At 33.6% G+C, this 57671-nt stretch carries 50 protein-coding genes and 1 other RNA gene (2 of these 51 only partly in view); 18 read left to right on the top strand and 33 right to left on the bottom strand.

Features of this window, described 5'->3' with window-relative positions:
* The 7 genes from ACXAFS_RS08470 to ACXAFS_RS08440 all read left to right on the top strand — a co-directional run.
* Positions 1-111 carry the final stretch of an FG-GAP-like repeat-containing protein gene (locus ACXAFS_RS08470; protein WP_475306370.1) on the top strand. It extends 1617 nt beyond the left edge of the window, so the window shows 111 of its 1728 coding nt (coding positions 1618-1728); the start codon falls outside the window, past its left edge; the stop codon is at positions 109-111.
* A 141-nt stretch (positions 112-252) separates the two neighbouring features.
* Complete coding sequence (locus tag ACXAFS_RS08465) at positions 253-2814, top strand: fibronectin type III domain-containing protein (protein WP_475306369.1); 2562 nt, start codon at positions 253-255, stop codon at positions 2812-2814.
* A gap of 74 nt (positions 2815-2888) precedes the next feature.
* The gene (locus tag ACXAFS_RS08460) at positions 2889-3893 is read left to right on the top strand and encodes a glycosyltransferase family 2 protein (protein WP_475306419.1); all 1005 of its coding nucleotides are present in this window, start codon (positions 2889-2891) and stop codon (positions 3891-3893) included.
* Positions 3894-3897: 4 nt separating this feature from the next.
* Entirely contained in the window at positions 3898-4854 is a 957-nt protein-coding gene (locus ACXAFS_RS08455) for a YbbR-like domain-containing protein (RefSeq protein ID WP_475306368.1), read from the top strand.
* A gap of 1 nt (position 4855) precedes the next feature.
* Entirely contained in the window at positions 4856-5449 is a 594-nt protein-coding gene (gene coaE, locus ACXAFS_RS08450; RefSeq protein WP_475306367.1) for a dephospho-CoA kinase, read from the top strand.
* 66 nt (positions 5450-5515) lie between these two features.
* Complete coding sequence (locus ACXAFS_RS08445; protein ID WP_475306366.1) at positions 5516-7084, top strand: sensor histidine kinase; 1569 nt, start codon at positions 5516-5518, stop codon at positions 7082-7084.
* A 9-nt stretch (positions 7085-7093) separates the two neighbouring features.
* The gene (locus tag ACXAFS_RS08440) at positions 7094-7807 is read left to right on the top strand and encodes a response regulator transcription factor (protein WP_475306365.1); all 714 of its coding nucleotides are present in this window, start codon (positions 7094-7096) and stop codon (positions 7805-7807) included.
* 39 nt (positions 7808-7846) lie between these two features.
* Here the strand turns inward: ACXAFS_RS08440 and miaA are convergent, their stop codons facing one another.
* The 8 genes from miaA to ACXAFS_RS08400 all read right to left on the bottom strand — a co-directional run bounded on the left by miaA (position 7847) and on the right by ACXAFS_RS08400 (position 15542).
* Positions 7847-8791, bottom strand: coding sequence for a tRNA (adenosine(37)-N6)-dimethylallyltransferase MiaA (miaA, locus tag ACXAFS_RS08435; protein WP_475306364.1), 945 nt, complete (start codon positions 8789-8791; stop codon positions 7847-7849).
* Positions 8742-9611, bottom strand: coding sequence for an ion transporter (locus tag ACXAFS_RS08430; protein WP_475306363.1), 870 nt, complete (start codon positions 9609-9611; stop codon positions 8742-8744). Before ACXAFS_RS08430 ends, miaA begins: the two co-directional genes overlap by 50 nt.
* A gap of 30 nt (positions 9612-9641) precedes the next feature.
* The gene (locus tag ACXAFS_RS08425) at positions 9642-11003 is read right to left on the bottom strand and encodes an exonuclease domain-containing protein (protein ID WP_475306418.1); all 1362 of its coding nucleotides are present in this window, start codon (positions 11001-11003) and stop codon (positions 9642-9644) included.
* 18 nt (positions 11004-11021) lie between these two features.
* The gene (locus ACXAFS_RS08420; protein ID WP_475306362.1) at positions 11022-11681 is read right to left on the bottom strand and encodes a YggS family pyridoxal phosphate-dependent enzyme; all 660 of its coding nucleotides are present in this window, start codon (positions 11679-11681) and stop codon (positions 11022-11024) included.
* Entirely contained in the window at positions 11671-12909 is a 1239-nt protein-coding gene (locus ACXAFS_RS08415; protein WP_475306361.1) for a DUF1015 domain-containing protein, read from the bottom strand. The genes ACXAFS_RS08420 and ACXAFS_RS08415 overlap by 11 nt, the downstream gene beginning before the upstream one ends.
* Before the next feature lie 3 nt (positions 12910-12912).
* The gene (locus tag ACXAFS_RS08410) at positions 12913-13542 is read right to left on the bottom strand and encodes a M23 family metallopeptidase (protein WP_475306360.1); all 630 of its coding nucleotides are present in this window, start codon (positions 13540-13542) and stop codon (positions 12913-12915) included.
* A 19-nt stretch (positions 13543-13561) separates the two neighbouring features.
* Positions 13562-14449 carry a 3-hydroxybutyryl-CoA dehydrogenase gene (locus ACXAFS_RS08405; RefSeq protein WP_475306359.1) on the bottom strand — a complete coding sequence of 296 codons (888 nt, stop codon included), beginning with the start codon at positions 14447-14449 and terminating at the stop codon, positions 13562-13564.
* A gap of 133 nt (positions 14450-14582) precedes the next feature.
* Positions 14583-15542, bottom strand: a complete 960-nt coding sequence (locus ACXAFS_RS08400; RefSeq protein ID WP_475306358.1) for a Gfo/Idh/MocA family protein — start codon at positions 15540-15542, stop codon at positions 14583-14585.
* 143 nt (positions 15543-15685) lie between these two features.
* Between ACXAFS_RS08400 and ACXAFS_RS08395 the strand changes: the two genes are divergently transcribed.
* Entirely contained in the window at positions 15686-16327 is a 642-nt protein-coding gene (locus ACXAFS_RS08395) for a protein-L-isoaspartate(D-aspartate) O-methyltransferase (protein ID WP_475306357.1), read from the top strand.
* On the opposite strand, the gene ACXAFS_RS08390 is transcribed toward ACXAFS_RS08395, so the two are convergent.
* The 5 genes from ACXAFS_RS08390 to smpB form a co-directional block, all read right to left on the bottom strand.
* Positions 16324-18168 (bottom strand): Xaa-Pro dipeptidyl-peptidase, encoded by a 1845-nt coding sequence (locus ACXAFS_RS08390; RefSeq protein WP_475306356.1) that lies wholly within the window; start codon positions 18166-18168, stop codon positions 16324-16326. The genes ACXAFS_RS08395 and ACXAFS_RS08390 overlap by 4 nt on opposite strands.
* A gap of 31 nt (positions 18169-18199) precedes the next feature.
* Complete coding sequence (locus tag ACXAFS_RS08385; protein WP_475306355.1) at positions 18200-18724, bottom strand: hypothetical protein; 525 nt, start codon at positions 18722-18724, stop codon at positions 18200-18202.
* Positions 18725-18739: 15 nt separating this feature from the next.
* A complete protein-coding gene (locus ACXAFS_RS08380) occupies positions 18740-19282 on the bottom strand; it encodes a DUF4348 domain-containing protein (protein WP_475306354.1) in 543 nt (180 codons plus the stop codon).
* Positions 19283-19305: 23 nt separating this feature from the next.
* Positions 19306-21798: a DUF5686 and carboxypeptidase regulatory-like domain-containing protein gene (locus ACXAFS_RS08375; RefSeq protein WP_475306353.1), complete on the bottom strand. Its 2493-nt coding sequence runs from the start codon at positions 21796-21798 to the stop codon at positions 19306-19308.
* A gap of 124 nt (positions 21799-21922) precedes the next feature.
* Positions 21923-22381, bottom strand: a complete 459-nt coding sequence (gene smpB / locus ACXAFS_RS08370; protein ID WP_475306352.1) for an SsrA-binding protein SmpB — start codon at positions 22379-22381, stop codon at positions 21923-21925.
* Between the two features lie 111 nt (positions 22382-22492).
* Here smpB and ACXAFS_RS08365 point away from each other — a divergent pair, with 111 nt between their 5' ends.
* Entirely contained in the window at positions 22493-23248 is a 756-nt protein-coding gene (locus ACXAFS_RS08365; protein WP_475306351.1) for a DUF6503 family protein, read from the top strand.
* Between the two features lie 56 nt (positions 23249-23304).
* On the opposite strand, the gene ACXAFS_RS08360 is transcribed toward ACXAFS_RS08365, so the two are convergent.
* The 8 genes from ACXAFS_RS08360 to deoC all read right to left on the bottom strand — a co-directional run bounded on the left by ACXAFS_RS08360 (position 23305) and on the right by deoC (position 30776).
* Positions 23305-24078 carry an SDR family oxidoreductase gene (locus ACXAFS_RS08360; protein ID WP_475306350.1) on the bottom strand — a complete coding sequence of 258 codons (774 nt, stop codon included), beginning with the start codon at positions 24076-24078 and terminating at the stop codon, positions 23305-23307.
* A gap of 31 nt (positions 24079-24109) precedes the next feature.
* The gene (locus tag ACXAFS_RS08355; protein WP_475306349.1) at positions 24110-25396 is read right to left on the bottom strand and encodes an ATP-binding protein; all 1287 of its coding nucleotides are present in this window, start codon (positions 25394-25396) and stop codon (positions 24110-24112) included.
* 51 nt (positions 25397-25447) lie between these two features.
* Positions 25448-26683, bottom strand: coding sequence for a glycosyltransferase family 2 protein (locus ACXAFS_RS08350; RefSeq protein WP_475306348.1), 1236 nt, complete (start codon positions 26681-26683; stop codon positions 25448-25450).
* Positions 26684-26685: 2 nt separating this feature from the next.
* Complete coding sequence (locus tag ACXAFS_RS08345) at positions 26686-27513, bottom strand: SMP-30/gluconolactonase/LRE family protein (protein WP_475306347.1); 828 nt, start codon at positions 27511-27513, stop codon at positions 26686-26688.
* A gap of 10 nt (positions 27514-27523) precedes the next feature.
* Positions 27524-28270, bottom strand: coding sequence for an SDR family NAD(P)-dependent oxidoreductase (locus ACXAFS_RS08340; protein ID WP_475306346.1), 747 nt, complete (start codon positions 28268-28270; stop codon positions 27524-27526).
* A 143-nt stretch (positions 28271-28413) separates the two neighbouring features.
* Entirely contained in the window at positions 28414-29304 is an 891-nt protein-coding gene (locus ACXAFS_RS08335) for a histidine phosphatase family protein (RefSeq protein ID WP_475306345.1), read from the bottom strand.
* A gap of 82 nt (positions 29305-29386) precedes the next feature.
* Entirely contained in the window at positions 29387-30085 is a 699-nt protein-coding gene (deoD, locus tag ACXAFS_RS08330) for a purine-nucleoside phosphorylase (protein WP_475306344.1), read from the bottom strand.
* A 28-nt stretch (positions 30086-30113) separates the two neighbouring features.
* Positions 30114-30776, bottom strand: coding sequence for a deoxyribose-phosphate aldolase (deoC, locus tag ACXAFS_RS08325; protein WP_475306343.1), 663 nt, complete (start codon positions 30774-30776; stop codon positions 30114-30116).
* A gap of 335 nt (positions 30777-31111) precedes the next feature.
* Here deoC and ACXAFS_RS08320 point away from each other — a divergent pair, with 335 nt between their 5' ends.
* Positions 31112-31732 carry an OmpW/AlkL family protein gene (locus tag ACXAFS_RS08320; protein WP_475306342.1) on the top strand — a complete coding sequence of 207 codons (621 nt, stop codon included), beginning with the start codon at positions 31112-31114 and terminating at the stop codon, positions 31730-31732.
* Between the two features lie 51 nt (positions 31733-31783).
* On the opposite strand, the gene ACXAFS_RS08315 is transcribed toward ACXAFS_RS08320, so the two are convergent.
* Together ACXAFS_RS08315 and clpB are read right to left on the bottom strand one after the other, a co-directional pair.
* A complete protein-coding gene (locus ACXAFS_RS08315) occupies positions 31784-32647 on the bottom strand; it encodes a TraB/GumN family protein (protein WP_475306341.1) in 864 nt (287 codons plus the stop codon).
* A gap of 166 nt (positions 32648-32813) precedes the next feature.
* Positions 32814-35420, bottom strand: coding sequence for an ATP-dependent chaperone ClpB (gene clpB / locus ACXAFS_RS08310; protein WP_475306340.1), 2607 nt, complete (start codon positions 35418-35420; stop codon positions 32814-32816).
* Positions 35421-35798: 378 nt separating this feature from the next.
* Here clpB and ytxJ point away from each other — a divergent pair, with 378 nt between their 5' ends.
* Positions 35799-36176, top strand: a complete 378-nt coding sequence (gene ytxJ / locus ACXAFS_RS08305) for a bacillithiol system redox-active protein YtxJ (protein ID WP_475306339.1) — start codon at positions 35799-35801, stop codon at positions 36174-36176.
* Between the two features lie 75 nt (positions 36177-36251).
* Complete coding sequence (locus ACXAFS_RS08300; protein WP_475306338.1) at positions 36252-39119, top strand: ELWxxDGT repeat protein; 2868 nt, start codon at positions 36252-36254, stop codon at positions 39117-39119.
* Between the two features lie 215 nt (positions 39120-39334).
* On the opposite strand, the gene ACXAFS_RS08295 is transcribed toward ACXAFS_RS08300, so the two are convergent.
* The 3 genes from ACXAFS_RS08295 to fahA all read right to left on the bottom strand — a co-directional run bounded on the left by ACXAFS_RS08295 (position 39335) and on the right by fahA (position 45607).
* Positions 39335-42772 carry a T9SS type A sorting domain-containing protein gene (locus ACXAFS_RS08295; protein WP_475306337.1) on the bottom strand — a complete coding sequence of 1146 codons (3438 nt, stop codon included), beginning with the start codon at positions 42770-42772 and terminating at the stop codon, positions 39335-39337.
* Positions 42773-42950: 178 nt separating this feature from the next.
* On the bottom strand, positions 42951-44132 hold the full coding sequence (locus tag ACXAFS_RS08290; RefSeq protein WP_475306336.1) for a hypothetical protein: 1182 nt from the start codon (positions 44130-44132) through the stop codon (positions 42951-42953).
* A 182-nt stretch (positions 44133-44314) separates the two neighbouring features.
* Positions 44315-45607 (bottom strand): fumarylacetoacetase, encoded by a 1293-nt coding sequence (gene fahA, locus ACXAFS_RS08285; RefSeq protein WP_475306335.1) that lies wholly within the window; start codon positions 45605-45607, stop codon positions 44315-44317.
* Positions 45608-45719: 112 nt separating this feature from the next.
* On the opposite strand from fahA, the gene glyA reads away from it, so the two are divergent.
* Entirely contained in the window at positions 45720-46994 is a 1275-nt protein-coding gene (gene glyA / locus ACXAFS_RS08280; protein ID WP_475306334.1) for a serine hydroxymethyltransferase, read from the top strand.
* A 49-nt stretch (positions 46995-47043) separates the two neighbouring features.
* Here glyA and ACXAFS_RS08275 read toward each other — a convergent pair whose 3' ends face one another.
* The 5 genes from ACXAFS_RS08275 to ACXAFS_RS08255 form a co-directional block, all read right to left on the bottom strand.
* Entirely contained in the window at positions 47044-47628 is a 585-nt protein-coding gene (locus ACXAFS_RS08275) for an outer membrane beta-barrel protein (RefSeq protein WP_475306333.1), read from the bottom strand.
* Between the two features lie 20 nt (positions 47629-47648).
* Positions 47649-49220 carry a right-handed parallel beta-helix repeat-containing protein gene (locus tag ACXAFS_RS08270; RefSeq protein WP_475306332.1) on the bottom strand — a complete coding sequence of 524 codons (1572 nt, stop codon included), beginning with the start codon at positions 49218-49220 and terminating at the stop codon, positions 47649-47651.
* A gap of 82 nt (positions 49221-49302) precedes the next feature.
* Complete coding sequence (locus ACXAFS_RS08265) at positions 49303-50082, bottom strand: hypothetical protein (RefSeq protein ID WP_475306331.1); 780 nt, start codon at positions 50080-50082, stop codon at positions 49303-49305.
* 82 nt (positions 50083-50164) lie between these two features.
* A complete protein-coding gene (locus tag ACXAFS_RS08260) occupies positions 50165-50554 on the bottom strand; it encodes an acyl-CoA thioesterase (protein WP_475306330.1) in 390 nt (129 codons plus the stop codon).
* Between the two features lie 7 nt (positions 50555-50561).
* The gene (locus ACXAFS_RS08255) at positions 50562-51590 is read right to left on the bottom strand and encodes a glutaminyl-peptide cyclotransferase (RefSeq protein ID WP_475306329.1); all 1029 of its coding nucleotides are present in this window, start codon (positions 51588-51590) and stop codon (positions 50562-50564) included.
* A gap of 89 nt (positions 51591-51679) precedes the next feature.
* Between ACXAFS_RS08255 and ffs the strand changes: the two genes are divergently transcribed.
* The 4 genes from ffs to fsa all read left to right on the top strand — a co-directional run bounded on the left by ffs (position 51680) and on the right by fsa (position 53884).
* An RNA gene (ffs, locus tag ACXAFS_RS08250) (signal recognition particle sRNA small type) lies at positions 51680-51778 on the top strand.
* 83 nt (positions 51779-51861) lie between these two features.
* Positions 51862-52665 carry an SDR family oxidoreductase gene (locus tag ACXAFS_RS08245; protein WP_475306328.1) on the top strand — a complete coding sequence of 268 codons (804 nt, stop codon included), beginning with the start codon at positions 51862-51864 and terminating at the stop codon, positions 52663-52665.
* Between the two features lie 46 nt (positions 52666-52711).
* On the top strand, positions 52712-53113 hold the full coding sequence (locus tag ACXAFS_RS08240; protein ID WP_475306327.1) for a hypothetical protein: 402 nt from the start codon (positions 52712-52714) through the stop codon (positions 53111-53113).
* A gap of 117 nt (positions 53114-53230) precedes the next feature.
* Positions 53231-53884 (top strand): fructose-6-phosphate aldolase, encoded by a 654-nt coding sequence (gene fsa / locus ACXAFS_RS08235; protein ID WP_076616302.1) that lies wholly within the window; start codon positions 53231-53233, stop codon positions 53882-53884.
* Between the two features lie 32 nt (positions 53885-53916).
* On the opposite strand, the gene ACXAFS_RS08230 is transcribed toward fsa, so the two are convergent.
* Positions 53917-55359 carry a TlpA family protein disulfide reductase gene (locus tag ACXAFS_RS08230; RefSeq protein WP_475306326.1) on the bottom strand — a complete coding sequence of 481 codons (1443 nt, stop codon included), beginning with the start codon at positions 55357-55359 and terminating at the stop codon, positions 53917-53919.
* Positions 55360-55538: 179 nt separating this feature from the next.
* On the opposite strand from ACXAFS_RS08230, the gene ACXAFS_RS08225 reads away from it, so the two are divergent.
* Complete coding sequence (locus ACXAFS_RS08225; RefSeq protein WP_475306325.1) at positions 55539-57164, top strand: ABC-F family ATP-binding cassette domain-containing protein; 1626 nt, start codon at positions 55539-55541, stop codon at positions 57162-57164.
* A 7-nt stretch (positions 57165-57171) separates the two neighbouring features.
* On the opposite strand, the gene ACXAFS_RS08220 is transcribed toward ACXAFS_RS08225, so the two are convergent.
* A protein-coding gene (locus tag ACXAFS_RS08220) for a hypothetical protein (RefSeq protein ID WP_475306324.1) crosses the window boundary here: on the bottom strand, positions 57172-57671 show its 3' portion. It continues 43 nt past the right edge of the window; the window shows 500 of its 543 coding nt (coding positions 44-543); the start codon falls outside the window, past its right edge; it ends in the stop codon at positions 57172-57174.

Raw genomic sequence — 57671 nt, 5'->3', positions numbered from 1 at the left:
AAAATAGATAGTTCAGGATACGTAAACATTAAAGATTTGGCTTCTGGACATTATTTAATTAAATTAAAAAATTCATATAAACAATCTTTAAAAAGATTTATCAAGTATTAACTCTTTTAAAATAATTAGTTAAAACATCGCATGCAATTTAGCGATGTTTTTTGTTTTTTATCGATTAGTAAATAATGATTAGGTGTATTGTAAAATATTGACATATTTTTAACATATTACTAACTTAAAATTTATGTTTATATGAAAAAAATTACAATTAATGTTTTTGTAATAATGTTTATGTTAGGTACGTTTGTAAGTGTTGCACAAACGCTTAACCAAAACGCTAGTTGGCCTAACGCAGCGTGGACATTATCAGGAACTTACACACCAGGAGGTTTGTTGTCAGATCCAACTGTAGCTGGAACCACATTTACATGGGATGATGATGGAGCTGGAAATGGCTCTTTAGATGATATACAAGTAACATCACCAGTAATTGATTTAACTGCTGCTAGTGGTGCTGGTGAGACTTGGATAACTATTAGCGGAGATTATGAATACAGACCTTTAAATAGTGATATTCTAGCCATTGAAGTTTATGATGCTGATGCCATGACTTGGTCTTCTCTTCAAACTTTTTCGGGAAACTCTACTACTAGTTACGATTGTACGACAAATGTAGCTCCTTACACAACTTCTGTATTAGATATATCTGGGTTTACTGCAACACAGTTATCTGGTTTTCAATATCGTATTTTTTATGATGACAATGATGATTGGAACTGGGGATTTTGTCTTAGTTCACCAACAATTACTTCTGCGACTCCTCCTTCTTGTATAGATCCTTCTATGTTAACTGCTACTAGTGTAACTGATACAACTGCAGATTTAGGTTGGATGGAAAATGGTACAGCTACAGCTTGGAATGTTGAGGTTGTAACTAGCGGAACACCTGCAACAGGTACTCCAACAGCTTCTGGTGTTATGAACCCATATGCAGCATCAGGCTTAACAGCAGATACAGCTTACGATTTTTATGTACAGGCTGATTGTGGTGGTGCTGGTACATCTAATTGGGTAGGACCATTTACATTCTCTACTGCTTGTGCTGCAATTGCTGCACCTTACACAGAGGACTTTGAGACATTTACTACAGCAACTACTGCTTTTGTTGCAGAAAATTGTTGGGCTGCAAATGCCAACGGTACGTCTTTTTGGGAATCTGCTCCTGGTACAGATACTGGTTCTACTGGTACAGGTCCAGACCCAACAATCACAACGGGTAATTATTTTTACACTGAAGTTTCAGGAAGTACACAAGGAGATGAGGCAAATTTATTATCTCCATTAGTTGATTTAACTCCTTTAACAACACCTTCTTTATCGTTTGATTACCACATGTACGGTATTGTTACAGGTACATTAAACGTTTTGGTAAACGGAACTGATAATGTTTGGTCATTGACCGGACAGCAGCAGACTAGTGCAACAGAAAGTTGGATAACTGCTTTTATTGATTTATCAGCATATTCTGGACAATCAATCACTATCACATTCAATGCTGTCAGTGAAGGCTCTTATGAAGGTGACATATCAATTGATAACGTCTCTTTTGCAGAATTACCTTCATGTCCTACACCAGGTATTCTAACGGCAACAAATATCACGGATACAAGTGCAGATTTAGGATGGACTGAAAATGGTTCTGCTACAGCTTGGGATGTTGAGCTTGGTCTTGATGGATTTGCTCCTACTGGTACACCAACTGCTGCAGGTGTTGGAAATCCTTATTCAGCTATGGGCTTAACAGAAAATACGGCTTATGATTTTTATGTACGTGCAGATTGTGGTTCAGCGTGGGCTGGTCCATTCTCATTCACTACATTAGAAACATGTCCTGCACCTTCTGCATTAGATGCAACGAACTTAATGGAAACATCTGCTGATTTGAGTTGGACAGAAAATGGTACAGCTACTATATGGAATGTAGAAGTTGTAACTAGTGGTACACCTGCAACAGGTACTCCAACGGCTTCGGGTGTTACAAATCCTTATACTGCTATGAGTTTAACTGCAGATACAGCTTACGATTTTTATGTACAAGCTGATTGTGGTGGAGATGTATCTGCTTGGGTGGGACCATTTACTTTTAATACGGCTCCTCCTGCACCTGTGTGTGGTGGTCAATTTGTAGATTCTGGCGGTAGTTCTGGGAATTACAGTGCTTCTGAGTCATCAACATGGACGATTACACCAGATAGCCCAGGTGATGCTGTTACTATTACGTTCACATATGTAGATATTGAAGTTAATGGATTTGGTGGCAATGGTTGTTATGATTCTCTTACAATTTATAATGGACCAGATAATACATTCCCTGTTTTGGCACAAACACTTTGTGGAGAAGAAAGTGGTGATGGAGGTGTGCCTTCTGACCCAGCAGTAGAATTAAATATAGGTGATGCGTTTACATCTACAGATCCTTCAGGTGCTTTAACTATTGAGTTCTCTTCTGATGGTTCTGTACAAGAAACAGGATGGGTTGCAGATGTAACTTGTGCAACTTTAGGAATTGATGATGTTGAAAATAATACATCATTTACTTACTATCCAAACCCAGTTCAAAATACATTAACATTAAATGCTCAAAATACTATTGAGAATGTTGCAATGTATAATATGCTAGGTCAAGAAGTATTAAGAGCAACACCAAATGCTTTAAATAGTGAATTAGATATGTCTAGCTTGCAAGATGGTACTTACTTTGTAAAAGTTACTATAGCTAATACTACTAAGACAATAAGAGTAGTTAAGAACTAATCTAGACTTATATAAATTATCAAAAGCCACCTTTTAAGGTGGCTTTTGTGTTTTCTTTGGTTACTTTTGTAGCTATGGAGAAGTTGTATTTTTCTTTTATAATTCCTGTTTATAACAGACCTGAAGAAATTAAAGAGCTCTTAGAGAGTTTTAAACATTTAGATGGTGATTTTAACTACGAAATAGTTATAGTTGAAGATGGTTCTTCCATTAGGTCTGAGGAAATTGTTAAGAGTTTTAGTGCTCATTTAAGTATATCTTATTTCTATAAGGATAACTCAGGTCCTGGCGATTCTAGAAATTTTGGTATGAGGCATGCCAAAGGAAATTACTTTATGATACTAGATTCAGATGTTATCCTACCTTCAAATTATTTACTAGAAGTAAACAAGTTTCTTTCAAATACATATTATGATTGTTTTGGTGGACCAGATGCAGCACACCTTTCATTTTCAAATCTTCAAAAAGCTATCAACTTTGCTATGACCTCTTTTATTACAACTGGTGGTATTAGAGGAGGGAAGCAAAAAATTGAAGATTTTCAGCCAAGAAGTTTTAATATGGGCTTATCTAAAAAAGCATTTTTAGAAACAGGTGGCTTTGGTAAAATACATCCTGGTGAAGATCCTGATCTGTCTTTAAGACTTTTAAAATTAGGTTTTAAAACAACTTTAATTGAAAATGCTTTTGTTTATCATAAACGTCGAATATCGTGGTCTAAATTTTACAAGCAAGTAAATAAGTTTGGTATGGTACGACCAATACTTAATCAATGGCATCCAAAGTCTAAAAGTTTAACATATTGGTTTCCTACTATATTTACTATAGGTTTAATTAGTGCAATAGGTCTTAGTATGTTTAATGTGTTATTGCCTTTATATTTTTATGGTTTTTATTTTGCAGTTGCTTTTGTTTTAGCTTTAGTAAGTAGTAAAAGTTTGGTTGTAGCTATTTTGTCTTTGGTAGCTATTTTAATTCAATTTTTTGGCTACGGTTATGGATTTATTAAGTCTACATTCAATATTGTAGTTTTGGGTAGGCAACCAGAAAACGCTTTTCCTCAGTTATTTTTTAAATGATAAAATGAGTTCAAAAAAAAGATTGAGCATATTAGATTATATAAAAAAGCGAAATATTAATCGTTTCAGTATCTTTTTTGCTATAGCATTTATCTTTTTAATTTTTTCAAAACTATCCAGCGATTATAACCAAACCATAAAACTTAAAATACAGTTTAACAATCTGGCAGAAGAAATAATAATTAAGCAAGACACATCTATTATTATTGATGCTGTTGTAGAAGCTAAGGGTTTTTCATTAGTACCTTATATTTTTAATAACTCTAAGACAATTACCTTAAATACCAATGAAGACGTAATTGAAAGTGAAAATGAGTTTGTTTTTAAGGTACAAGAAAACAGTTTTCTTATAGAGAAGCAGTTAGGGTCTTCTTATAAAGTTCGTTCTTTAAAACCTGAAGTGCTGCATATACCTTATTCTAAAAGAGCATCTAAATTTGTACCCATTGAATTAAAAGCGGATATTAATTACACTACTGGTTTCGATATAAAAGGTAATTTTGATTTAAGTATAGATAGCGTTAAAATTGTTGGACCTGACGAAAAAATAGCAAATATCAGCTCTGTATTGACAAATGATTTGAAACTAAAGAATGTTAGTAACGATATTAATGCCAGTGTTACTATGTCTGAAATTAATGGAGTCGAAATTTTTCCTAAAAGCATAAATGTAAAAGCAGAGGTAAAACGTTTCACAGAAGGTAAGATGGAGGTGCCATTGACAATAATTAATAAGCCAAAAGATGTTCTTATTAATTACTTTCCTAAAACGGTTACGCTATCGTATTATGTGGATTTAGAAAGTTTTAATGAGATTAAAGCTTCTGATTTTCTTGTTGAATGTGATTACAATGAAATAAGCGAAAATCAAACTTATTTTATACCTAGAGTTACTAAACTCCCAGAGTTTGTAAAGCGTATAAATGTTAAGCAGAAGCGCATAGATTTTATAAGATTATAATATGATTGTAGTTGGTTTAACAGGTGGAATAGGAAGTGGTAAAACAACCATTGCTAAGTGCTTTCAATCTCAAGGAATACCTGTGTATATTGCAGATAAAGAGGCTAAAGCTTTAATGAACAGATCTAAAGTTATAAAACGAAAGCTTACAGCGCTTTTTGGTGAAAATGCATATAAGAATGGGGTTTTAAATAGAGAATATTTAGCATCTAAGATTTTTAGTGATAAAACCTTGCTATCTCAAATGAATGCTATTGTACATCCTAAGGTAGCTTCACATTTTAAACGTTGGTTAAAAAAACAAGACTCGCCATATATCATTAAAGAAGCTGCCATAATTTTTGAAAATAGCTTAGAATACCAATACGATTATATTATTACAGTTGTTGCTGATGAAAATTTGAGAATAGAACGCGTTATGCAGCGCGATAATGCTTCAAAAGAAAAGGTAGAGTCTATTATTCGTAATCAACTCTCTGATGAAGAGAAGATTAAAAAGTCTCATTTTGTTATTGAAAATAATAATTTGGAAGAGGCTCAGAAACAAGCACAGGATATACACCAAACATTACTTCAAAAATCCAAACAGCAATAATCTTCTGATTGTTAATGTAAGGTTAAACATAATTTATGCTAAATGTTAAAATGTTAAATTTGGCTGATGAGTAAAAAACTATTCATCTTATTGGTGGTTTTAATGAGCTTATCGCTCATAGGTATAATTTTTGTGCAATCATTCTTTATAAATAATAGTTTAGAGAATGAGGAAAAGAATTTTACACGAAGTGTCACTAGAGCTTTAAGTTTTGTATCTAGAGACATTCAAGATTATGAAATAAGGAAATTCTATGGTTTAGTTCAGCCGTACATTGCAAATAACAAAGAACCAGATTCCACCATAATAAGACAATTATACATTACGACTGAGGATGATGTTAATGACCAAACCATCATTCACCGTAATACTATTTTAGAAGAGCGTTTTAAAGTGCCTTCTTTGTTCTTTGAAATTGATACAGACAGTATAGATATAAGTAATTTTACTAGTGAGCGTACAACAGAGTACTTTGACAGATCAAGGTTAGATGGTAATTTTGGGATTAAACCTACTAAGACTTTAGTAGAATTCTCAAATCTTCCTGATATAGATAAAAAGGCTTATGAGGATACTTTTAAAACCTTTTTAAGAGAAGTGCCTATTTATAAAAGAGTTACGGCATTGCAAGTAGAAACGTTGTTAAGGCGCCACCTTAAAGACGAAGGTATAGATATAAACTTTGAGTTTGCTATCTACGATGATGATTTAGCAACTAAAGTGCAAACTAGAAACTTTGAGAAGAACAGCGCCTTTTTGGGTGTACCGATATTTTTGGATACCAATAACGAAAGTAGTTATAGGCTTTATGTAGATTTTCCAGAAAGAAAAAAGTTTTTATTATCTACAATACTTAAAATGATTGTGTTATCTATAGTATTTACAGGTGTTATAATTCTTGCATATTCAAGTGCTATTTATCAATTAATACGACAACGTCAAATATCACAGATAAAAACAGATTTTATCAATAATATGACGCACGAGTTTAAAACACCAATAGCTACAATAAATCTAGCTTTAGATGCTATAAAGAATCCAAAAATCATTGCAGATCAAGATAAAGTGAAGCGTTATTTAGGAATGATTAAAGACGAAAATAAACGTATGCATGCACAAGTTGAAAATGTATTACGTATATCTAAACTAGAAAAGAACGAACTTAACATAAGTAAGGAACGATTAGAATTACACGACTTAGTTGAAGATGCAATAACACACATTGAGTTGATAGTAGAAGATAGAAAAGGATATGTGAAAACGCATCTTAATGCAGATAAAACCTCGGTTTTAGCAAATGAGTCGCACTTTACAAATGTTATAGTTAATATTCTAGATAATGCTGTTAAGTATTCAGATGACGAGCCAAAAATAGATGTTTATACAGAAAACGTTGGTAACAATGTTATTCTAAAAATTGCCGATCAAGGTAACGGAATGTCAAAACAAGTGGCTAAGCGTGTGTTCGAAAAATTTTATAGAGAACATACAGGAAATGTACATAATGTAAAAGGACATGGGCTAGGATTAGCTTATGTAAAACGAATTGTAGATGACCATCAAGGTCATATATCAGTAGAAAGTGAAAAAGGAAAAGGTAGTACTTTTATAATAAAACTACCGTTAATATCATAAAAACGAATCATGGAAGAACAAAACAAGAAAATTCTTTTGGTAGAAGACGATCCAAATTTTGGAACTGTTTTAAAAGATTATTTAATGATGAACGATTACGACGTTGTCCATGCCAAAAATGGAATGGAAGGTTTTGAAAAGTTCAAAAAAGACGATTACGATCTTTGTATCTTGGATGTAATGATGCCATATAAGGACGGATTTACACTAGCAAAAGAAATACGTGAAAAAAACACAGACGTGCCAATTATATTCTTAACCGCTAAAGCAATGAAAGAAGATGTGCTTAAAGGTTACAAAGTTGGCGCAGACGACTATCTTAATAAGCCTTTTGATAGCGAAGTGCTTTTAATGAAGATTAAAGCAATAATGCAGCGTAAGGCAACTGATTCTGTTGCAGATAGTAAGCAGTTTGAATTTAAAATTGGTCGTTTTGATCTTAATTCTAAACTTCGTTTTTTAAAATTTGATGGAGGTGAACCAACAAAATTGTCACCAAAAGAAAACGAACTATTGCGCTTATTAGCCTTACACGAAAATGATTTAATGCCAAGAGAACTAGCACTTACAAAAATTTGGAGAGATGATAATTACTTTACCTCTCGTAGTATGGATGTGTATATTGCTAAGTTGCGTAAATATTTAAAACCAGACCCAAAAGTTGAAATTCTGAATATTCACGGTGAAGGTTTTAGACTAGTAGTTAATGACAAAGAAAGTTAGTATAAGCTAAAAAATCCGATGCAAACGCATCGGATTTTTTTATAGTTGTTTTTTTATATAGTTGGTTATATCAGTTATGTCTGTAGTATAATCAAACCATTTAATTGTATCATCTTTTCTAAACCAGGTTAGTTGCCGTTTGGCAAAGCGTCTGGTATTTTTCTTTATTTCCGAAATAGCAAAATCTAGAGTCAATTCGCCTTCAAAATATCTAAAGAGTTCTTTGTAACCTACTGTATTTAGAGCATTGAGGAGTTTATATGGTATTAGTTGTTTTGCTTCTTCAACTAATCCTTTTTTTACCATTATATCTACACGCTGGTTAATTCTGTCGTAAATAGTAGAACGTTCAGCATTTAGACCAATGGTAATAACTTTAAATGGTCTTGTTTTATCCGGATTTGTTAAAAATGATGAGTACGGTTTCCCAGAACCTATGCAAATTTCTAAAGCTCTAATTAATCGTTGCGGATTATCAATTGCAATAGTATCGTAAGCTTTTGGGTCTAATTCTTTTAATTGGTTTTGTAGTGTTTTTATGCCTTCAAGTTCTAAGCGTTCATTTAATTCTAATCGAATATGTTCTCCTATATCAGGGAAATGGTCAAGTCCCTTTGTTACAGCTTTTACATAAAGACCAGAACCACCAACCATTATCGCTATATCATTATTTTTATGAATGGATTCAATTTTTGAGATAGCATCACGTTCAAAATCACCTACACTATAATTGTCTTTTATTGATATATGTTGAATAAAATGATGCTTAGCAGCGCTTAACTCTTCAGCAGAAGGCACAGCGGTACCAATAGTCATTTCTTTAAAAAACTGACGAGAATCTGCTGATATGATTTCAGTATTAAAATACTGAGCTAATTTTATACTTAAAGCAGTTTTACCAATGGCTGTTGGGCCAACAATAGAAATAAGGATTTTAGTCATGATGAAGTTTGCATCCACATTTATGGCAATATACAGCATCATCTTGATGTTTTTCTGCCAAACAGTTTATACAACATTGTGAGTTTAAGACAACGGTTTCTATTTGTTCGTGCTCATTATCAGAAACTTCATTTTCGCTACTAGAGGCTTTTGTGTATTCGGCTGAAACGATACCAGTTGGTACTGCAATTATTCCATAACCCATAATCATAATAACAGCTGCGATAAATTGACCAAGTGGTGTTACGGGAGCAATATCACCAAAGCCAACGGTAGTCATTGTAACAATACACCAGTATACACTTTTAGGTATGTTGGTAAAACCACTTTCTGCACCTTCTACCATGTACATAATGGTTCCGAAAATGACAGAGGCTATAAGTACAGCAAATAAAAACACTGAAATTTTAGCTCTACTAGCTTTAATGGCATTAGCTAGTTGATTTGATGCACCTAAGTAGCGCGCTAATTTTAAAATTCTAAATATTCTTATTAATCGTAAAGCACGTAAGGCGACAAGTGCGTGTGTTCCTGCAAAAATTATTGATAAATACTTAGGGATTGTAGACAATAAATCTATAATGCCATAAAAGCTAGTAATGTATTTTACAGGCTTATTAACGGTTACAATCCTTAGAATGTACTCTATTGTAAATAAAATGGTGATAATCCATTCACCAATATTTAATAGATCGTGGTGTTTTTCATCAAAACTGCTTACACTTTCTAGCATTACTAAAATAATGCTTGCGAGTATTGCTATGAGTAAAACAACATCAAATAATTTTCCTTCAGGAGTATCTGCTTCATAGATTATTTCATGCAGTTTTGTTCTCCAATTATGTTTGTTTTCTGATTCCACGTTTTAAAAATACAAAAAGTAACCTTACTCTTATAACTGTACAACCTTGAGACGTTTGTTTCTTCGCATATAGCTTTGTATGATATGCTGAGTATCTCTATCGTTTTGCATTGGTGTAATAAGTGATTCTAAAATTTCTCGATTAGTTATTTGATGGTTTAAATCAAAAAAACCAAGACCTTTAAACACACCATCTTCTATTAAGATGACGCTTTTTTCATCAATATATCTTCCTCTGTCAATGAGAATCATATCCTTATTGTCGTAGGTATTTTTTTCTATCACTGCATTGGCTCGTTTATTATATAATTCTGGAAGCTCGTTTTGTATACAAGCTCCAAAACATTCCTCAATACCATAGTTAAAACAACTCGATTCTGTTTTCTCCAAACCACAAAGTTTAGTACATAGTTCATGAGTTTCAACCATTTTATTCATAAACGAAACTCCACTTTTTCTATTAGTAAAAGTAGTGATTGGCTTTTCATCCTTTTTGATTGAACTGATTCGAAGATTTACATAACCGTTATCATCAATAAAACTATAAAGTCCTTGGGTAAATTGATTACGCTTTAACGCTCTGTTTAAAATAGGTTTATTGGCTTTTATTTCTTCACTTTCTTTTAAAAGTGCAACGAGTTCGCTACCAGTTTTTTCATAGGTAACTGCGGCTACCTTAACTTGAATTTTTTTTGATTTTGAGTTTTTGTTGGTAAAGTGTTGTGTTATACGTTTTCTAATGTTATTACTCTTGCCAATGTAAATAATATTACCATCGGCATCATGAATGTAGTAAACACCTGTTTCACTCGGTAACGCTTCGATAATCTCCTTTAGGTTCGGTGCTAACTTAGATTTTTGTTCAACTTTTACAGCCTGCTTAATAATCTTTTTATCAGAGTCTTTACTAAGCAACATTTTGAACAACTTTACAGTAGCTAAAGCATCACCATTAGCTCTATGTCTGTCACTTACAGGTATTCCTAAAGCTCTAGTTAATTTCCCCAAGCTATAAGACTCCATATTTGGAATAAGCTGCTGAGACAATTCTACTGTACATAATGTTTTACGCTTAAAGGGAAAGCCTAAACGTCTGAATTCAGTTTTTAGAATGCGATAATCAAAATCAGAATTATGAGCTACAATAATGCAATCTTCTGTAATTTCAACAATTCGTTTTGCTACCTCATAGAATTTTGGAGCATTTTTGAGCATGTTAGAATTAATGCCAGTAAGATTAACCACAAAAGGTTGAATTTCACGCTCAGGATTTACAAGTGAAATGAACTGGTCGGTTACTTTATGACCATCGTAACGATAGATAGCAATTTCAGTAATGCCTTCTTCATTATACTTTCCGCCAGTAGTTTCTATGTCTAGTATTGCGTAAATAGGTTGCTATATATTTTATTATTGATAATTTCTTGCGCCAAAGATACTACTTCCTACGCGTATCATGTTACTGCCACATTCTATTGCTAGTTTATAATCTCCACTCATGCCCATACTTAACGTTTTGAGTTCTGAGTCCTGAGTTTTGAGTTGGTCAAAAGTAGTTTTTAGAAATCTAAATTCATTTTCTACTTGAGTCATGTCATCTGTAAATGTTGCCATTCCCATGAGACCAACAATTTTAATATTTTTTAATTCTGAAAACTCATCTGAATGTAAAAGGGTAGTAGCATCATTTTCAGACATACCAAATTTACTATCCTCATCAGCAATTTTAATTTGAAGTAGACAGTTGATGACTCTGTCGTACTTTTTAGCTTGTTTATTAATTTCCTTAAGGAGTTTGAAGCTGTCAACACCGTGAATTAAGCTCACAAAATCAGCCATATATTTTACTTTGTTGCGCTGTACATGACCAATCATATGCCATTGAATATCCTTTGGCATTTGTTTATACTTTTCAGCCATTTCCTGGATTTTGTTTTCACCAAAAATTCGCTGACCAGCATCATAAGCTTCCATTAAATCACTTACAGGTTTGGTTTTGGAAACCGCAACTAGAGTAACATGTTTTGGTATGCTTGATTTTATGTTTTGAAGGTTGTTTTTAATACTCATATATCGTAATTCCGCTTCTTAATTTTGGTAAAATATAGGTGCTTTTTGGAGGCATTGTAAGACCTTCGTCTGCAATTTCTTTCATTTGTTGTACAGTTGCAGGGCACATGCCAAAACCAACTTTAAACTTTCCACTATCTACACTGGTTTTTATAGTAACCATTTCGTGTTTGCCATGAACGTATTCAATTCTGTTATCATTTCGTAGATCGTTTATACCTAAAATAGGTTCTAAGATGGTTTTATATAAAAGCTGGGCATCAAGTTTATCTAGTGCTGTATTAAACTTGTAATTAGTTTTTCTTAAGTATAGTGAATAAAACTCACCGTCTAAATACATACTAAAATGATGAGGTTTTGACGGACTATAAGGCATTATGCTTCTATTTTCAATTCTATAAACAGCATCTAGCTTAATTAAAAACTCTTCTTTTGTTAATCCGTTTAAATCTTTTACCAAACGGTTAAATTCTTGAATCACTAAATTGGATTCTGGGATTAAATAAGACATAAAAAAGTTGTAAGACTCAGAGCCATTATGGTTTGGGTTTTTCTCTTTTTCATCCTTGTAAAGCAAATATGATGAAGCCGATCTGTGGTGACCATCTGCTATGTAAATGGTTTCCATTTTTTTAAATTCCTCTTGAACTTTTTTGATGGATTCATCATCATCTAGTTTCCATAGGTAATGTGTGTCTCTATAGGTCATAGTAAACTCAAATTCAGCATATCCCTTTTGAGTTTTTTTTACGATGTCTGATATAATCGCGTTATCAGGATAGGTAAGAAGAACAGGTTCTGCATTAAAGCCTACAGTTTGTAGATAGGTTTTAAACGTTTGTTCACGTTTTGCAATAGTATCCTCGTGCTTTTTTATAACGTCGTTCTCATAATCTTCTGCACTTGTTGCAGCAATAATTCCGTTAAACTCTTGTCCATGTCTGTTTACAATTTTGTAAACATAAAGAGAAGGTTTGTTTTCAGTAATAAAAACACCATCTTCTTTAAACTCATCATAACGATTTCTTACAAGCTTGTAACGCTCTTTACCAGTGACTTCTTGGTCGTACTTATAACCTGGATTTACGATATGCAAAAAGCTAAAAGGATTATAATCCATACGAGATTCTCGTTCGTCTATGGTATAGCTTTGATAAGGACGAGCTGCTACAAGACCAACTATAGCTCTAGTAGGTTTAACCGCCTTAAATGGAATTATTTTAGCCATGCTTTATCTGTTTTTAGTTATAAATTCAGTAGGATCAAGATAACCTGTTGTATCTGTTGAGTACCCTCCGCCAATATCCAAATCAACAACATCTCTAATTTCTAGATGAAGATGCGCATAATAGGCATCATCACAATTACCAATTGTTGCAATTTGCTCACCTTTGGTTACAAATCTATTCTCTGTTACAAGGATTGAATCGCAATGTGCATACACAGATTCGTATAGTTTTTCTTCATGAAAATGAATAATTCGTATCACATTTCCCCAACCACCTTTTAGATCTTTAGCAGATGATACATAACCATTAGCAATAGCATAAACTGGGTCACCTAAATCTGAATTGCCACCTCCAACACCATTCCAATCATCACCTAAATGATTGTTTTCTTGAAACTTTTGTGCGTTATAATAGCCTTGAGCATTTGGTTTGCCTACAGGAAAATCAAACCCATTGGTTGTATGCTCCTGATTTTCAATAAACAATGTTTTGTAATTCTTTTTGTCAGCTTTATTAATGTTATCTTTAATAGTTTCTATATCTTGTATATCAGTAGTAGAGTTATGCTCTGGTTTGTTCTGTTTGCACGAAACAAAGAGAGATACAATTACAAAAATCCTGATACAAGTCAAATCACATTAAATACAAGAATTAAACAAACTGTTTAGATACGTTTTCTGCTTTACGGCTTTCTGAATAATCGTAAAATCCTTCTCCAGATTTTACACCTAATTTGCCTGCTTGTACCATGTTAACAAGTAAAGGACAAGGTGCGTACTTAGGATTTTTAAAGCCGTCGTACATTACATTTAAGATAGAAAGGCATACATCTAAGCCAATAAAATCTGCTAATTGTAGTGGTCCCATTGGATGTGCCATACCTAATTTCATTACGGTATCAATTTCTTGAACACCAGCAACACCATTATATAAAGTCTCGATAGACTCGTTAATCATTGGCATTAAAATACGGTTAGCAACAAAACCAGGATAATCATTAACCTCAGTTGGTACTTTGCCAAGCGTTTTAGATAATTCCATGATAGTATTGGTAACCTCATCACTTGTATTGTATCCACGAATAATTTCTACCAATTTCATGATTGGCACAGGATTCATAAAATGCATACCAATCACTTTCTCTGGACGAGATGTTGCAGCTGCAATTTGTGTTATTGATATTGAAGATGTGTTTGTAGCCAAAATTGTAGCTTCATCACAAGCGTCGTCAAGCTGCTTAAAAATCTTTAGTTTTAAATCTACATTTTCAGTAGCTGCTTCAACCACAAGATCCGTATTTTTAACACCATCTACAGTGTTTGTATAGGTCGTAATGTTTCCTAAGGTCTCTGCTTTATCGTTTTCAGTGATTTTTTCTTTAGCTACCATTCTGTCTAAATTCTTAGAAACTGTAGCTAAACCACGTTCTAAAGATGCTTCACTAATATCTATAAGATTTACTTTAAATCCTGATTGAGCAAAGGTGTGGGCAATTCCATTTCCCATTGTTCCTGCTCCTATAACTGCTATGTTTTTCATTTAAAATGTAATTGTCATTGCGAGACTTTTAAAGTCGTGGCAATCTGTTTAATAAATAATTTAATTTAAAATTGAATTTCGTTTAGAAAGATTACTTCAGTCATTCTTCCTTCGTAATGACATTCAATTTTTACTAAAACTGATTGATTATCATTGTGGCAACACGTAGCGCTTCTGTGCCATCATGCAATGTTACAATTGGCTTTGTGTTGTTGTTAATGGCATCTGCAAATGTTTCAAGTTCGTCTAAAATGGCGTTGTTACCTGCAATTTCAGGGTTGTCAAAATAGATTTGCTTTTTTACACCTTCAGCATTTTGAAGAATCATATCAAAATCACCAGGATTTTCTGGTGCATCTTTCATTTTTACCACTTCGCACTTCTTTTCAAGAAAATCTACAGAGATGTAGGCATCTTTTTGAAAGAAACGTGTTTTACGCATATTTTTTAATGAAATACGACTTGCGGTAAGGTTTGCAACACAGCCGTTCTTAAATTCAATACGTGCATTGGCAATATCTGGAGTATCACTAACGACAGAAACTCCACTTGCAGAAACATGTTTTACAGGCGACTGCACAACGCTAAGAATAATGTCGATATCGTGAATCATTAAATCTAATACCACAGGTACATCTGTGCCACGAGGATTAAACTCTGCCAAACGATGCGTTTCTATAAACATAGGATTTTCTATTTTATCCTTTACTGCGATGAATGCAGGATTAAAACGCTCTACATGGCCAACTTGCCCTTTTACACCATGTTCTGCAACTAAAGTTCTAATGGCTTCAGCTTCTTCAACTGTATTGGTAATTGGCTTTTCTATAAAAATATGTTTCCCTTTTTTTATGGCTTGCTTGGCACAATCGTAATGCGAAAGGGTAGGAGTTACAATATCTACAACATCTACAGCTTCAATTAAAGCTTCAATAGAATCGAAATATGTATAACCAAACTCTTCTACAACGCGTTTAGCGTTTTCAGGATCGGCATCATAAAACCCAACAAGGTCATATTTTTCGGATTGATTGAGTAGTCTTAAATGTATTTTTCCAAGGTGACCAGCACCCAAAACACCAGCTTTTAGCATGTTTTTCTGTTTTTTTCAAAAATAATTGATTTGAACGAGATATTTAAGAAAGAAAATCTAAAATAATGAGAATTTAATAATTGAAAATTGCAATTGCATTTTGCTTTTGTTTGAAGTAATTTAGCCTGAAACTAAACTAAGATTTGAAAGATACATTTAAGCACAAAGGGATGCGTCAACAACTTGTTGACACTCTGATTAAAAAGGGAATAAAGGATAAAGCGGTATTGAATGCTATTGGTAAAATTCCAAGACATTTATTTATGGATTCTGGCTTTATAGACCATGCTTATGTAGATAAGGCGTTTCCTATTGCAGCAGATCAGACGATTTCTCAACCTTACACTGTAGCTTTTCAATCTGAATTATTACAAATAAAACCTGGTGACAAAGTTCTTGAAATTGGTACAGGTAGTGGTTACCAATGTGCTGTTTTAATAGAACTTGGGGCTAAGGTTTATAGTATAGAACGCCAGCAAGAACTGTTTAAAAAAACATCTAAGTTTTTGCCAAAAATAGGTTACAGAGCTAAGAAGTTAATCTTTGGTGATGGTTATAAAGGTTTGCCAGAAGAAGCTCCCTTTAAAAGTATCATTGTAACTGCTGGAGCTCCATTTGTACCAACTCCTTTATTAAGTCAATTAGATATAGGAGGTAGGCTTGTAATTCCTGTTGGAGATGATGTACAAATAATGACCCTTTTCATAAGAAAAGGGCCAAAAGAATTTGAAAAGCACGAGTTTGGTGAATTCCGTTTTGTGCCTATGTTAGAGGACAAAAATTAGTTTACAAACTTTCTGTAATAGTCCTCACCTTTTACTACAGGCAAGGTTAGTGTTGTATTATGTAACTCTATTGTTAATTCTGTCCCAGGTTCTGGGTGAATAGTAAATTCTTTGTCACTAGAAAAAATCATTAAGCCAATTTGTTGTCCTGCTTTTATATTTTGATCGTCTGGTTGTAAATCAAAACTAACGGTATAAAATTTACCTGGTTTTAAATCTTCTTCCTCAGATATAGATTTATGGTTTTTTGGATCTGCCCAACCACGCGTTATAATATTGTCTGTAATTTTTGAAGCACTTTCATCCCATGGAAGTGATACCAGCCAAACACTTAAATTAGCAGCTGGTTTACTGCTCGATAATGTGATGGTTACTTTAGGAACTCCAGATATGTGTATGTCTTTCTGTAGTTTTGGTGTTACGTAAATAAGTCTATGTGGCGAGTTTTGCGCTTTGGCTAGATCTGCGCCAGAGAAAGATACATCATCAACAAAAGACTCTGTGGTTTCAGAATTAGGCTTGTCTAGAGTTAAACTTCCGCTTGTATTTCCTCCTGCATCAAGGTGCAAAACAATGTCTTGTGTATTTGGGTTTGGATAATCTTTATATGCCGTAGGATTTGAAGGATCGTCATATTCTCTTACGATATATGCTTTATTTTGTTCCTTATCAACTCCATTATCTACACCATGAAGATATTTAGTAAACCATTTGTTCATCATTGAAATTGGAGGTGGACCACCATGACCATTTTGATGAAAATAAATCTGAGCAGGAAGTCCTTTGTCTTTAGCAGCTTTGTAGATTCTGTAGCTGTGTTCTGGCATTACGTTCCAATCGTTAAAACCATGAGACATCAACAATGCAGCTTTCATATTGTCCATTTGGTTAAGATAATCTCTGGCTGCCCACCAATCGCTATAATCACCAGATTGACGATCCATATTGTTCATCATGTCAGTATCTCTAACCACTTTATTGTTGTGAGCTCTATTTTCCTCATCACCACTGTGAATAAAATCGTAAAGCACATCAATATCTTCACCTAAATAACCACCAGGAGAACGCACCAAACCATTAGAGCGGTAATAATGATAATACGACGTATTAGGTGCAATTGGAATAATAACTTCTAAACCGTCAACACCTGTTGTTGCTGCAGCCAGTGGTAAAGTACCATTATAAGAAGTACCTGTCATACCTACTTTTCCGGTAGACCAATATGCTTTTACTTCTTTTTTGCCATCGCGTTCTGTGTAACCTTTTGCTCTGCCACACAACCAGTCGATAACTGCTTTTGGTGCCAAAGATTCATTGCGTCCACCAACAGTTGGTGCACCATCAGAATATCCTGTTCCTGGTGAAGAAGAGTGTACAACAATGTAACCTCTAGGTAACCATTTTTTGATGTGTGAATACGAAATCATTGGTCTAGGTGCTGCACGTCTTGTAACTTCAGGATGTGTACGAGGCTCAGATTTACCACCTAATTCTCTTTCTACATCCCACATAATACCCGGTGTATCTCCAGCCACTCCTGCAAAATATGGGCTTGTAACATAGATGATAGGTAATTTTAAATCTTCGGTATCTGTTTGTTCTGGTCTGGTAACAGAAACATGCATTCTGTCTAAATCGCCATCACCATCTGTATCAAACTCGGTTTCTACCCAGAGATCGTGATGTATCCATTTCTCTGGATTGTTAAAGGCTTCAACAATTTGTGCTTCACCATCTTTGAAAATAGGTGTTGCTTTTTCTGTTGTGTCTTGACCAAAGCTTTGGAAAGAAAAAGCAATTGCAAGCGCTAGAATGAAATTGAATTTGAGTGTTTTTAGCATGATGTTGTTTTTACTTTTGATAAAAATAAGATTAATTCTTTGGCAAATAATCTTCAGGAATTGGGTTGTCTTTGGTTTCTTGCATCCAGTAAATATTGATAATCCACCAACGTTCGCCATCATTTAGTAACTGAATACTGTTAATGCCTCGCATAAATGGTTTATCATCATCTTTATTTTTGAAGGACTCATAGGTACTAAAAACTTGTGTGATGTTTCCAAATGTTTGTACTTCTCTGTTAATTTCAACTTCATGAAATCCGTTTTCTACTAACCATTTTCCTGAGCTATTAATATAATCGTCAGGTGTCATATAGCGTGCAATTTGTTTGCCTTCTTTATCTTTTCCTGTTGGTATTAGCTTTGCATTTTTGTGAAACAAATGTTTAAATAAAGCCCAATCGCGTTCAAAGCCTTTGTCGCCAGAAATGACTGTGTATAGAGTTTCAATGGTGCTATCTAATGTAGCCACATTTTTGCTGTAATCTTTTGTTTCTTCTTGTGAGTTGACCATTATTGAAGAAAACATTAATAATATACAGATGTGTTTTATCATTTTTAATTTGTTTAATTAATCACCTAATTGTTCTTTTTTTACAAGATACCATTTTCCTTTTTCTCCAATGAAAAAGTATTTTGAATCACCGCCACTTTCAATGCCATACCAATGTATTAGCCGCTTATTGGTTTTTTTCAAACTTAATTCAAAATTATCATAGATTTGAGTCCTTTCGTTAGCAGTATTAAAATAGAAATAATCGTGTTTCCACTCATTTTTATTGATTTCTATTGTGTCAATTTCACCGCCTATATCATCTGTCCATGTTATATATTCTAATGGAAATTTAATTCGTTGAATTTGAAAAGAGGAATCTGTCATGAATTCCCAAAAAAAAGAGTCGAAGCTTTCATTATTGTATTCAATGTTTGACTTTTTTCTTGCTTCAGATTTAATCTTTATTTCATTTTTTAGAAGGTTTATTTCCTTGTTTGATTTTGATAATTCAATTTTTAGGCTGTCAATTGTGTACTTATATTCTGATGCATTTTCATAATTATCTTTTTTACAACTAACAATAATAGTAAGGAAAATCAGAAACAATATTTTTTTCATTAAGTTACTATCTTTCATATTCTTTAAAAGAATTTCAAGCCAAATAAAATAGCATCTCCTTGAAATCCTCCTTGGTAAGAGCGAATATAATCAAACCTTAAGAAACGCCATTTTCCCCAGCCAATATTATCTATTCCAATTGTAAATTCTTGATACGGTTTATTGTCTGGCGTTGCTAAGTTATGTGCACCTACTATAAGGTTGAAATTCAATTTATTTAAACCTGGAATTTTACCCAAAATAAAGCCGTTAAAATCATGTTCGGCATGCATTTCTAGATAACTATCATTGGTACTTAAATCGTAATAACCTAAGTTATTAAAGACATTGGTGTAATTACCTCTTTGACTAATTGCTAATTGATTGCCATTAAAATGTTGGTAATCCATAAAAGCAATATCGTCTGCATTAAAGAATTTTCCTGCTCTAATATTGTAATTAAAACGACCTTTGTCTGCTATTGTAAAGCTTTGATAGAGTCTTGCTTTAACCTGATCATAATTATAATCGCTATTTGTAGCTCCCAGACCTTTTTCGTAACTCAATACCAAAGTTGGATATTTCTCTGATCTAATATTGAATTTACTATCTGGATAACTCAAATATTTTTGACCAAAATTAATCTGACCAGTAACATTAAATTTTACAATGTTATGGTTTTCAAAAGGTGCATCAGTACTTGTTGGATTTATTGGGTTATTGCTTAAGTACTCTTGATCTCCTCTTGGGTAAAATGCCTGATCTGTTGTGTTGAAAAGCGCAGTTCTGTTTTCGTAAGAAATGTTAGAATATAGATAAAACCCATTAAACAATTCTTCAGAATAATTAAGTTGAACAAAACGACGCTCGTATAATTTCATGTAATTTTCTTCAAAAAATAAACTTGCAACTGTGTTTTCTATTGGCGAAATAGGATTGGCAGGATTAAACTGTTCTACTTTTGTGCCTCCAGACAAGGTTAAGAAACGTCTACTAGTATTGTTAAACTTGTACCTTAATGAAGCGGTTGCACGTAAGCGCTCATCTGAAAATCCGTATTGTAAGTTGGCATTAGCGTTAAAATAGCGTCTAAATTCGTCTAGTTGTTTGGTGTAAAACAAATTGAGCTGAGTTGTAAATCCTTGTACGGTATTAAATTGTACACCTCTAAGCGGAATGCTGTAACCTAGACTATACTTTTTGTATGAATTGTTATAAGTATAGCCTAAAACATCTCCGAGTTTAAATTTATTTTTTTCGCGATCTAAAGAATCTAAGTACGTTTTAGATTCGCGTACAATTTGTATACTGTCTTTTTTTACATAATCTGTACGTTCTTCTTCAGTTAAGGGAACAGGTCGTATTTTTTTCCAGAAAAGTGAATCTTTTTTGTTAGCCTCATTTTCGAAAGAAACAAGCTCTGCACCAAAATCTTTTTGAGTAAGATTAGAGTTGAATTCGTAATTGCTGTAAACAGCAGTAAAACGACCATCTCCTTTAATGCCAAAAATGCCGTATTTAAAGTCAATACTTTGCGATATTAAAGCCCATAAATCATCAGTTTTAGAATACGAAAAACTTTGTTTTAATGATATAATATCTGCAGCAGGAATTCTGGCTTGAGTACCTGTAAGATTTAACTCAATGGCGTAGAGCGTCCATTGGTCTTCTACAATGTAAATGGTACCTGAAAATACAGGATCATTTTCGCGCTTAGGAATTACATTAATTTTATTGATGAGGTTACCATGTTCATCATAAAAGATGCCTTCTAATTTATAACGGTAATAACCAAAGGCATTGTTAGCTATTGGTGACACGATTTGGTTACCAAATTCAACTGTATTGTTATAAAAATTATAATCTACATCTTGCGCATTGTTGAAACTAAAACCATTATCGTCTCCACTTACTTTAGAGGCTGTAATTTTTTCTTTGAGTTGATTTGGTCGTAAATATTGAATTTTTGAAATGGTCTCGGAGAGATAAATAATACCGCTTCTGGTAGAGTCTAAGCCACCTCCAAGATCGCCAATTTCTTGGCCCATAATTTTTTCGGGAGCATCTTTAATTCTAATTAATCCACGAGAATAGAAGTCGGCTTTAAACGATTCGATTTTTTCAAGGTTTTCTTTTCGTTTGGCTATGGTTTGTCTTATGATTGCGTTTGCAGGATTGTCTTCTGATGCCACAACTACTTCATTGAGAGAAACAGATTCTTCTTCTAAAGTAACATCAACTTTAAAAGGAAATGAAGTAACATCAACAGTTTTCTTAACTGTTTTATAGCCTAAATAAGTATAAACTATTGTAAATGATTTTTTCTCTGAAACGGAGAGTTCGTAATAACCATCGTTGTTACTAGTAGTGCCTTTAAAAGTGTTTTCTACAAGAATATTTACAAATGGTAGTGGTTCTCCTTTAGTGTTGGTAACGGTTCCTGTGATTTGGGCAGATGCAAAAGCGCAAAAGAAAAGTAAAAAAAGAGCGTGTAGTTTTAGTTTCATAGATGTTGATTGATGGTTAAACTTAGACATAGATTTTGTTGCACAAAAAATATGCCTTTATAATTACAGACGCTATTTTACCAATAATGGTTGCCTGTAAATGCATCAAACTTAGAGTAAAATGAAATATTTAAAAGTTATAGCAATCCTAAAGTTATCGAAAACTTTTCTTAATACGGTCTAAATTACGCTTATTGTCACGGTCTTTTATGGTCTCGCGCTTATCGTAGAGTTTTTTACCTTTTCCTAAAGCAATTTCTAGTTTTGCTAGTCCTTTTTCGTTAATGAATAGACGTAGTGGAATAATAGCATTTCCTTTGACGTTAACTTCTTTTTCAAGCTTTTTAAGTTCCCGTTTATTAAGCAATAATTTACGCTCAGCTTTAGGTTTGTGGTTGTAGTAGTTACCAAAGGCATACTCTTCTATGGTCATGTTTATAACAAACAATTCTCCACGCTCATTAAATTCGCAAAAACTTTCGGCAATAGAAGCTTTACTGGCTCTAATAGATTTTATCTCAGTACCAGTTAAAACAATTCCAGCAGTATACTTGTCTAGTATTTCATACTGAAACTTAGCCTTTTTGTTAAGTATGTTAACCTTTTTTTGCATAGTTGGCAAAGATAGTTGTTAAAGTAAGAAGTACAAAGTACAAAAGTATCAAGTATACATTATTGTAAACTATTACTTAGTTTTACGACTTTAAGAGCCTAATTCGTTATTATGAAAAATTTATACTTGGTTTTATTTGGCTTAATACTTTTTAACTGTAAGGAAGATAAAGTTGAAATCAAACTTTCTGCAGATGCAATTGTAACCAAATCAATAGAAAAATCTGGAGGTGAAGCCTTTGATAATTCTGTAATACGATTCGATTTTAGAGATAAATTTTATGTAGCTAGGCGTGATAAAGGACAGTTTTCTTTAATACGAATGTTTAAAGATGATAACGATTCTGTTTTCGATTTGCTGACCAATAACAATTTTGATCGTTTTATAAATGACAGTCGTGTTATTCTAGAAGATAGTATGAAAGCTAAGTTCTCTGCATCTGTGAATTCTGTACATTATTTTTCGGTTTTACCGTATGGTTTAAATGTTGAAGCTGTTAACAAAACTTTATTGGGAGAAGAGCAAATTAAAGAAAAGAACTATTATAAAATTAAAATAACATTTAATCCAGATGGTGGAGGTGAGGATTATGAAGATGTGTTTGTGTTTTGGATTGATAATGAAAATTTTAAAGTTGATTATTTAGCGTATTCATATAATGAAGAAGATGGTGTAGGCATGCGTTTTAGAGAAGCGTTTAATGAAAGATATATTGAAGGAATTCGTTTTGTAGATTACAATAATTATAAGACTGAAAACAACGAATTAGAACTGTTTGATTTAGGTAAAGCCTTTAAAGAAAAGAAGCTAAAACTATTATCTAAAATTGAATTGAAAAACATTGAGGTTGAATTACTTAATCAGTAAATAAAAAAGGTGTTTCATCATATATGAAACACCTTTTTTATTTATAAAATAGTTACTTATCTACCTAAATAACCACCATCAACTGGGATTATAGTACCTGTAACATAGTCACTAGCAGATGAAGCTAAAAAGACTGTAAGCCCTTTTAAATCCTCACCAGTTCCCCAACGCTTCATTGGCACACGCATAAAGACCTCGTCAGTTCGTTTTTTGTCATTGATGATACCAGCATTTAATTGTGTGTCCATGTAACCAGGTGCAATAGCATTAACACAAATACCTTTAGCAGCTAAATCATTTGATAATGCTTTTGTTAACTGGCCAACACCACCTTTTGATGCTGCATATGCAGGAATTGTAATTCCGCCTAAGAAGCTCATTAATGATGCTACATTAATAATTTTTCCTCCATTGCCTTCAAGCATAGTATTGGCAGCATATTTACAGTAGTAGAACGTAGCATCTAGATTAATAGCTATAACCTTGCTCCATTCTTCTTCTGGAAATTGCTCACTAGGATAACGTCGTTGTATTCCTGCAGAATTCACTAAAATATCCAATTTGCCTTCAAGAATTTCTAAAGCTTTTTTATAAGAACTTTTGATTTCATCAATTTTGCTGACATCAGCTTTAACAGGCTCTACGTTGAGACCGTTAGCTTTTAAGTCTTTGCATAAATCGTACATTCTGTCGTCAATATCTATGACAACTACTTTAGCTCCAGCTTCTGCTAAAGCCTCTACCATTGCTTTGCCAAGGTCGCCTGCGCCTCCTACAACAATGGCATTTTTGTTTTCTAAACTAAATTTTTTTAAAACATTAATACTCATTTTTTAGTTGGATTGATTAGGGTTATTATAGTTAATGATGACTATAGTCATCGGTATTCCATAAATCTGTCCACTCCAATACCATATCCTCTCCGTTTTCGTCTCGGATATCTAATATGTTTTGAATGTCTAAAATGGTTTGGTTAGTTTCTGCAACCGAGTCAGAAACTGTGTAAATTCTATATAGTACTTGTCTTTCTGTACCAATCATAGCAGGTAATACTTCGTCTCCTTCTTTAAATCGCTCCACAACAAAAATTACATTCTTATGATTCTTAAGTTCTTCTAAACCTTTTATAGATGTGATTTTTCCAGCTTTTAAAAGTACCCAAACTGAACACGCTTTTTTACCTCGTAGCATATAATCGTTTTGTTCAGCAAAATTTTCATCACCAAATGCACCTGTTAAAGCAAAATTTAATAGCATATTTCTGTGGTCAAAACCGTTGATATGTGCTAAATGAATATGAGGTGCTTCTCCTTGTAATCTAAATCCTGGATCGTAACTGTAGAATATGCCATTTTCAACAAAAAACTGAACATTTAAAACACCGTTTTGAACTCCAGTGGCTTTAAATAACTCACTGAGTTTAGGGTGAACAGTATCAACAAATTGTTGCGCATATTTTGACGGATATAATGTAGCTAAGCCAATTGGGCTAGAGTTACCTTGTAATCTTGTTAAAGTTCTATCGTATACAGCAGATAAATAAGGAACACCATCTTTAAAAGTATAGTAAGCAGCCATATCATGACAGCTAGCATCCATATATTTTTCTACTAAGACTATTCCTTTTTTTGAGAATTGAAGAACGTTTTTTACGGTTTCATTATAGTCTTCTTCATCTCTACAAATTTTCATACCAACGCCTCCGCCACTGTCAACTGGTTTTACCATTAATGGTAGATCTACATTTTTAGGCTTCCTAATTGGTTCACCTTTTTTAAGATAGATACCTGGTATATCCAATACGCCATATTTTTCACAATAACGTTTATAACCGTCTTTGCTACAAAAAGCTTCAATAGTACCATCTGTTGCATAACAAGGCAAGCCAAGTCTCTCACAAATTTCTTTATAAGGTTTAACCAAAATATCAGCAACACCAACAAGTACAGCATCAACATTATTATCTTTGGCAACTTTTACAATACCATATATGTCAAAACCATCTATATCATAGGTTTCAGCAGCGAATTTTTTTGCAGGTGCATCAGGATTAGGGTCTATTACGATTGTATGCAGTCCCATATTGTTTGCAAATTCTACTAAAACACCTGTTTCTGGATTACCGCCAAGAATAATAATTTTCTTCATTTTCGTTGTTGTTTTTAAGGGTTATTAACTTTATGGGTTAGGGAATTATTATTAGTTTTTTTGATTGTATATGAAATTATTATCAAAGCCGATATCTTTTAGCAGGCTATTGATTTTTTCTTCGTCTGTATTTGTTTTAACAATTTTAGATTGATTAATACCCATCAGTTCTAATTCTTCTTTTAAAGACTTATGTGTTGAAGGGTTAATGGTAGCTATTATTAAATAATCAAATTCCTCATTGTAAATGCTACTGATAGGATTGACTGTGTTTTCTCCAATTTTTAAATCGTGATAATCCACATCGATCCATTTTACGATTTTAAAATAATCCGTTTTTAGATTGGTAGAAAGTATGTGCTGACCAAAGGAACCAGAACTATATACAACAATTTTTGAATCTTTTTCGGTATTTAAAAACGGATTGAACCAAGTATCGAACTGTTCATTGTATATAAGTCCACCAGACCTTACCAATATTTGTGAATAGAGGTAATAAGTTATTTGCGTATTTAGATTTTCCTCATCTAAAACATTGCTTAATTTAGTTTTAAGGAAATTCATTAAAAGTCCAAGTCTGTAGTATTCTGTCTTTGGATTTTCAACCGATTTTACAATAGAGTCGTGACGTTGTCTGTAATAATAAAGTGGAATTTTACTAATGACAAGTCGCTTTGTAAAAGCTAAGTACGAGTATGTAATAGCAGCATCTTCACCCATTACAACATCATTAGGAACGTCGTAAAGAACCTTTTCTAAAAGCGCTTTTTTAAAGAGTTTATTCCAAACATATGTAGACATGCCATGCTCACAGAACTCACCATTATATATGGCTTTTGATAAAATTTCAGATTTAATTTTATTTTCATCATAAAAACCAGGATTTTTTGGTTTTATGGTTTCAATTTTACCATCAAATTCTCTAAAATGACCAGTTACAACTAAATCAGCATCGTTAGCAATGGCTAATTTGTACAAGGTGTCTAGATAAAAATGATCTACCCAATCATCACCATCTACGTAAGCAATATGTGTTCCTGAAGCAGCTTCTAAACCAGCCTTTCTAGCTGATAATAATCCTCCGTTTGGTTTATGAATTACTATAATTCTGCTGTCATTTTTTGCGTAATCATCGCAAATTTGTGGACAATTATCAGGACTGCCATCATCTACCAATATTAATTCAAAGTCTTTAAATGACTGCTCTAACAGACTTTCAATACACTGCGCTAAGTATTTTTCTATACGATAAATAGGAACAATAACACTAATTTTTATAGAGCCCATACTTATATATCTTGATTTATTTCTATGTAAAATAATCCACTGCCATTTTCATAGCCTTTATTTTCGTCATTCTTGGCTGTTGTGATGTATAAATTTGATTTATCATCAAAACAACAAGACGTAACATTTGTATATGGAAGTGTTATTTCACTAATTTTTTTTCCTGTTGAAGGATTCCATTGCGAAACACAAGCGCCTCCCCATTCTGCAATCCATAGCATGCCTTTTTTGTCTATGCACATTCCGTCCGGACTGCCATCTCCATTAAACTCTATGACGTAATCAACAAACTCAACATTGCCTGTTTCAATATCATAATTGTATTTGGCTACTTTTTTAGTTGGTGTGTCAATAAAATAGAGTGTTTTATTGTCTTCTGTGAAAGCTAGTCCATTTGAAATAGTAGTATTTTCTATAATCACTTTAGATTCACCATTATAGTAAGAATACACATTTCCTATTCCGTTAATGACTTCTGGATAACCCATTGTGCCAATAATGTACCTGCCAACAGCATCTTCTATACCATCATTATAGCGCACATTATTGGGAATAGCTATTTGAAATTTGAAAGTAGATTTTAGGGTATTAAAATCTATTTCGTAAAATCCATTTTTTGAAGCTACTAGAACAACTTTGTTAGATACAACATAAACATTGCTTGTTGGAGAATCTTGTTTTATGCTTAAAATCTCTTTGGTATTAGGATTATAGCAATATACTAATCCTTCTAAGATTGAAACAAAATATAGCAGTTGATGTTTTGAATCGAAGATTGGGCCTTCAAACAGTTCGGCAGATTGGGAGAAGTAAATTAAGTGTTTTGTCATTACATGTTTCTTAAATAAATTCTCCTCCAGTTACTCTCATAATTGAACCTGTTGTCATTGCAGAATCATCTGAGATAAAATACATAACTGCTGGAACAGGGTCATTAGGAGTAAGCATTCTTCCCATCGGTATTATGGTGCTTGCATCGCTTTTTAATTGTTCTTCGCTTATGCCTTCTTGCTGGCGAAGTTGAAGTTCTCCTTCGGTACTGGTCCAGCCCATTACCAAATAGTTAGATCTTATTCCATATTTAGCATAGTGATGTGCAATATGAGTAGAAAGTGTGTATAATGTTCCTTTAGTTAAAGCATATGCTGTACGGTCTTCTTGACCATAATCCATATGAGCCGAACCAAAGAACACAACAGAACCACCTTTTTGTTCTATCATAGACCTTAAAACATGTTTCAGTAAAAAATATGGAGCCTTAAGATTAACATTGAAAACCTTATCATAGGTATCTTCGTCTGTGTCAATCAAAGACGCAACTGGTGTAATACCAGCATAGAGAATAAGTGCATCAATTTTTTTGAAACGTTTTATAGTTTCTTTGTAATAATCTTCAATACCATCAATAGATGTAAGATCAATTTTATGAAAATATAATTTGTCTTCGTTATTAGAGGATTCTATAATTTTTTTGGCATCTTCAGTATTTCTACCACAAAAAGCTACATTATATCCTTTTTTTAAACTGGCCTTAAGTATTTCTTTTCCAACACCTTTGGTGCCACCTAATAACATTACAGTTTTCATAAATAGTTTAAATCAATCTTTTCTAATTAATGTTCTCAAAACTAGTTATTTATTTTTAGAAATTAATTTTTTTATCTGTGTATTGATACTATTTACGGTAAATAGGTTAAATGCAAAAATATGGGTTAAATAGAGTTTAGATTTTATTCAATTTTTAGAAGTGTAGAACTCTCTGTATTATTAGAAATTGTTACAATGTATAGATTGGCATTATTGCTTTCGTCAATCTGATTATACTTTTTTTCGTTGAGTAGAGCATTAGTTAGCATAGGTGTAGTATTACTATGACCAACAACTAAAACCGTTTTTCCTTTAGTTTCTTTAATGAAATCTTCAAGTTTTAAATTTCTAGGATCATAAAAGGTAACATCTACATTATTTGCTTTGGCTGTAGGTTCTGCAGTTTCCTTAGTTCTGTTGTAATTGGTAGAGTAGACCATATCAAACTTAACATCTCCAAAAACTGTTGTCCAGTTTTCTGCACGTTTTTTACCTTCTTCTGTTAAATGTGGATCTTTATTTGTTTTGTCAGATTCGTCTTTTTCTGCATGTCTAATGAGGTAGTAAGTTGTAGTTTTTTGCTCTTCTTTAAATTTTTCTTCAAAAGGGCCTTCCCAAATTACTTGTTCTATCATCCATTTTCCTTCATCTTTTGATAAAAGTATATAGTCCAAACCCCAAAACCCTGTGACTTTTGCCGAAGCAATATGATTACTTATCTCTAATACCTTAACACTTCGCATCTTTGTTTCGGTAGTTATTCTACCTTTTTCTTTGAAGCTTTGTGCCATTTTGAGAGCATTCTCATAGGTCAATTGTTCGTAATATTCATATTCACCAGTATCTTTATTTTTCCAATAACCGAATTTATATAGTCTAGGTTTTAGAGCAACTTTGAGTTTAAGGGTGTCTCCTTGGTAAAAACCATCAATATAATTGTTAAGAGTGATTTCGATTTGCTCTTTGTCAGAGCTTTCTTGTGCAGATAGGTTAATGAATAAAAATAGTGATAGCGTAATAAATAAAGATTTCATTTTTTGAAAGATGATTGATTAAACCTCTCAAAAATAGACTAGAAAATCTGATTTTCTTAAAAAAAGTATGTTAAATGCCTTCTTAAGCTAACTCTAAAGCAATTTCAATCATGCTCTTAAATGTTGTTTCTCGCTCTTTACTTGTAGTTTTTTCTCCTGTAACCAAGGAGTCCGAAATAGTGAGTATGGCTAACGCATTAACATTATGTTTAGCAGCTACTGTATAAAGACCAGCAGCTTCCATTTCTACACAGAGTACACCAAATTTAGACCACTTTTTGTAGGATTCTATGTTGTCTTCGTAAAATTCGTCTGAGGATAAAACATTACCAGCATGTATAGGAATGTTCTTAGCTTCGGCAGCCTTTACAGCCTTTAGGAATAAACCAAAATCTGCTGTAGGTGCATAATCTGCACCACCAAAACGTAATTCGTTAACACCAGATGTAGAGGATGCTGCCATTGCTAAAACGACATCTCTAATTTTTACATTTTCTTGATATGAACCAGCACTACCAACTCTTATTAAGTTTTTTACACCAAAGTCTTTTATAAGCTCATTAGCATAGATAGAAATACTTGGTATTCCCATGCCAGAACCCATTGTAGATACACGCTTACCTTTGTAAGTGCCTGTATATCCATACATACCTCTTACTTCATTAAAGCAAACAGGATTTTCAAAAAAAGTTTCCGCAATCCATTTTGCTCTTAATGGATCGCCTGGTAATAAAATAGTTTCTGCAATATCGCCTTTCTTGGCACCAATGTGTACACTCATGCCGTAAAGTTAAGCAAAGCGTTTTAAACTAGTAAGAAGAATTTGATGTTTGATTATTCATCATGGCAACACCAGACGAAGCACCAATTCTGTGAACACCAACTTCTATATATTTTAAAGCAGTTTCAGCGTCTCTAATACCACCAGAAGCTTTAATTTTTAATTGGTCTTTTACGGTCTTTTTCATAATTTTTACTGCTGTAAGCGTAGCGCCACTTTTAGAAAAGCCTGTTGATGTTTTTACAAAATCAGCTTTAGCATCTACACAGATTTCACAAGCCTTTACGATTTCGTTTTTAGAAAGTTCACTAATTTCTAAAATAACTTTTAGAGGTATTAATCCAATAGCACGTTTTACATCGCTGATATCTTTTAGTACTGCAACGTAGTTTTTACTTTTAAGACGCCCAATATTCATCACCATATCAATTTCAGTAGCACCTTGCTCTATTGCCTTTTTGGCTTCAAAAATCTTAGCTTCTGTAGACATTGCACCAAGTGGAAAACCAACAACAGTACAAACTTTTACTTCAGATCGTCCTAAGGCTTGTTTTGCAATAGGTACGTAACAACTGTTTACACAAACAGAGTAAAAATTATATTTCATTGCTTCTTCACAAAGTCTAAGTATATCTGATTCTGTTGCTGAGGGACTTAATAAGGTGTGATCTATATATTTGTTCAATTCCATGTTTTGTATAAGTAGGGTTTATTAAATAATTAACTATAGTAATTCCCTAGTTTTGGAGGGAAAACTATAACAAGTTTAATCGTTTCTTAAGTATGGTTGGAATTAAATAGCTCGACAAAATTAATAATAAATCCGTTAAAATGCACAACGTAAATTGAAATTAATTATGCATTTCATCGAAAAAAATTTTTCTGTTTGCAATTGGGTCTAATTGAATAACTTAACTGAGATGATTCCTTATTTGTTAAGGAAGTGAAACTTAAGTTTACATGATATTTATCAGTATTTAAGGTTTTTTAAGCATTTATTTTTGTGGGAAACTTAAATATTTTAACATGAAAAATTTATTATTATTTGCTTTATTAATAGGATTAACATTTAACCTAAACGCACAAGATACAGATGCTACTGACGATTATAATAAGTGGCAAGCACGTTTAAGATTAATTTCTGTAATACCTTCTCCAGGTGATGATATTGATGGTGCTGATGTAGATTTAAGTACAGCGTTTGTGCCAGAACTAGATTTCACTTATTTCTTTTCTAAAAATTGGGCAGCTGAATTAATACTTGGTACAGCAAAGCATGATGTAGATTTAGATATCGATGGTGGTGGATCTGTAGATTTAGGTCATGTTTGGTTATTACCTCCAACCTTAAATTTACAATACCATTTTTATGCTGACGATTTTAAACCATATGTAGGTGCAGGTATTAATTATACTATTTTTTATGGTGTTGATGAAGGTGATTTAGATGATATAGAATATGACAATGCTTTAGGTTTCTCTTTACAAGCTGGTTTAGATTACAACTTAAATGATAAGTGGTTTTTAAATTTAGATATAAAGAAATTATTCCTTAAAACAGATGTAACCGTAAATGGAGATCCTGACACTGCAGAAGTAAATATCGACCCACTAATTATTGGACTTGGTGTTGGTATGAAGTTCTAAGTATAAACAATTATTTATTTAAAAAAAAAGAGCCGTTCAAGGCTCTTTTTTTTATTCGACAACAGCGGTTACTGTATAACCTGCATCTCTAAGAAGATTAATTACGCCATCATCACCTGCTAAATGACCAGCTCCAACACCAAAAAATGTTGGCTGATCTTTAGCAAATTTGCCAATTTTAGAAATCCAGTTTTTATTTCTTTGCTTTAGCAGTATGTCTTGATGATCGGAAACTGTTTTGTTGTTTTCGTCATCCATCATGTCCAATAAAGCAGTAATATCTTCACTCTCATAGACTTTCAGCATTTTAGAAAACGTATCCTTGTCATATTCTAAATTATCTTTTGCCATGCGAACTAAATCTGCATACTGATCTTCTAAAGGAATATCATCAAACACTTTTAGTTGCTCTTCAATGGTTTCAAGACCATAGATTTCTTCCTCTTGTTCCTTGGCTATTTTGGTAAGTTCAAGCTCAAAAGATTGCATAGGGCAGTCAATCATTTTTGGATAAAACATAGAGCTTAGAAAAAAAGGTTTTACATTTTCGAGCATTTTTACGGACATTTCCATATTGTTTATAAAAAGAGAATCAATCGTTTTATATTCTTCCTCTGACACAAAATCTTTTAATGTTTTACCATCTTTTAGATACATACCTTTCATCATTTTCATCTGCATACTAGGGTCGTCCATGTCTAGTTCCATTACAATTTGTGTGGTTTCATTTAATGCTTTTTTTACATCATCTTCTAATGTGGCATCGCAAGTAATATGAATAGTTCCGAATAAATAAGACGGATTTTCTAATCCGTTACCTTCAATTTTCCATAAAGTAGAATTTTCTAATTCTTGAGCGTTTATTAAAAAAATTGAAATTACAGTTACAACAAGTATCGATAAAATGCGTTTCATTATTAAATATTTAAAATTTAAACTGTTTGTAGTCTTACAGAACAATTTGTTACAAAAAGGAAAGCAACACGTCCAAAATCCGATAGCTTTTCGAATTTATTTCAGTGTTGCTTTAACCAACCAATCAATATAAAGACTCTTTACAGGCTATATTGTTACAGTCTGTTTATAACTCTTCTACAACTAAATCTCCTTGATTTCTAAAAACTAATTGTCCATCAAACTCATCAAGAAGGATAATGCTATCTGTAGTGACTTTACCAGCCAAAATTTCCTTACTTAACTGATTCAGAACTTCTTTTTGTATCACGCGTTTTACAGGTCTTGCACCATATTCTGGATTGTAGCCTTTATCTGCTAAATACGCTTTTGCTTCTGGTGTAGCATCAAATGTAATGCCTTGTTGCGCAATCATTTTTGTTACACCTTTAAGTTGAAGGTCTACAATGGATACAATGTTTTCTTTTGTTAATGGTGTAAACATTATAGTGTCATCGATACGGTTTAAAAACTCTGGTCTTACGCTTTGTTTTAACAGGCCTAATACATCAACTTTGGCTGCTTCCATAGCAGATTCTATATCCTTGGTAGCCTCAAAACGCTCTTGTATAATGTGGCTTCCCATATTTGAGGTCATGATGATGATGGTATTTTTGAAATCAGCAATGCGACCTTTATTGTCCGTTAATCGTCCTTCATCCAATACTTGTAACAAAATGTTGAAGGTATCTGGATGTGCTTTTTCAATCTCATCTAACAGTACTACAGAATACGGTTTACGTCTTACAGCTTCTGTTAACTGACCACCTTCGTCATAACCTACGTATCCTGGAGGTGCACCAACCAATCGACTTACTGCATGTCGTTCTTGATATTCACTCATATCTATACGTGTCATGGCATTTTCATCATCAAATAAGTATTCTGCCAATGCTTTTGCCAATTCTGTTTTACCAACACCAGTAGTACCTAGGAACAAGAATGTGCCAATTGGTTTTTGTGGGTTTTGTAAACCAGCTCTAGATCTTCGTACAGCATCACTCACAGCTTCAATAGCTTCTTCTTGGCCAACGACACGCTTGTGTAGTTCGTCTTCAAGTTTAAGTAGCTTTTCTCGCTCGCTCTGTATCATTTTAGTTACAGGAATGCCTGTCCATTTCGCCACAACATCAGCTACATCTTCATAAGTGACTTCCTCTTTAATTAAGGCTGTTTCTTGCTGTTCTGCGAGTTGTTTTTGGTATGCTTCAAGCTTTTCAGTAGCTTCTTTTATTTTTCCGTAACGGATTTCAGCAACCTTGCCATAATCACCTTCACGCTCTGCGCGTTCGGCTTCTAGCTTATAGTTTTCAATTTCTTGTTTTATATTCTGAACGTTTTCAACTGTTTCTTTTTCAGATTTCCATTTGGCATTAAGTTCGTTTCGTTCTTCTTTAAGATTTGCCAATTCTGCCTTTAAGGCCTTTAATTTGGTTTCATCTTTTTCACGTTTAAGAGCTTCGTGCTCAATTTCAAGTTGCATAATCTTACGGTCTAGAACATCTAATTCCTCTGGTTTAGAGTTGATTTCCATACGTAATTTAGAAGCCGCTTCATCCATAAGGTCAATCGCCTTGTCTGGTAAGAAACGATTGGTAATATAGCGGTTAGATAATTCCACAGCACCAATAATGGCTTCGTCCTTAATTCGTACTTTGTGGTGTGCTTCGTACTTTTCCTTAATACCACGAAGTATTGAGATAGCACTCTCAGTATCTGGTTCATTAACCGTTACCTTTTGGAAACGTCTTTCTAATGCCTTGTCTTGCTCAAAATATTTTTGGTACTCATCTAATGTCGTTGCACCAATAGCTCTTAGTTCACCACGCGCTAAAGCAGGTTTTAAGATATTTGCGGCATCCATAGCACCTTGGCCACCACCTGCACCAACTAGTGTGTGGATTTCATCAATGAATAGCACAATGTCGCCTTCACTTGTGGTTACTTCTTTGATAACGGCTTTTAGGCGTTCTTCAAATTCACCTTTATATTTAGCACCTGCAATTAATGCTCCCATATCTAGCGCAAATATTTGCTTGTCTTTAAGATTTTCAGGAACATCACCATCTATAATTCTGTGCGCTAAACCTTCTGCAATGGCTGTTTTACCAGTACCAGGTTCACCAACCAAAATAGGATTGTTTTTAGTTCTACGAGACAGGATTTGAAGTATTCTACGAATTTCTTCATCTCTACCAATAACTGGGTCTAGCTTACCATCTTGCGCTAATTGGTTAAGGTTTTTAGCGTATTTATTTAAAGAATTATAAGTTTCCTCTTGACTTTGAGACGTCACTCTATCTCCTTTACGCAGTTCTTCAATGGCTGAGTTAAGGCCTTTCTCTGTAACACCTTGATCTTTCAGAATTTGGGCAATTTTGCTCTTAGATTTAAAAATAGCCAAGATTAAATGCTCAATAGATACGTAGTCGTCATTCATCTTTTTAGCGATGATTGACGCTTCGTTTAACGCTTTACTAGCCTCTCTTGAAATCATTAGCTCTGCACCAGAGACTTTAGCAAAACTCTGTATCTCTTTGTCCAATATTTGTTGTAATAAAGACACATTAACATTCAGCTTTTTAAGGATGAATGGTAACACATTCTCATCAACTTCAAAGAGCGCTTTAAAGATATGCTCGTTTTCTATTTGTTGATGACCAAAGCCTTGTGCAAGCTGCTGCGCTTGCTGTATGGCTTCTTGCGATTTTATTGTATAATTATTAAAGTTCATCTTTTTATTTATTAATCAATTTTTTTGTTGTGTTTGACTATCTTTATTCAATTATCTTACCATTTCAATTTGATAAGATAAAAACGACAAAATGACTGAATTTATTAGGATTGTAGTGACTTTTTGTCTGTGTTTTGTTGTGGTTTGCCCATGGTTATCGTAGAGTGCTTACCCGAATTAACCCGAAGGAAACCCGAAGGAGAGCCGGAGGAGACCCGAAGGAGCTACGGGTGAAGCAGCTGTTTGAGGTTATGGTGGTTTTCGGTACAAAATGCTGGCGTATTTCACTCGAACTGACGAAGATTTTGGTTTAAAAGGTTCTCGATACAAAATGCTAGCGCATTTCACTCGAACTGACGTTAAAATTAAATTTTAAACATGTTTAAGAAATTATTTGGTTCTCCTGAACCTAAAGAAGAAAAAATATTACCGTGGATTGCTCTAAATAGTATTGAGCAGCTTAATGAGATAGAAGAATGGTCTAAAGTAAAAACACAGCTTATTTTTAAGCACTCTACGCGTTGCGGTATTAGCAGAATGGTAATGAACCAGTTTGTTGCCGCTTACGACCTAGACCTTAATGTAGATTTATACTATTTAGATTTATTAAGTTATAGAGATGTCTCTAACGAGGTTGGTTATAAATTCCAAGTGATACATCAATCTCCGCAGCTTTTGATAATAAAAAATGGAGTAGTGGTGGCGCATGCGTCTCATGGTGCTATTAATGATTTGGATTTGAGTAGGTTTATCTAAAAATACGATGAATTACGTATAGGATTGAAGTTGTAACGGTTATAGTTTTACACTATAATTTAACATCAAGAAATCATGCGTAAAATTACTTTCCTTTTTATTTTAATAAGCTTTAGTGCCTTTGGGCAAGTTCAACTGGTTAAAGATATTTATACAGCTACGCAGAATAGTGTAGACTTAAATGCTGATAATACTTTTAACACACAAGGCTATGTGTCTATTGATGATGGTCTATTGGGTTATGAACTTTACAAGATTAATGAAACTAATAGTGGTATCGCTTTTATTAAGGATATCAATTTAGGTTGTGAATCTAGTAGGCCTCATAAATTTACAACGTTGCCAAATGGTAATACGCTATTTGTTGCTGATGATGGAATTTCTGGTATCGAATTATGGGTCACAGATGGTACCGAAAGTGGTACAATGATGTTACAGGACATACGAAGTGGTGATATAAGTTCTAATCCAAGTGATTTTGCAATCTTTAATGATGAGTTGTATTTTTCTGCCAATGACGGTGTAAACGGCCAAGAGTTATGGAAGTCAGATGGTACTACAGCGGGTACACAACTAGTAAAGGACGTTTATAGTGGTTCATCTAACGGTTTTGTTAGAAGAATTACACTTTACAACGGCGAACTGTATTTTTCTGCAAATTCGAGCGTAGGAACCGAACTTTGGAAAAGTGATGGCACAGATGCAGGAACAGTATTAGTAAAAGACATTAGGCCAGGAACTTCGGGAAGTAATCCAAATAATATCGTAGTAAGTAATGGGTTGCTTTTTTTCTCTGCAAATGATGGCTCTAATGGTACTGAATTATGGAAAAGTGATGGCACAAACTCTGGAACGACTTTGGTTAGGAATTTAACATCGGGAAGTTCTAGTACAAATTTTGTTCAATTGACAGATGTGGACGACACGCTTTACTTCGGAAGCAAAGGTGATTTGTACAAAAGCGATGGTACATTTTCGGGAACTGTGCTTGTAAAGGATGTAAATAATTCAACCGCCTTTGCAACAATAACTAACCTAACGGCATTCAATAACGAAGTTTACTTCTCGGGAAATAATAATACTGATGGTCAAGAGTTATGGAAAAGCGACGGTACTACAGCTGGGACAGTGCAGCTAAAAGATATACATATAGGAAATGATAACTCCAGCCCTTCGGACTTTATTGTACATGGTGGGAGCTTATATTTTAAGGCTGAGGATGGCGTAAACGGTACCGAACTTTGGATAACAGATGGTACAGAAAATGGTACGCTTTTGTTTAAGGACATTAACTTTGGTATTGGAAGTTCTAGTCCTAGAAAACCTTTTATATTAAATAATGAGCTTGTTTTTTTTGCAGACGACAATATTTCGGGTAATGAGTTATGGGTTTCGGACGGAACAGAAATGGGAACCACACTTATTGAAGATATGAATCTTATTACAAAAAATGCTACACCTCAAATCCATAATGTTATCGGAAGTCATATCTACTTTTCTGCTTTAGACGGAGCGTTTAATGATGAACTTTGGAAAACCGATGGAACAGAAGCAGGAACTGTAAGATTATTTGGTGCCGATAATTTCTATGGCGACCGTTACATAAGCTCAGTAGAAGAAATCAATGGTAAAATAGTTTTTAATGCAAGACAATTTGAAGAGGACGACGAACTATGGGTGTCTAACGGAAATGAAGACGATGCTACTTTGCTAAAAGATATTAATCCTGGAGTGGGTCGTGGGGCACTTCCACCTTTGGTAAAATTTAATAATGAATTGTATTTTTCGGGCAATGATGGTATAAACGGTTTTGAACTTTGGAAAACCGATGGAACAGAAATAGGTACAGTTCTTCTTAAGGATATTTTATCAGGAAGCGCATCCTCTCAACCCACATCTTTTCTTGTGTTTAACAATGAGTTATATTTTAGCGCATCCAATACGTTATGGAAAACAGACGGAACAAATTCTGGCACTGTACAAGTAAGCCCTTCAAGCAACATACTGTATCCTGCTAGATTGACAATAGTAGATAACACCTTGTACTTTGCAGCTTATAATGGAAGTTTGGGATTTGAATTATGGAAAACTGATGGTACTGACATGGGAACCACCTTGGTAAAGGATATTAGATCTGGAAGTATTTCTTCTAACCCTATGCATTTAATCGAAATGAACAACGAACTCTATTTTACAGCAGATGACGGAACAGGTATAGAACTGTGGAAATCTGACGGTACGGAATCAGGTACGCAAATGGTTAAAGATATTAATACCTCTGGAGGATATAATGGTATAAGCGGTTTAAAGGAATATAATAACGAACTGTATTTTAATGCTAATGATGCTTCGAACAATTATGAGTTATGGAAAAGCGATGGAACTGAAATAGGAACGGTTAAAGTAAAAGAAATCAATAGTACAGGAAGTGCCAATGTTTCTAATTTAGAGGTTTTTGATAATAAGTTATTATTTAGTGCAGAAGATTCTAATGGTGATCGTGAGCTATGGGTATCTGATGGAACTGAATTGGGAACTGAACTATTGTATGATGTTTTCTTAGGTGAAAAGAGCAGTAATCCCTATGATTTAACCGTGTTCAATAACGAACTTTATTTTGCGGCAACAGATGCAATTACTGGTACAGAGCTTAGAAAAATTAACATGGCTACTTTAGGTGTTGAAGAGGTTGATAATTTTGAGAAGACATCATTACAACTTTATCCAAACCCTGTGCAGTCTTATTTTTCATTAGAAATAATTAATTCTGAAGGAATTGATTCAGTATCACTTTTTGATATACAAGGGAAACAAGTATTAGAGTTTTCTAATTCAAGTATCGCGGCAAATAAGTATAATGTGCAACAAATTCCTCGAGGCATATATATAGTCAAAATTTATAATGGTCAATCCATTATAAGTAAAAAATTAATAAAGAGTTAATATCTAAAACACCTAAGCAATTATTGGGTCTTTAGTCTTTATAATCTCTGAAGATAATTTGTTTTAAAACTGCGTAAGGTTACGTATTGACTTGTTGTGATAAAAGGCCGAACTTCGCTTATCAATTAATATAGTTCATTGAAAAGTAACTATATCTTAACGAAAAGCATAACCAATAAAAAAACCTCTCAAATTTTGAGAGGTTTTTTTGTGAGTTATTCCTTTATGAACTTTATTGTTTTTTCGGCATTTTCGTTTTTAATTTTTACGAAATAAACTCCACTAGTAAAAGTGCTTATATCAATTTCTAGGGAAGTTTTGTTAGTTGTTTTAGTTAGGACTTGCTTTCCTAAAACAGAGGTAATCTCAATTGATGTAATGATTGAATTATTATAAATATGAAGTTTGTCTTTTGCAGGATTAGGATAAACAGAAAGGCTATTAATCGCTTCATCATCTAAACCTAGGTTTTCTACAAAAGTAGTAGTCCATGTATTTGTAATAATTGCAGGATTAAAATCAAAGTAAATCTCTGCTGTATTTGGGATAACATCACCAATTTGATAACCAGGGAATGGTTTTACTTTAAAGGTTATATAGCCATGTCCAACCTGAGAATCTCCATCTTCCTCAGATGGTGGTAATTGTATGGCGTAGAAATTCCATTCCAAATTCTTTCCAACACGTTCTAAGCTGTATTCATGGCTTGCATCTACCATTTTTAGAGTTGTTTCATCTAGTTGGTCATCTAGTACATCTTCAACTCTAATATTAATAGCATTTGCAGTTCCTGTATTTTCAAAGCGTATGGTATAGGTAAGATAGTCATCAGTAGTAAATGTAGAATGTACTATTTCAGCACCATGTTTTTCAGTAATGTCATTAGGGTCGTAAGAGCCAACAATGGTTTGTGTAATGCTAGAGCTGTTATTTAAAGGTGAAATCTCTCCAGGAAGCATTTCAATTGTAGCAGAATTTGTTACCAGTTGCCCAAGGCTTACAGTTGGTAATGTTGGGACAGACATTTTAACTCTAAGTCGTCTTGTTTCGTAAGGTAATAAATCATTAAAATTATATGTAAAACCTGTTGCTGTTATTGTAGGAGTAGCCGGATTATACAGCCACCAATTTTGTTCTAATTCATATACATTTAATAGGTTGAGCGCATTATCCATAAAAAATTCAATAGTACCATTAGTAATGGTTTGGTTAGAATTATTTTTAAAGATTAAATAGTTATAGTAATTAAAACCAGGTACAGCTGCATTAAAGCAAGAAGCGACTTCAATAGATAAATCATCATAAGGTGTTACAGTTATAGGAAAATTATAAGTTGTAATACCCGAACCATCCGGAACAGTAACGTTATTATAACTTGCGGTAGTTGAGTTGTAGGCTGCATAGTCAGGGTCAACGGTATAATTCAATTCATAACTTGTTGATGGGTTAGATTCGTATAAATAATGAGGAGATACGTAAAGATTATTGATGACTCCATCATTATTAATTTCGTAATTAAATTGCCCTAATGGGAAATTTAATTCATCGATTTCTTGTGTACCGTTTCCGTTAGAATCAACGAAGGCATTTAGTTTTATACCATCGGAATTTTCTAAATAAAAATCCTGAAAAACCCATTCGCTAACTTCATACCCATAGTAGGTTCCAAAAAATGTTATACCCTCTTGATCGCCACCATAATAGCCATAATTGATATCTTCTTGCGTTAAAACATGAGTGGCAGTAAATGTAGTAGAATCGGATTGTCCTGCACCTAAACTCGCTAAAGGCCCACCGACAACATCTAATGTATTAATATATTCCATAGCATCTATATCTGTAATTGGCGCATTACCATTATTGGTAACTGTATATTCAAATAAAATTGTATCTCCAGCACTCGTATAGCCATCTCCATTAAAATCTACGTGAGAAATAGTTACTGTAACATCTAATGGGCTTTCTATGAAAATTACAATAGAAGCTGTGTCGCAACTAGTAGGATTTGCAGATTCACAAATTTCATAGGATAGCGAATAATAGCCTAAGTCAACATTACCAGGAATAGTTAAGAGACCAGATGGGTCTATTGTTGCTCCGATAGTGTTATTGCCAATTAAAGAAATCGTAACGTCTGAAGCAACTACTGGCAATCCTTCAAATGTATCATTATCCAGTAATTGATACGTTGTACCAACTTCTAAAATAGAAGTAACTTCATCTGGTTGTGCATTAATGGCATAATTATCTAAAATGAATGCTTCTGCCGTGTGGTTTGCATTATAGGTGTTGCCAGATGTAACCACAGCGTTGATGAATAGGGTTTCGTCATCTTCGTCTAGTTGGTCTAAAATTGTTGGATAACTTAATTCTTCGTAATAATTTAATGTTTGTCCTGCAGGAATTGTAGTTGTTAGTGTAGATGTCGTATAGTCTGAGTTGTCTGCCGTTCCGTTTGTAGTGGTTATGGTAATTTCTGTATCAACAGGACTTGGATGTCTTAGTCTTGGCCTAAATTTAAGTTCAAAACCTTCTTCGGCAATTATACCGTCAGGAGATTCATTAGGGCTTATTATAGGTTCTATATAGAAATCGGGTAACCCATCATTATCGATAATGTTAACAATACTTGTGTCATTTACATTTGTCGTATTACCAGATGTTACAGTTGCAGTAACATTAAAAAATTCTAGAGGTTCATCGTCTTCATCATCAATAATATTTATAGGAAAACCAACCGAAGTGTAGCCAGGTGGTATTGTTCTTGTTTGTGTTGTGGTAGTGTAGTCTGAATTATCTGCTGTGCCATTAGAGGTTGTTAGTTCAATAACAACATTTGAGTTAAAAACACGATTTATGCGAGCATAAATCTGAGCATTATTATAGTTCTCGTAAACATCGCGGTCATTTATGCTAAATGTTGGTATTACATCATTGTCTATAATGGTAACCGTTATGTTGATAGTATTGTTAGTTGCGTTACCAGATGTAACTGTTGCAGTTATATTGTAGGTTTCATCAGCTTCTACCACTGTATCATCTTGTGTTACAATAGGGAAACTTGCTATTCTTTGCCCTGCAGGAATGGTTATAGTATTTGTCGTAGGAACAAAGTCTGAAGCATCTGCAGTGCCTGCTGTTGTAAAAAATTCTATTGTGACATCTGTATTAAAATAATTACTTAGGTTAGCATAAGTGGTATTACTGTAGCTCTCAACTATTGTTGGTGAATTATTAATATATATAGTAGGTGTTTCATCATTATCCCAAATCGTTATTGTGTTTACAACTTCAGTATTAGAGGTATTGCCAGAAGTTATAGTTCCTTCGATTCTAAAATTTTCATTTTCTTCAATGGTGTTGTCATTAGCTGTATTTATTGTTAAAGTGTTGCTGCTGAGTTGACCAGCTGGTATGGTTACAGTTGTGGTAATTGGTGTATAATCAGTAGCATCTGCTGTTACATCTATTGTTAATACATCTACAATAACATCTGTAGTTGAAGCACTATATAAATTGACTGAAAATGTATAGGAATTTCCTTCTATAGTAGAATAACCATTTCCTCCATTTGTAAAATAAACTATTGGATCTTGGGAAAAAGATAGAAATGATTGAAAGATTAATAGGGTAAGGACTATAATTTTTTTCATGATTGATAGCTATTTGAAGTTTTATTATAGATGCATATTTTGTAAAAGGGTTGCGTCTGTTTTTTAGTTTTTTAAAAGGGTAGTTATTTTATGTTTAAATGATTACACGTGATTAAACATAACATAAGTATAACAGATTAAATCAGAAAACTCCTACTAAAGGTAGGAGTTTTTTTAATTAACTATTCAATCTATAAGAACTAATAATATCTTTTAGTTTCAGTTTTAAGTCTTCACCAGAGTCGTAAACCATTTGCTCATCACTAGGAAAACGTACTTGTCTTTGTCTTAACAAGTTAATATCATCTCTATTTAAGGCTCTTCGGTCTCCTCTAAAGCGGCCGAAAACATTTTCAAAGGTAAATCCGCTGTCTATGGTAAAGGCATCAATAACCTGGTTTTGTTTTAAATCTTTATAAACCAAATCTGCAATAACCTGAGATGATTTGGTTTGTAACACTTCAAAAAATCTCGCTCTAACATTTACAATCTTATCCACTTTAATATCATTACCTAAGCTGTCTTTGGCTACATTACCGTTGTCATCTAAAAGGTATTCCCAACCATCAACAATTTGCCTTTCTCTTAATAGCTGTCTCTCGTTAATACGCTCTGGAGAAATGTTAATACGCTTTAATTGCAGTTCCATAGCAAAATCATAGTCTATTGTGTTATCTGCAACAGCGTGGTATGTTGTCCAGAATTGGTTAAGACCATAGGTGTTAAAATCTAAAAGCTCAGCTTCTAAGCGTTGTGGTATAATTTGATGTGTTTGGTTTAAAATAGACACATGTACATAGTCCATACCTTTTCTATGTGCCTCTAGCATATATGTTGTAACGTCTTCAAAATTTGGGTTAATGCTATTTACATAATCAAATAAGCTATAGGCTTCACGTGCATTGAACTTGTCTTCAGTATCTAAAAAGTCTAAACCTTTATCCATCAAATAGTCTGAGGTTTTGTATCTGTATTCAACCAATGCGTTACTGTAATCATTAAACGTAAAGTCGATGGTTTTTCCACCAATTTTAAGTGGCATAATACGTTTTATAGCATTTTGCCTTGCTTCTAAATCGGCATAGCTTTCATAGATTGTTTTGTATAACTCAGGATTGCCATCTTTTTTTAGATGTGAAATTTGTGCCAAATCTTCTGCCAAGACTTTATCATAAGCATCTTTTAGCATTACAACATAAGCTTGCTTACGCTTTTTGTCTTTGTTGTTTTCTAATTTTCTAAGTGCTTCAGAAATGGCATGGTCATAATTGCCATGACTGATCGCTTCTTCAATTTGTTTTTTGGCACTACAAGATACGAGTGCCGAAACAAGTACTGTGATAAGTAATAATCGCTTCATAATCTTGTATTTTAGTGAAACCTCTTATTGCAAATTCGTTTTATTGGAATAAAGCAAAAAGGTTGGTTGAACTAATCCTGAACTCGTTTCAGGATCTTATACGAAGTATAAACCAATCTTCATGCCAAAAAAATAAAGCGCTAATTATCAGCGCTTTATGTTGAGTTATATGTAATTAAAAATTACTTTTTCTTCTTTGGATTAAAAACAGGAAGTAATTGTGTTTTTACTTGTCCAAAACCAATACGTACATCATCATTTTCACAATAACCTCGCATTACAACAGTGTCGTAATCGTTAATGAACTTGCGTTCTGTGCCATCTTTAAGCTTTACAGGTTTAGAACCTTTCCAGGTTAACTCTAACATAGAACCATAAGAGTCTTCCGTTGGTCCAGATATGGTGCCGCTTCCCATCATATCTCCAGCATTTATAGGACAACCATTAACCGTATGATGCGCTAATTGCTGTGCCATGTTCCAATACATGTATTTAAAGTTGGTTTTACAAACTGTAGTTTCTTTACCACCTTTAGGGATAATTCCAGCTTCTAAATGAATATCAAAACTATGTTTCCCTTTTGTTTGTAAATATTCTAAAGGCTTAGGATTTTGTTTTGGACTTGCTACTCTAAATGGCTCTAAGGCATCTAGGGTTACAATCCATGGCGACATAGACGATGCAAAATTCTTTCCTAAGAATGGACCCAATGGAACGTATTCCCATTTTTGAATATCTCTTGCAGACCAATCGTTAAACACAACTAACCCAAAGATGTATTCTTCAGCTTCCTCAACAGGAATAGGTTCTCCAAGATCGTTAGCATCTGTAGTGATAAACGCCATTTCTAATTCAAAATCTACCAATTTACTTGGGCCAAATACAGGTTTGTCTGCACCTTCTGGTAAGGTTTGCCCTTGTGGTCTGTGAATTGGAATATGCGTAGTTACAATTGAAGAACTACGACCATGATAGCCAACCGGAATATGCAACCAATTAGGTAAAAGTGCATTGTCTGGATCTCTAAACATAGCACCTACATTGGTAGCATGTTCTTTACTAGAATAGAAATCTGTATAATCACCAACATGTACAGGCATTTGCATTTCAATTTCATCTAATCGGAAACAAATAATCTCTTTGTGCTTGGTATTGTTTTTTAATTCGTCATTGTTAGAATCAAAAATTTCAGCAACACGATTACGCACAGCACGCCAGGTTTTGCGGCCATCTGCAATAAAATCGTTTAAAGAATCTTGAAGGAAAATATCATCGGTCAGAGGAATACCATCAAAATAACCCAATTGATGTAACGCACCAAGGTCTATAGCTGTGTCTCCAATACGTGTTCCTATAGTAATTATATCTTCTCTGGTTAAAAATACACCAAATGGGATATTCTGTATAGGAAAATCAGAGTACTTATTAACGTATAACCACGATGTTCTATTTGGGTCGTTGGCTGAAATTGGCATAATATCTTTTGTTGATTAAATGTTCATTATTTTCTATTCAAACCTACATAATTTTTAATATTAAAACTAATGTATTGCTTATTTTTGTTTTGTTTTAACAAAGACTTTATTTATGCAACGCGACGAACAAATTTTTGAACTTATACAAGCAGAGAAAGAACGCCAAACAGAAGGCATTGAACTTATTGCATCAGAAAATTTTGTAAGCGACCAAGTTATGGAAGCTGCTGGTTCTGTACTTACCAATAAGTATGCAGAGGGTTATCCAGGTAAGCGCTACTATGGTGGTTGTGAAGTAGTAGATGAAGTAGAACAGATTGCTATAGATAGAGCAAAGACTTTATTTGGTGCTGCGTATGCTAATGTGCAACCACACTCAGGTAGCCAAGCCAATACAGCTGTATATCATGCTTGTTTAAAACCAGGTGATACCATTTTAGGTTTTGATTTATCGCATGGAGGTCATTTAACCCACGGTTCGCCAGTCAACTTTTCAGGTAAATTATATAGACCTACTTTTTATGGTGTAAAGAAAGATACAGGTTATATTGACTATGACATGTTATCTGATGTGGCAGAGAAAGAGCGTCCAAAATTAATTATAGCAGGTGCTTCGGCATATTCTCGCGATATGGATTTTGCCAAGTTTAGGGAAGTGGCTGATAACGTTGGTGCTGTTTTATTGGCAGATATTTCGCATCCTTCTGGTTTAATTGCCAAAGGCATTTTAAATGACCCAATGCCACATTGCCACGTTGTAACTACAACGACTCACAAAACCTTACGTGGCCCTAGAGGTGGCATGATTATGATGGGAGAAAATATTGATAATCCATTTGGCATTACTTTAAAAAGCGGTAAGCTTCGTAAAATGTCTGGTTTATTAGACTCAGGAGTATTTCCGGGCAATCAAGGAGGTCCTTTAGAGCATATTATTGCTGCTAAAGCCATTGCATTTGGTGAAGCACTAACAGATGAGTTTTTGCACTACATGCTACAAGTTAAAAAGAATGCTGATGCTATGGCACAAGCTTTTGTGGCTAAAGATTATAACTTAATTTCAGGTGGTACAGATAACCATATGATGCTTATTGATCTTAGAAATAAAAACATTACCGGTAAAGATGCTGAAAATGCTTTAGTAAAGGCTGACATAACGGTTAACAAAAATATGGTACCGTTTGATACTGAATCTCCTTTTGTGACTTCTGGTATTAGAGTAGGCACACCAGCTATTACTACTAGAGGTTTAAAAGAATCTGATATGTCTTATGTTGTCGATTTAATTGATGAGGTCATCAATAACTATGAAAATGAAACCGTATTAGAAGGTGTTGCTGAAAAGGTTAACGAACTGATGGGAGACAGGCCTTTGTTTGATGCTTAAAAAAAAGATGCTGAAACTAGTTCAGCATGAAAATAAAAAAAGCCTTTCATTAATTGAGAGGCTTTTTACTTTTAGAATTTAAAGGAAATGAAATACCAACGGCAAATGCTCCTGCAAATTGTTCGGCAGAAGGAAGGAAAAAATATCTAAAACCGATATCAACACCATTATTTTTACCTAATTCTAGACCAAATGCAATGGGAATGTGATAAGTAAATCCACTTTTTTCAATATTAGTAAAATCTGTGAAAGTTTCAAATTTACCAACAGAACCTCCTATACCTACTTCAAGATAAGGTGCAACCCAAGGAATAGGTGCTCTTAACCTAGCTTTACCACCAAGCAAAAAAGCTTTAGTTTCAGCTTTTTCATTGGTTGGATTATTATCAATGTCTTTTCCATTAGAACTTGTTGTAACTAATCCAGCGTATGGTCTTAGTTCAAGCCATGATTTAATTTTCACAACATACTCACCTTGCATAAAGAATCCTGTACTAACAATATCGTTAGTGCTTTCATAAGGTGAAGTTAATCCTACACCTATTTCTGCGTTAATTTCTTTTTCGTATTTATTTTGTGAATAAGAGATTTGATTTACTAATACTATTAGTAGAACAACAAGTAGTTTTTTCATTTAAATAAATTTATTATGGATTAATCCTCAAAAACCACGCTTTCATAAGCGCCAGCATCAGGATTTGTAGTATCTCTATTGGTGTTTAACAAGTCTGTTCCAGCAGGCATAAGTGGTAAGGCAAGACCGTTAGCGCCTGAATCTTCACCTATGTGCATTAGGTTTTCAAAAGGATCTTCGAAATCTGGATCTACGTTTCGGATAATACCTTCGTAACGGGTTGTATCACCAAACATATAGTTTCCTGTGCCTTCTAAATTATCATTATCAAATCTAATAAGGCAATTGGTGAATTTAAATTCAAACATGCTTCCTGCATCTTCTAGCAGTAGTTCTGGGTTATCATTTCCATAGATAATACAATTCGTAAACTCCGCATCGAGTTCGTTTGTAAATGCTGGTGTTCCGTTTTCATCCGTTACAAAATCATTGAGGAGTAGAGAAGGGAACTGTCTAAAACTACTATTCCAATAATTAGCAATGGTACAGTGTGTGAAATTATATTTTCCGCCCAAAGTACCGGCAAAAGAGGATTGACCTGAATTGTTTATCACTACATTTTCAGCAGTAATAGACGTTGCACGTCCTAACAAACCAAAAGCACTAGAATTATATATTTGGCTATTAGTAATGGTTAATTTGTCATTAGTGTCACTTTGCCCAAATTCGGATAATACACCAATGGTTGCGTTTTTAATAGTCGCATAATTAATGGTGTTGTTCTCACTACCATTGAATAACCAGATAGTTCCCCATTGTCCTGGTACATCTTCATAGAGTGGCTCTAGTCTATCACCTTCAAGGATAACTTCATTCTCTAATACCTCCTGGTCTGTACTTAAATCTCCACTTATATTTAGTGTTCCTCCTTCGGTAACAATAATACCAGAATCGGCATGAAAATGTACACGAGCACCAGGTTCCATCGTTAGGGTTTGCCCTGCACCAACACCAGCATAACCATAAATTACATAAGGCTTTTCGTTGGTAAAGGTGAGTTCGTCGTTTTCTAAATAGCGTCCTTGTAGTGTGGTTTCGTCTGGTGTGCCATCACCATCAACATCAAAGGTTAATGTTTCAATAATACCAGTGTCTTCATCTCTGTTGGCATAGATAAACACAGCATCTTTTACCAATGTTACGAGGTCTACGTCTTGCTGATTGCTTCCAGAATCGAACAGTATTTTATCGGTGTATAAAAATTGATTTTCTAAAGTTGAGAGCGTTGAAATGTCAATGGTTGTTTCAATAAAAATGAATAGACTATCATTGGCTAAAAGCTCTACATTTTCAAAGAATTTTCCTTGCTGAGCACCTTCTAAACCTGTGGTACCATCAACATTCATTCTATAAAATGAATTGACTCCATTTTCTAACTGAATGGTAGGTATTACAACATCATCGTCACTTCTGTTGTATACTTTTAGATTGTAAGTGCTAGAGCCAATATTTGTAAATACTGTATCTAGGTAAACCGTGTCACGTTCAAATTCTAAGTTGCCTGTGCTTGGTGAAAATTCAAAGTCTTTACGGCAAGAACTCCAGAATAGTAAAACAATAAAACAAATGAGGAAGGATAACAATCGCTTCATAAGAGATAAATATAATTTGGCTTAAAAATATAACTTTTGAAGTTATGATTTATTATGATTTATAGGAATTCTATGTCACTATTTAGTCTTTTGACACCTTTTCTTCACCATATTCTTCAAGTAGAATAAGAAATAATTGACTGTTAACTACCAATTCTTCTAACAACATCATTTTGTTTTCGTCTTTTAATAATTCAGAACTTATTCCTTTGGCAGAACAAAAATCGTAGAAGAGTTTGACTTTTTCTTCTGGTATCTTGAGGTTTTCAGTAACTAGACTTTTGTTAAAAAATGAACTTTTGGAAAATAGAGAATCGATTTGCTCATATTTTAAAGGTGGATATGTTGGTGGCTTATTTTTGTTTTTCTCTTTGTTTTTCTTTTTGAATAGTTTAACTACCAAACTTATGATACCCAAAATGTTTCCACCATATTGAGCGTTTTCGGGTCTATATAAATGCGGATTTCGTTTTAGATCCTCTTTTATTAAGTTATTAAGTTCCCTGTTATAGGTTTCCTCTTCAAAAACTGGTTGTTCTGGTTCTGATTGAATTTCTACTTCATCAAGCTCACTAACAATTTCTTCAACTTCAAAAACATTAATATCATCAAAATGAGATTGCTTTAGTACAACTTCTAAAGGATGGTAAAAAATAGATTGAAAAGAGATCGTGTCATTGACTTTGGCTTCAATGCTAAAGTCTCCGTCCTTATTGGTGATGGTAAGTATATTCTGGGTCTTGTTGATGACTTTCATATCTTTTACAACCGATTTAGTGTCGTAAACTTTACCTGACAAGGTTTGTGCAGGTAGGTCGAAATAGAAAGATAAGAAGAATAAAAATATTAGTGAAAAACGCATTATTGATTGATTAGTGCTTTAAAGAAACACTTTATCAGCTAAACGAAACTAAAGATTAAAAAAACTTTAACCTAAAGAAATGTTAATCAAATAGTTTAGCGACTTCTGTTGGGATTCTAGTTGGCTTTTTGGTAGCTGTATTCATAAAACACCACTTTGTTTCAGATGTAACTATGAGCTTATCATTAGTGTTATTAGTAATTTCTACATGGCGAATAGAGGTGAGGCCTTCTGTTTTTGAAACAAAGGTTTTTACAGTTAATTTATCTCCTAATAATGCTTCACCTTTATACTGAATATTATGACTTAGCATTACCCAAAAGTAGTTGGCTAAAATGGTTTTTGGCGCATTTTTTAACCAATGCGCTTCCGCAATATCTTGTACCCATTGCACATAGCGCACATTGTTAACGTGGTTGAGCTGGTCTAAGTCGTCTTTAGAAACAATGATGGTTTTTTCAAAAGTTTGCAAAGTATGCTTATTGCTTTTTAATTTTTACTTCAAAAAGTTTGTCCCAGTTTTTACCTGTAACAAAAATGGTTTTACGTTCAGGATGGTAAGCAATGCCATTTAAAACATCAAGCTCGTTGTGCTGTGTTACTAATTTTCTAAGAGGCTTAAAGTTGATAACACCTTCTACACCTCCTGTTTTAGGATTAATAATTACCACACCGTTTTTTTGATAAATATTCGCAAATATTTTACCATCAATCCACTCAAGCTCATTTAAAGCTGGGATTTTTCCTTTTTCGGTATACACTTCAATGTTGTTGCCCTCAGACAAATTATCAGGATTAAGCATCCAGATTTTTTCTGTACCATCAGATTTATACAGTTGTTTACCATCGTTACAAATTCCCCAACCTTCTTTACTAGTACCGTATTTAAAGGTTTTTAGTTTTTCAAATGTGTTTACATCGTACACAAATCCACGTTTTGCTCTCCATGTAAGTTGGTATAGTTTTTCGTCTAAAATTGTTAAACCTTCACCGAAAAAGTTGTCATCAAGGTTAATATTTTTTAAAACTTCACCAGTTTCGAAATTTACTTTTCTAAGTTTAGACTCCTTGTATTGTCCTGTGCTTTCGTACAATTCTCCATTATGAAATTCTAATCCTTGCGTGTAAGACGTGATGTCATGAGGATAGGTATTTACAATTTCGTAAGTATAAATAGATGGAATACTATTGTTGTAAATAGTAATGGTTTTACTAACGGTTTCGGTTTTATCATCATATTTAATTGTAGCAACTAGAGATTTTTCACCTAAGGTTAAATTCTCTAACACTGCGTCTTTGTTAATCGTTTTGCCATCTAATTGGTAGCTGACATTTGTGATGTTTAGCTTTTTAGGATTATTAATAGTAAGGTTAAGTGTATCTCCTAACAATAGAGATTTTGTATTTAGATCAATAGATAATCCTGTTTGGCTTGCAGTATTGGTTTCTCCACAATTAATTAAAACCAGGCTTAAGCAAAAGATAATGAGGTATTTGTGAAATTGCATGAATGTCTTAGAATTTTCAGGAAAGGTATTAAATAAAATTCAGTTTAAAAATCATTGCTAAAGTATTAAAAGGTTGTATCTTTGCAGCCGGGCAAGTCCTACACAACCAGCTCCTGCTTAATCCTCCAGGACGGGAACGTAGCAAAGGTACGCGGTCGTAGCGGTGTGATGTAGGTAGCTTGCCTTTTTTTATGCGCTAAAATGAAGTATTGAATGTTTTAGAACTATTTAAAACTTTGTACTTTTAACTTCCAACTTCTAACTCAATAAAATGTCTAAAGTTGTTTTAATAACAGGAGGATCTTCAGGAATAGGTAAATCAGTAGGTGAGTTTTTGCAGCAAAAAGGGTTTAAGGTTTATGGTACTAGTAGAAACCCAAAAAATTATCCAAACAGTAAGTTTCCTATTGTAGCTTTAGATGTTACTGTTCCAGAAACGATTTCGTCTTGCATTGCTGAAGTTTTAAAACAAGAAAATAGAATTGATGTTCTAATAAATAATGCTGGTGCAGGTATAACAGGACCTGTTGAAGAAATTCCGGATGAAGAGATAAAACGAAATTTTGAAACTAATTTTTTTGGACCTATCAATGTTATAAAGGCTACTCTGCCTGCTATGAGAGCTCAAAACTCAGGCTTAATTATTAACATAACCTCAATTGCAGGTTATATGGGATTACCATTTAGAGGAATTTACAGTGCAAGTAAAGGTGCATTAGAAATTATAACCGAAGCCTTTAGAATGGAGCTCAAAGATTTTAATATTGAAATGACTAATGTTGCTCCTGGTGATTTTGCTACCAATATTGCAGCTGGTAGATATCATGCACCAGTTTTAGATCAATCACCTTACAAAGAAAAATACGGACATTCACTAAAAATGATGGATGAGCACGTTGATGAAGGCAACGATCCTAAAGAAATGGCAGAGGCAATTTTTAGAATTATTGAAACTAAATCGCCTAAAATTCATTACAAAGTTGGTGCATTTATGCAGAAGTTTTCCATTGTGCTTAAACGAATTCTCCCAGATAAGATGTATGAGAAACTGCTTATGAATCATTATAAGCTGTAAATCATTTTGGTACATTATTTGAGGTTGTTATTTCAAATTAGCTATTATGAAAAAACCTCTACTCATTACCCTTCTGTTTATGGCATTTGCGTTTAGCTGCGATGAGCCATTATGTCTTTTTCCTAAAGAACCAGAACTTCCTAATAAGCAATTTCCTATTGGTGATACAGAAAGTTATTATTATGTAGATCTCAATGCAGAAATTAATAACGAACCAAGAGATAATGACTACGATTATTACTTTGATGTTGTTGGTTTGCCTCTGGGAATGGATTACTTTGTAAATTATAGAACCATCAGTTTGGAAGGCACACCAGAAGAATCAGGTGTTTATGAAGTTACCATCTATCTTGAAGTCGAAGGACCTTTTAGAAATGATTTTGATGATAATCCAGACGTATTATGTAATTATGGGACATCAAAAACCTATACGCTCATAATAGAATAGAGCATAGCCTTATTCTTAGTAATTTGTTAATATATTTTATTGATTTATTTAAAGTCTTCATTGCTAATAGTTGTAAATTCGTGCCGACTAAAAACACAACAAATCAAATTTATTTAAATGAAATTTTTTATTGACACAGCCAATTTAGACCAGATTAAAGAAGCTCAAGATATGGGTATTTTAGATGGTGTAACTACTAATCCATCACTAATGGCAAAAGAAGGTATTACTGGTGTAGATAACATCATGAAACACTATGTAGATATCTGTAATATTGTAGATGGAGACGTTTCAGCAGAAGTTATCTCTACAGATTTTGAAGGTATGGTTAGAGAGGGAGAAGCCTTGGCTGAGTTACACGACCAGATTGTTATTAAACTTCCTATGATTAAGGATGGTGTAAAAGCATGTAAATATTTTTCTGACAGAGGAATTAAAACAAACGTAACTTTAGTATTCTCACCAGGACAAGCATTATTAGCAGCAAAAGCAGGTGCTACTTATGTTTCGCCATTTATTGGTCGTTTAGATGATATTTCTACTGATGGATTAAATCTTATTGCAGAAATTCGTCATATTTTTGATAACTATGCCTTTGATACAGAAATATTAGCAGCATCTGTACGTCATACAATGCATGTTATAGATTGTGCAAAATTAGGTGCAGATGTAATGACAGGACCTTTAAGTTCGATCACTGGATTATTAAAGCATCCATTAACTGACATTGGTTTAGAAAAATTCTTAGCGGATTATAAAAAAGGGAATTAAGTAGAATTCCTTTCATTAAAATATAAAGCGCCTTACTGTTTAGCAATAAGGTGCTTTTTTTGTAACATGTTACCAAGCATTTCCGAAAAATCGGATTTAAAGATATTCACATTAGGATGTAATATCATTCCGTTCTCGTTTACGATAATGGCTTTATTAAGGTAATTTACAGCCAGTATCTTTCTTGCTTTTATCGGATCTTTAAACTTGTACTCATTCTCAGTTGAGAAATCATAATTGTTAATGATGCTTTTCCATGATTTGTCATCATTCGAGTTGAGGTTAATAGAAACGAATTTAACCTGAGGGAACTCATTTTTTAAGCTTTTTACTTTGTAATGGCTATTTCTATACTGCATTTTAGAGTTAGATGACCAAAAGTATATAATGGTTGGTTTATCTATGATTGTGCTTAAATTGTGCTCTGTATTGTTATAATTTACTATCTCAAGATTAGGTATTGGATTACCTTGTCTCAAAAGTTTTAGAGAACAAACTAATTCTTTAATGCTTTCTTTATCTTCTTCATTAGTCCCTTTAGCTAAATAGTAATTTAGCATTTCATCAGCTTCAGCCTCAGTATGATTATAACTTACATAATCTCTGGTTTTATATTTTAGAAGACTGTTTTTAATTATTTCATCAGAAATGATGCTGTCAATTAAATCTAATTTGGATTTATTGTAATCTATCGCATGTCTATCAAAAGCACTATGAAAATTATGATTTTCGTAATAATTCTGAGCAGCTAGGTTGTCTATATGTGAAAATAAAAAACGATTGTAAGCATACAAATGACTGAGATGAGCAGCGTTATAATCTACAGATTTTCTGTGTGTGTAGAAATCTTCAGGTAAGTCTTTAATATGTATAAGCTTGTTGTTTCCAAAGTAAGCAAACGGGTAGATTTCTTTGTCAGCGTAAGCGTTGTAGTTTATGTTGCTTTCTACAATAGATCTAAATAATTCAGATTCCTCTTTATTTTGTAAAAACTCCTGAAATTTAGTAAGCTCTTTATTGCGTCTTTCTTCAACAAAAGCATTAAATTCTTCAGGCTCCATTTTGGCGTATCTCACTAATCTTTTAGCTTCACGTTCATTCGCTAGATAGGTATCAATAAGGTAGTTGTTTTTTCTGGCACCTTCACCTGTAAATACTAAAGACTCATCAAAATCATAGGTGTTTAGCCTAAACATTACACTGTCATTTGGCTCTAAAAGTACTAATTGGTATTCGCCACCATGTGTAAAAGAGTATAAACCAGGATTTACATCTTCAATTTTATAAATAAATCTGTTATTGCTATCAAGTGTTAGTGAATCAACAACTTTACCTTTGGTATTGTACAGAACAATACTTTTATTCTTGGGATTTATGATTTCACCACCAACATAGGCATAGTCACCATTATTGGTGTTTACTTTACATCCAAAATTTACGGATAACAGTAAAAGTACTATATATCTAGCTAGCATGGGGATTCTACTATAGTTTGAGACAAAAATATGTGATGAAAACATGAAGTCTTGTTAATACCTAGTTAAATCTTGTTATACTGATCATTTATTTCGCTCAATCGCTTAATTTTTCTACTTTTGCACTCTCAAAATTCACCTTTAAGAATTAAGAGGTAAAACGACTAAAATTATAAGCTATGTTATCAGTTTCTAATCTTTCGGTTCAATTTGGAAAACGTGTCCTTTTTGATGAAGTAAACACCACCTTTAACAACGGAAATTGTTATGGGATTATTGGTGCTAATGGTGCAGGAAAATCTACATTTTTAAAGATTTTAGCAGGAAAAATGGATCCAACATCTGGTCATGTGCATTTAGAGCCAGGCAAGCGTATGTCTGTATTAGAGCAAAATCATAATAAGCATGATGAAGATACAGTATTAGAAACCGTTCTTAAGGGTAACAAACCTTTATACAAGTTAAAGTCTCAAATAGATGCCTTATACGCAGACTATACAGATGAAAACGCTGAGAAAATTGGAGAACTACAAGTAGAGTTTGAAGAAATGAACGGTTGGAATGCAGACTCTGATGCTGCTGCAATGTTGTCTAACTTAGGTATTAAGGAAGATTTGCATTATTCGTTAATGGGAGACTTAGATGGCAAACAAAAAGTACGTGTGTTACTAGCGCAAGCATTGTTTGGAAATCCTGATGTGCTCATTATGGATGAGCCTACCAACGACTTGGATTACGAAACTATTTCTTGGTTGGAGAATTTCTTAGCAAATTACGATAATTGCGTCATTGTAGTGTCTCACGACCGTCACTTTTTAGATGCCGTTTGTACACATATCTCAGATATAGACTTCGGAAAGATTAACCACTATTCTGGTAACTACACGTTTTGGTACGAGTCGTCTCAGTTAGCTGCAAAGCAACGTGCGCAACAAAACAAAAAGGCCGAAGAAAAGAAGAAAGAATTAGAGGAGTTTATTCGTCGTTTCTCTGCGAATGTTGCAAAATCTAAGCAAGCAACGAGTAGAAAGAAGATGATAGATAAGCTTAACATCGCAGATATTAAACCAAGTAGTCGTCGTTATCCTGCAATTATTTTTGAGCGTGAGCGTGAAGCTGGTGATCAGATTTTAAATGTTGAAGGTTTAGCAGCAAGTATAGATGGCGAAGTGTTATTTAAAGATATAGACATTAATCTTACAAAAGGAGATAAAGTAGTTATTTATTCTAAAGACTCAAGAGCTTCTACTGCGTTTTATGAAATTATTAATGGTAAGCAAAAAGCAGATGCTGGTAAATATGCTTGGGGAGTAACAACTACGCAATCGTACTTACCACTAGATAATAGTGAGTACTTTGATAACAAATTAACTTTAGTTGATTGGTTACGTCAATGGGCAACAACTGAAGAAGAGCGTGAAGAAGTTTACATTAGAGGTTTCCTTGGAAAAATGATTTTTAGTGGTGAAGAAGCCTTAAAAACTGCAGATGTATTATCTGGTGGTGAAAAAGTACGTTGTATGCTTAGCCGCATGATGATGATGAGAGCTAACGTTGTTATGGTAGATGAGCCAACAAACCACTTAGATCTTGAGAGTATTACGGCATTTAACAATGCGCTTAAAAACTTTAAAGGCACAGTATTATTAACCACGCACGATCACGAATTTGCACGAACGGTTGGTAACAGAATTATAGAGCTTACACCAAATGGAGTTATAGACCGCTACATGACATTTGATGAATATATGAGCGATAAGAAGATTAAAGAGCAGCGAGAGAAGATGTATTCGATTGAAGCGTAATACAAGATTAATATTGAAGGTTCTGATTTGCTAAATTTTCTGAAGTGAAATAATCTATAATAGCTTTGTAAAAGTTAATTAATGGGTCAATCGTTGTAATCCAATCTTCAAACCCTAGGTGATATTCAGTAATTATTGTATTTGCACCATCTGTTCTATCAAAAAAAGTTTCAGGAGTAAAATTTCTATTGTTCTGCTTACTAATAAAAGACGATTGAACTACCTGAGTTAAGAATGTTTTAAAGGTTTCATTCTCACAAGTAATCTTAAATCTAGTTTTTTTAAAATAGAATAAATTTTCAAAGGGACTTACTGAAGAAATTTTAAACTTTATAGGTCTAATAAACTTGGGAAAAAAGCAAGAGGCTCTAACAAATTCATGATAACCTGTGTTCACATTTATGTTAACAATACAATTTTTGTAAAAAAGTTCTAATTTGTATACAGTTTTAGGATGGCAACTACCATCAAGCATACTAATTGTTTCCTCATTAAACTCGTATTTCG

This window comes from Winogradskyella sp. ABM4_392 (genome assembly GCF_056160445.1).
Note: the sequence above shows the minus strand (reverse complement) of the source record. Positions and strands in the feature narration are given on the sequence as shown.

What these genes read in the sequence shown, in the direction of transcription:
- ACXAFS_RS08345 (WP_475306347.1), bottom strand. Translation starts at nt 27,513, where the DNA reads ATGACAAAACACTTAATTTACTTCTCCCAATCTGCCGAACTGTTTGAA.
- ytxJ (WP_475306339.1), top strand. Translation starts at nt 35,799, where the DNA reads ATGTTTAAGAAATTATTTGGTTCTCCTGAACCTAAAGAAGAAAAAATA.
- ACXAFS_RS08445 (WP_475306366.1), top strand. Translation starts at nt 5,516, where the DNA reads ATGAGTAAAAAACTATTCATCTTATTGGTGGTTTTAATGAGCTTATCG.
- ACXAFS_RS08320 (WP_475306342.1), top strand. Translation starts at nt 31,112, where the DNA reads ATGAAAAATTTATTATTATTTGCTTTATTAATAGGATTAACATTTAAC.
- ACXAFS_RS08400 (WP_475306358.1), bottom strand. Translation starts at nt 15,542, where the DNA reads ATGCTAAAAGCTGGTGTTTTGGGTGCTGGTCACCTTGGAAAAATACAT.
- glyA (WP_475306334.1), top strand. Translation starts at nt 45,720, where the DNA reads ATGCAACGCGACGAACAAATTTTTGAACTTATACAAGCAGAGAAAGAA.
- clpB (WP_475306340.1), bottom strand. Translation starts at nt 35,420, where the DNA reads ATGAACTTTAATAATTATACAATAAAATCGCAAGAAGCCATACAGCAA.
- ACXAFS_RS08360 (WP_475306350.1), bottom strand. Translation starts at nt 24,078, where the DNA reads ATGAGTATTAATGTTTTAAAAAAATTTAGTTTAGAAAACAAAAATGCC.
- ACXAFS_RS08265 (WP_475306331.1), bottom strand. Translation starts at nt 50,082, where the DNA reads ATGCGTTTTTCACTAATATTTTTATTCTTCTTATCTTTCTATTTCGAC.
- ACXAFS_RS08375 (WP_475306353.1), bottom strand. Translation starts at nt 21,798, where the DNA reads ATGTCTAAGTTTAACCATCAATCAACATCTATGAAACTAAAACTACAC.
- ACXAFS_RS08465 (WP_475306369.1), top strand. Translation starts at nt 253, where the DNA reads ATGAAAAAAATTACAATTAATGTTTTTGTAATAATGTTTATGTTAGGT.
- ACXAFS_RS08270 (WP_475306332.1), bottom strand. Translation starts at nt 49,220, where the DNA reads ATGAAGCGATTGTTATCCTTCCTCATTTGTTTTATTGTTTTACTATTC.
- ACXAFS_RS08355 (WP_475306349.1), bottom strand. Translation starts at nt 25,396, where the DNA reads ATGAAGAAAATTATTATTCTTGGCGGTAATCCAGAAACAGGTGTTTTA.
- ACXAFS_RS08315 (WP_475306341.1), bottom strand. Translation starts at nt 32,647, where the DNA reads ATGAAACGCATTTTATCGATACTTGTTGTAACTGTAATTTCAATTTTT.
- ACXAFS_RS08365 (WP_475306351.1), top strand. Translation starts at nt 22,493, where the DNA reads ATGAAAAATTTATACTTGGTTTTATTTGGCTTAATACTTTTTAACTGT.
- ACXAFS_RS08340 (WP_475306346.1), bottom strand. Translation starts at nt 28,270, where the DNA reads ATGAAAACTGTAATGTTATTAGGTGGCACCAAAGGTGTTGGAAAAGAA.
- ACXAFS_RS08390 (WP_475306356.1), bottom strand. Translation starts at nt 18,168, where the DNA reads ATGCTAAAAACACTCAAATTCAATTTCATTCTAGCGCTTGCAATTGCT.
- fahA (WP_475306335.1), bottom strand. Translation starts at nt 45,607, where the DNA reads ATGCCAATTTCAGCCAACGACCCAAATAGAACATCGTGGTTATACGTT.
- deoC (WP_475306343.1), bottom strand. Translation starts at nt 30,776, where the DNA reads ATGGAATTGAACAAATATATAGATCACACCTTATTAAGTCCCTCAGCA.
- ACXAFS_RS08455 (WP_475306368.1), top strand. Translation starts at nt 3,898, where the DNA reads ATGAGTTCAAAAAAAAGATTGAGCATATTAGATTATATAAAAAAGCGA.
- ACXAFS_RS08245 (WP_475306328.1), top strand. Translation starts at nt 51,862, where the DNA reads ATGTCTAAAGTTGTTTTAATAACAGGAGGATCTTCAGGAATAGGTAAA.
- ACXAFS_RS08295 (WP_475306337.1), bottom strand. Translation starts at nt 42,772, where the DNA reads ATGAAAAAAATTATAGTCCTTACCCTATTAATCTTTCAATCATTTCTA.
- ACXAFS_RS08240 (WP_475306327.1), top strand. Translation starts at nt 52,712, where the DNA reads ATGAAAAAACCTCTACTCATTACCCTTCTGTTTATGGCATTTGCGTTT.
- ACXAFS_RS08300 (WP_475306338.1), top strand. Translation starts at nt 36,252, where the DNA reads ATGCGTAAAATTACTTTCCTTTTTATTTTAATAAGCTTTAGTGCCTTT.
- ACXAFS_RS08230 (WP_475306326.1), bottom strand. Translation starts at nt 55,359, where the DNA reads ATGCTAGCTAGATATATAGTACTTTTACTGTTATCCGTAAATTTTGGA.
- ACXAFS_RS08415 (WP_475306361.1), bottom strand. Translation starts at nt 12,909, where the DNA reads ATGGCTAAAATAATTCCATTTAAGGCGGTTAAACCTACTAGAGCTATA.
- ACXAFS_RS08290 (WP_475306336.1), bottom strand. Translation starts at nt 44,132, where the DNA reads ATGAAGCGATTATTACTTATCACAGTACTTGTTTCGGCACTCGTATCT.
- ACXAFS_RS08440 (WP_475306365.1), top strand. Translation starts at nt 7,094, where the DNA reads ATGGAAGAACAAAACAAGAAAATTCTTTTGGTAGAAGACGATCCAAAT.
- smpB (WP_475306352.1), bottom strand. Translation starts at nt 22,381, where the DNA reads ATGCAAAAAAAGGTTAACATACTTAACAAAAAGGCTAAGTTTCAGTAT.
- ACXAFS_RS08255 (WP_475306329.1), bottom strand. Translation starts at nt 51,590, where the DNA reads ATGCAATTTCACAAATACCTCATTATCTTTTGCTTAAGCCTGGTTTTA.
- ACXAFS_RS08385 (WP_475306355.1), bottom strand. Translation starts at nt 18,724, where the DNA reads ATGATAAAACACATCTGTATATTATTAATGTTTTCTTCAATAATGGTC.
- coaE (WP_475306367.1), top strand. Translation starts at nt 4,856, where the DNA reads ATGATTGTAGTTGGTTTAACAGGTGGAATAGGAAGTGGTAAAACAACC.
- deoD (WP_475306344.1), bottom strand. Translation starts at nt 30,085, where the DNA reads ATGAGTGTACACATTGGTGCCAAGAAAGGCGATATTGCAGAAACTATT.
- ACXAFS_RS08460 (WP_475306419.1), top strand. Translation starts at nt 2,889, where the DNA reads ATGGAGAAGTTGTATTTTTCTTTTATAATTCCTGTTTATAACAGACCT.
- miaA (WP_475306364.1), bottom strand. Translation starts at nt 8,791, where the DNA reads ATGATGCTGTATATTGCCATAAATGTGGATGCAAACTTCATCATGACT.
- ACXAFS_RS08275 (WP_475306333.1), bottom strand. Translation starts at nt 47,628, where the DNA reads ATGAAAAAACTACTTGTTGTTCTACTAATAGTATTAGTAAATCAAATC.
- ACXAFS_RS08380 (WP_475306354.1), bottom strand. Translation starts at nt 19,282, where the DNA reads ATGAAAAAAATATTGTTTCTGATTTTCCTTACTATTATTGTTAGTTGT.
- ACXAFS_RS08420 (WP_475306362.1), bottom strand. Translation starts at nt 11,681, where the DNA reads ATGAGTATTAAAAACAACCTTCAAAACATAAAATCAAGCATACCAAAA.
- fsa (WP_076616302.1), top strand. Translation starts at nt 53,231, where the DNA reads ATGAAATTTTTTATTGACACAGCCAATTTAGACCAGATTAAAGAAGCT.
- ACXAFS_RS08335 (WP_475306345.1), bottom strand. Translation starts at nt 29,304, where the DNA reads ATGAAATCTTTATTTATTACGCTATCACTATTTTTATTCATTAACCTA.
- ACXAFS_RS08225 (WP_475306325.1), top strand. Translation starts at nt 55,539, where the DNA reads ATGTTATCAGTTTCTAATCTTTCGGTTCAATTTGGAAAACGTGTCCTT.
- ACXAFS_RS08405 (WP_475306359.1), bottom strand. Translation starts at nt 14,449, where the DNA reads ATGAAAAACATAGCAGTTATAGGAGCAGGAACAATGGGAAATGGAATT.
- ACXAFS_RS08350 (WP_475306348.1), bottom strand. Translation starts at nt 26,683, where the DNA reads ATGGGCTCTATAAAAATTAGTGTTATTGTTCCTATTTATCGTATAGAA.